Source organism: Microbispora sp. H10830 (assembly GCF_014161375.1).
Classification (GTDB): Bacteria; Actinomycetota; Actinomycetes; order Streptosporangiales; family Streptosporangiaceae; genus Microbispora; species Microbispora catharanthi.
The window spans coordinates 111544-168413 of record NZ_JABBWX010000014.1 but is presented as its reverse complement, the minus strand read 5'-3'; the positions used below and the strand labels follow the sequence as shown (position 1 = coordinate 168413).

The following is a 56870-nucleotide window of genomic DNA, read 5'->3' as shown; positions in this document are numbered from 1 at the left end:
ACCACCACCTGCCGCGGGGCAAGGAGGCGCTGATGGACGCCCTCGCCGAGCACGTGACGACCGTGGAGGTCGATCCGGCCGCCGCCACCACTTGGCAGGACAGGGCGCGCGCCTGGGCCCGCGCGAGCCGTGCCGCGCTGCTCGAGCACCCGGGCGTGCTGTCGCTGGCCCTGACCAAGCCGCCGAAGGGGTCGGCCCTCATCGCGATCACGGAGCAGACCGAGCAGTTGCGCGAGTCGGGGGCGGGCGACCCGGCCGGAGCGGTCCGCGCGCTGCGTGCCTACGTCTTCGGCAGCGTGGCGGTGGAGGTCCAGCAGTCGGGGTGGGCCGATCCGGACGCCGAGGTGCGCGACGCGCGCACCTCCGAGGGCGAGCGCGACTTCGAGCACGGCCTCGACGCGCTGATCGCGGGCCTCGGCGGCTAAGAGCCGGAGATTTCCGGGCCGGCCGCATCGGCCGTGTTCGGTGACCGGAATCTGTGATCTCTCGGTTACCCGGCCGTCGGCGTGTCGAGGCCGGACCGTTGCCTCCAATGGGGCATTCTTGTGTACTAGGTCACATCAGTGTGCGTGAGCCTGCTCGGGGTGCGGCCGGGTCCCCTGCCCGACCGGCGGAAATGCTCCGAACTGACTATGTCGTACGGATGCGGCCGAGCCGCAAACTGGTGTAGTCCAGTGTGGTGTGCGTCATACCCCACGGACACCAGGAAGACAAAAACGAGCGAACGATAAAGACACGGAGCCCCGGCGATGTGCCCTCATGAACCGGACTGTCCCAGCGCGGATGCAAAGGACCGAGAAGCCGCCCGCACGATAGCCTGTCACCCCGAGCAAGGCTGGAGCCTGCTCTGCAACGGCGTCGTGCTGTTCGAGGACACCGGCGAGCTGCTGCCCGACGGCGGCGTCATCGCCCCGCACCGCCCCACCGACATGGCCATCAGCGCGGCCTAGGCGAAAGCAGCCACCGCGCCACCACCTCGCCCACCCGGGCGGGGTCCTTCTTGAACTCGTGCCCCTCCCCCGGGAGGACCACGAGACGTGCGGCGTCCTTCTCGTCCGGCACGCCGAACGGATCCCGATCCCCGTTGACCACGAGCACGGGGGTCCCGGCCTGCCGCAGCTCTTCCGCCCGCGACCGTTCCGGCTTGCCCGGCGGATGAAGCGGGAACGCGAGCGCCACCACCGCCTCGGCCCCGGCGGCGCTCGCGGTGCGGCAGGCGACCCGCGCGCCGTTGCTCCGCCCGCCCTGTACGAGCGGCAGGCCCGGGTGGCGCTCGCGGAGCTCGGCGACGATCGACAGCCACGCCTCGTCCTGCTTGACCGCCGACCCCGGCGCCCGCGCGCCGCGCAGCCGGAAGGGCTGGGTCACCCGCGCGACGGTCCCCCCGATCGCCAGCACCGCGTCCCGCACGGCGAGCAGGTCGGGGGCGTCCACTCCTCCCCCGGACCCGTGGGTCAGGACCAGCAGCAGCCGGGGATCGGCCGCCTCGTCCACCTCGGCCAGGGCGCGGCCGTGCGGAGTCTCGATCTCCATGCGGCGACGGTAGCGGGTCCGACCGGAGCAGGAGCAGGCGACCCTCCGATCGGAGGATGGCAGCCCTCCGCGAAAGGGGCCAGAATGTCATGGTGACGGACATCGCATCGCAGCAGCCGCCGCCCGCGACCGGGCGCCCCGTCCCTCCGCCGCCGGCGGCCGCCTCGACCCGCGAGGACCTGCGCGCCGTCATGGCGGCCCGCCGCGACCTCGGCCCTGAGTACGAGGACGCACTGGTCGACTCGTTCCTCGACAAGCTCGACGTCGAGATCGCCGCGCGGATACGCAACGAGGTGGCGGGCCAGCTACGTCACCAGCCGCCCGGACCGCTGGTCAAGCAGAAGGACAGTGCCGTGGGCGTGGCCATGGGGTCGCTGGCCCTGGGCATCCCGCTGACCGGGATCGCGGTGGGGAACGCGGGCCCCGCGGGCCTGCTCCTCGCCTGGGGCGGGATCATCGCGGTCAACTTCGCCTACGCCGTCAGCCGACGCTCCCAGCGCTGACACCCGGCTGAGCGCCCTCAGCCGGCCGCGCCGGCCTCCATCGGGGGGCGGACGTCCCGGCCCAGGCGCAGCAGCACCTGCTCGGCGAGCGCGGGGTCGGGATGGTCGAGGCCGTAGCGCCACACGGTCTCCGCGTCGGCGTCGCGGCCCCGCAGCGGCAGCGTGCGGGCCAGCAGTTCGATCGCGAGCGCGCCGGTGCCCGCGTCGGCCCCCTCCTCGCGGCTGTCCTCCACCGCCCCGGCGAACTGCGCACACGCCATCTCCAGGTGCGCCATGCCGAGCAGCACCCGCAGGCGCGCCGGGTCGGCCACCGCGCTGACCGACAGCGCCTCAAGCAGGACGTCGGCGGCCCGCTCGGGTTCGCCGTCCTCCAGCAGCCGCTCGGCCATCCGCTCGACCACGACGGACAGGCCCTCGCCGGCCTCGCCCCGGTCCGGCGCGTCCTCGTCCGCGGCGAGTTCCGCGAAGATCGCGGCCGCGCCGTCGAGGTCGCCGCTTTCGGCGAGCCGGCGCGCGTGGTCGAGCCGGTCGGACCGCCGCCCGGAATCGATGGCCGTCATACAGGGGGCCTCGCATGGTCGCAGGTGATGAGGAACGATCACCGCGATCTTAACGAGACCGGCCGCCGGGCGGGGCCGACATACCCAACTGATCAGTCCTCGTACGCCTCCAGGGGCGGGCAGGAGCAGACGAGGTTGCGGTCGCCGTACGCCTGGTCGATGCGGCGCACCGGCGACCAGTACTTGTCGTCCCGCAGGCCGGGCACCGGGTAGGCGGCCACCGCCCGCGAGTACGGGTGGGTCCACTCGTCGGCGGTGAGGCACTCGGCCGTGTGCGGGGCGTTGCGGAGCGGGTTGTCGGTCTTGTCGTACTCTCCCGACGCCACCTTGGCGATCTCGTCCCGGACGGCGATCATCGCGTCGACGAAGCGGTCGAGTTCGGCCAGGTCCTCGCTCTCCGTCGGCTCGATCATGAGCGTCCCGGCGACGGGGAACGACATCGTGGGCGCGTGGAAGCCGTAGTCGATCAGCCGCTTGGCCACGTCGTCCACCGTGACGCCGGTCTCCTTGGTGATCTGGCGCAGGTCGACGATGCACTCGTGGGCGACCAGGCCGTCCCTGCCGGTGTACAGCACCGGATAGTGCGGCGCCAGCCGCCGGGCCAGGTAGTTGGCCGACAGGATCGCCTGCTCGGTGGCCTGTCGCAGCCCGTCGGCGCCCATCATCCTGACGTACGCCCAGGAGATCGGCAGGATGCCCGCCGAGCCGTACGGCGCGGCGGACACGTGCGCCGGCAGGTGCTCGGCGAGGTGCGCCTTGACCGCCACCGGGCCGACGCCGGGACCACCGCCGCCGTGCGGGATGCAGAAGGTCTTGTGCAGGTTCAGGTGGGAGACGTCCGCGCCGAACTCGCCCAGCTTCGCCAGGCCCACCAGCGCGTTGAGGTTGGCCCCGTCCACGTAGACCTGCCCGCCGGCCTCGTGTACCCGCTCGCAGATCTCGACGATCGTCTCCTCGTACACCCCGTGGGTGGACGGGTAGGTCACCATGATCGCGGCGAGCGCGTCGCGGTGCTTGTCGATCTTGGCGGCGAGGTCGGCGACGTCGACGTTGCCGTTCTCGTCGCAGGCCACCACGACCACCCGCATGCCCGCCATGACGGCGCTGGCGGCGTTGGTGCCGTGCGCGGAGGACGGGATGAGGCACACGTCGCGGCCGTCCTCGCCCCTGGAGCGGTGGTAGGACCTGATCGCCAGCAGTCCGGCGAACTCGCCCTGGGAGCCCGCGTTCGGCTGGATCGACACCCGGTCGTAGCCGGTGACCTCGGCCAGCCAGCCCTCCAGCGTCGCGATCAGCTCGGCGTATCCCTCGGCCTGCTCCGCCGGGGCGAACGGGTGGATCGAGGCGAACTCCGGCCAGGTGACCGGCTCCATCTCTGTGGTCGCGTTGAGCTTCATCGTGCAGGAGCCCAGCGGGATCATCGAGCGGTCGAGCGCGATGTCCTTGTCCTGCAGCCGCCGCAGGTAGCGCAGCATCGCCGTCTCGGACCGGTGGGAGTGGAACACCGGGTGGGTGAGGAAGTCCGAGGTCCGCTGCAGGTCGGCCGGGAGCGCGTCGGAGGTCACCCGATCGAGGTCCTCGACCACGAGTTCGGGCGCGCCGAACGCCGCCCAGACCGCCCGCAGGTGGTCCGTGGTGGTCTTCTCGTCGCAGGCGACCCCGACGTGGTCGTCGTCGGCCAGGCGCAGGTTCACGCCCCGCTCCGCGGCGGCGGCCACGACCTGAGCGGCCCGCCCGGGCACCCGGGCGAGCACGGTGTCGAAGAACTCGTCGTGGACGACCTCCACGCCGCCCTCGCGCAGCCCCGCGGCCAGGACGGCCGCGTGGCGGTGCACCCGCTGGGCGATCCTCCTGAGGCCCTCCGGGCCGTGGTAAACGGCGTACATCGACGCCATGACGGCGAGCAGCACCTGCGCGGTGCAGATGTTGCTGGTGGCCTTCTCCCGCCGGATGTGCTGCTCGCGGGTCTGCAGGGCCAGCCGGTAGGCCGTGCGGCCGTCGGCGTCCACCGAGACGCCGACCAGGCGGCCCGGCATCTGCCGCTGCAGGCCCTCGCGGACGGCCATGTACGCGGCGTGGGGGCCGCCGTAGCCCAGCGGGACACCGAAGCGCTGGGAGGAGCCGACGGCGATGTCGGCGCCCTGCTCGCCCGGAGTCTCCAGCAGGGTCAGCGCCAGCAGGTCGGCCGCGGCCACCAGCAGCGCCCCCTGGGCGTGCGCCCGCTCGGCGACCGCGCGGAAGGATGCCACCCGGCCGCTCGCGCCCGGATACTGGACGAGGACTCCGAAGCACTCGGGCAGCTCGCCGGCGAGGTCGGACTCCACCAGCGTGATGCCGAGCGGCTCGGCGCGGGTCGCCAGCACGGCCTTGGTCTGCGGCAGCGCGTCGGCGTCCACCACGAACACGTCGGTCTTCACCTTGCTCGCCCGCCGGGCCAGCGTCATCGCCTCGGCCGCGGCCGTCGCCTCGTCGAGCAGGGACGCGCCGGCGACGTCGAGGCCGGTGAGGTCCGACACGACCGTCTGGAAGTTCAGCAGCGCCTCCAGCCGGCCCTGCGAGATCTCCGGCTGGTAGGGCGTGTACGCGGTGTACCAGCCGGGGTTCTCCATCACGTTGCGGAGAACGACACCCGGGGTGATCGTGTCGTGGTACCCGAGGCCGATCATCGGGGTCAGCACCCGGTTGCGGCCGGCGAGGGCGCGCAGCTCGGCCAGAGCCTCGGCCTCCCCCACCGCCTCGGGCAGGTTCAGCGGGCCGCGCGTGCGGATGGCCTCGGGCACGGCCACCGCGAGCAGGTCGGCCACCGACTCGTAGCCGACGGCCTCCAGCATCCGGGCGCGGCCGGCCTCGGAGGGGCCGATATGACGGGTGGCGAAGGGCGGAGCGGAAAGATCGCGAAGCGTGGACCGATCGGTCATGACAGGGGCCTCCTGGGCGGGTCGAGACCTGCGGCGACCGTCCGGCGCCCTGCGTGGCGCGGCCGGTCGTGAAGCGGTCTCCCCCTCTGTCATCGGACCTGAGAGCTTCACCGGGCCGTCGAGCCCGGCTTTCCCCTTCGGTGAGGCGCCGCCTGGCCGGCGGGCCTGCTTTTCAGAGTCGCCTCGTCCGTGCGGTACGGATGCCTGAGAGATTCCGGGGAGGTTTGCTCCTTCGGCGCCCCTGAAGGCCAGGGGTCTCTCCCGCACGAGGTCGTCGGCCGTGTCCCACTCTACCGGCTACCCGATATCAGGCATCACTCCCACCCCTGCGGAATGATCTCAGCCGGTCCTGCGGGCCTTTCTCCGGCGGGCCAGCTCGTCCGAGGGATGGTCCCCCTCCGCATCCGGAGCGGCCTCCGCGCGCTCGCCCGGAAGCTCGGCCAGCGATCCCTCGACCTCCCGCCACACCCGCCCGAGCGCGATGCCGAACACGCCCTGGCCACCCTGCAGCAGGTCGATCACCTCGTCGGCGCTCGTGCACTCGTAGACGCTCACGCCGTCGCTCATCAAAGTGATCTGGGCCAGGTCGTTGACGCCCCGGTCGCGCAAATGCCGTACGGCGGTGCGTATCTGCTGGAGGGAGACCCCCGTGTCCAGAAGACGTTTGACGACCTTCAGGACGAGGATGTCGCGGAAGCTGTACAGTCGCTGGGACCCGGATCCCTGGGCGGCCCTTATCGTCGGGAGCACCAGTTCGGTCCGGGCCCAGTAGTCGAGTTGCCGGTAGGTGATCCCGGCCGCCGCGCACGCCGTGGGCCCGCGGTATCCGATGCCCTGAGGCAGCGCCGTCGGCTGCTCGTCGAACAGCAGACCCTGTTCGCCGGCGCGCTCACGCGCCGCCTGCCGAACCGGGTCGTGCTGGCCGGCCGACTTACCCTCGCCGCTGCTGACCGCCACTGCGGACCTCCGGCTTTCTCTCATCCCACGGTCTGATCTGGGGGTTCGTGAATTACAACCGTGGTTTCCCTTGCACCGTAGGACCGGGGCCATCGTCAGTCAACGACCCCGTCCGGCGCGTCGTGAAGCGTAATCTCCCGAAATCGTCCGGCACGTCAGCCCGCCCGGCCGAAGTCTTCCGGTGTGATTTTGTCCAGGAACTCGCGGAACTTTTCCACTTCGTCTTCCTGGTCGTCGGGCATGCTCACGCCCGCCTCCTGGATCACGTCCTCACTCGCGTAGATCGTCGCGCCCGTACGCAACGCCAGCGCGATCGAGTCCGAAGGACGGGCGCTGACCTCCACGCCGTTGGAGAAGACCAGATCGGCGAAGAAGATTCCATCGCGGAGCGCGACGATGTTGACGGTGCGCAACCGCACCCCCAAGGCCTCAAGAACGTCACGGAACAAGTCGTGGGTCAGCGGCCGGGGCGGCGGCTCCTCCGCCTGCGCCAACGCGATAGCGGTCGCCTCGGTCATGCCTATCCAGATCGGCAGGTACCGATCACCGCTCGTCTCCTTCAGGAGAACGATCGGCTGGTTGGTGGGCATCTCAACGCGAACCCCCACGACCTCCATCTGCAACACGGGCGGCTCCGTCTCAAGCGTCGCGGCATATCACCAGGCATTCAACGTAACACCCACGGAGGTGCGGATGTGCCGGTCACCGCCCCAGAACGCCGCGAACACTCCCACGCAGTAACGCATTGTGAAGTTCCTGGAGAAGTCCGGAGATCTCCCGGGCGGTCTCGTCCGCCTCCGCGATCGCCCCCGGCGCCTTGCGCCGCAGCAGCGGGGCCACCGCCTGCTCGATGAGACCGGCCTCCCGCTCCACCGCGGCGCGGATCGCCCTCAGGTGCCGCGCCTGCAGGCCGAACCGCGCCAGCGCCCCCACGCTGCGCGCGACCTCCAGCGCCTCGCCGTCGTAGCGGCGCGCCACGGGGGCGACCAGGCCGAAGCTCTCCATCTCGGCCAGGGTCTCCTCGTCGATGCCTGCGGCCTCGATGAGCTCCTCCCGGCTGAGACGCACGGGCGGGGCGCCGTCGGACACGGCGTGCGGACGGGCCGCCTGCTCGTCCAGCTGATCCTTGATCACGCGGAGCGGCAGGTACTGGTCACGCTGCGCACGCAGGATGTACCGCAGGCGCTCGACGTCGTTGAAGGTGAACTTGCGGTACCCCGACGGGCTCCGCTGGGGCTCGATCAGCCCCTCACCCTCCAGAAACCGGATCTTGGAGACGGTCACGTCCGGGAACTCGCCCTGCAGCAGGGCGAGCACCTCCCCGATGCTCATGAACGCCCGTACGGCCTGCGCGCTCATGACTCCTCCTCCTCACCGATCACAGCCCTCCGGGACCACGCGTGAGGAACACCAGCCGGAACTTGCCGATCTGCACCTCGTCGCCGCCCTGCAACGGGGACTCCTCGATGCGCTCCCGGTTGACGTAGGTGCCGTTGAGGCTGCCCACATCACGCACGGTGAACTGGCCGCCGCGCCGGTAGAACTCCACGTGCCTCCTGGACACCGTCACATCGTCCAGGAAAATGTCGCTTTCCGGGTGGCGACCCGCCGTAGTGAGGTCGCTGTCGAGCAGAAAACGACTCCCCGCGTTCGGGCCCCGCATGACCACCAGCAGAGCCGTGCCGGGCGGCAACTGCTCGACCGCGGCCCTGTCCGGCAGCAGCGTCTGGCCCGTCTCCGCCTCAAGCGCCTCAAGTGAGATCGTCGAGGTCGTGTCGGCTGCGACGGGCGCCGGAGCGCTCAGCGGCGAACCGCATCGTGAACAGAAACGGGCATCCTCGGGGTTGGCATGACCGCACTGCGTGCAGTAGACGCTGGGCATCGAACGGCTCGGCCTCTCTCACGACTTGCTCTAGGACTGGCTCAAACTGCGAATGCCGCAACTTACGCTGATCAGGCACAAAGGTCAAGACCGCGGCTGGGCGTGGACTGACCAACGCTACAGCCAGCGGAGGTTCAAGGTCCATCCCGCCACACGTGTTGTATTGCCGCGCCTCCGGCGCGGCGGCTCGGGGCGCCTTCAGGCCGCGTCGTCGTGCCGGAGGCGCGCCATGAGCACAGCCCTCGTCGCGTCCTCGCTCGTTCCTCGCTCCGGGCGCTCCTCAGTCCAGTCGCGGCCGCGCCCCTCGCGGGACAGTTGCGCGCCGCACCTTACTTGAGGGGGTCAGTGAGCGCCGGCGGCTTGTTCGACGACGTGGGCCCAGTGCTCCAGAAGGGCCTGGGCGGTGTCCATGTCGTGACCCTCCGCCCACAGGTGGGTGACGGCCTCGGCGGGGTCGGGCAGGACGAGGGCCCAGCTTCCGTCGTCCTCCACGACGCGGACGCCGTCGGTGGTGTCCAGGCGGTGACCCTCGGCCGCCTCGACGACCGAGCGCATCACGGCCCCCTTGTGCGCCCAGGGCGTGGGAACGGTCCGCTTGAGCAGCTTGGCCTCCGGGATGCGGGCGTCGATCTGGCTGAGCGACAGCCGGGTGCGCGCGACCAGGCCGAGCAGGCGCAGGAACACCGCCAGGCCGTCCACGGTGGGCGCGAACTCCGGGACGATGAAGCCGCCCTTCCCGTCGCCGGCGAAGATCGTGTCGGGGTGCCGGGCCGCCCGCGTCAGCGTGTCGAGGCTCGTGGCCGTCCAGTCCACCTGCACGCCGTGGAAGCGGCACACCATCTCCGCCACCCGGGTCGTGGTGACCGGCAGGGCCACCCGGCCGCCCCGGCGCTCGGCCGCCACCAGGTCGAGCACGACGAGCAGCGCCCGCTCCTCGCTGATCAGCTGGCCCATCTCGTCCACCAGGGAGACCCGCTCCGCCACCGGGTCGAACCGTACGCCGAAGGCGGCCCGTGCCGAGGCCACCAGCTCCGCCAGGCGCTGCAGATCGCGGCGGCGCTCGGCGAGCGTCTCGGTCGGCGAGGCGTCGTCGAGGCGGTTGTTCACGGTGAGCACGTCGACCCCGGCCCGGCCCAGCAGGCTCGGCAGCACGAGCGAGGAGGTGCCGCCCGCGCAGTCGACCACGACCTTCATCTCGGTGTCCTTCACCCCGGACATGTCGATGCAGGCCAGCAGCTCCCGCGCGTACGTGTCGACGGCGCGGGCGGGGAAGGTCAGCTCGGCGATCTCGCCGGGGAAGGCGCGCCGGTACTCCTGCCGGGAGAAGACCCGCTCCAGCTTGCGCTGGGCCGCCTGGGACAGGTCGGCCCCCGTCTCGTCCATGAACACGATGTCGACGCTCTGGGGGTCGCCCGCCGTGGTGCGCAGGGCGATGCCGCCCCGGACGTTCTCCCGCGAGGTGTTGAACCTGGCGACCGGCAGGGCGGCGGCCTCCAGGTCGACCACGTTGATCGCGCTGGAGTTCAGCGCGCTGATCACCGCCCGCTTGAGCGCCCGTGCCGCGCGCGAGGCGTCGCGGGAGGTGACGACCGTGTCGCCCTTGCGCAGCGTCGTGGCGTACGCGCTGGCCAGCCGTACGCACAGCTCGGGGGTGATCTCGACGTTGACCAGCCCGGAGACCCCGCGGGGGCCGAACAGGCTGCGCTGGCCGCGCGACTCCCAGATGACGCTGGTGTTGACGACCGTGCCCGCCTCGATCGTCTTGAACGGGTAGATCTTCACGCCGGAGGAGACGTACGCCTCGGCCTCGATGACGCACTCGTCGCCGACGACGGCGTTCTCCTCGATCCTGGCGCCGGTCATCACGTCGGTGTTCTTGCCGATCACGCAGCCGCGCAGGTGGGCGGCCGGGCCGACGTACACGTTGTCGCTGACCACCGCGCGGTGGAGGAAGGCGCCCTCCTTGACGACGGCGTTGCTGCCGAGCACGGTGTACTCCCGCAGTTCGGCGCCGGCCTCGACCTTGGCGTAGTCGCCGATGTAGAGGGGGCCCTTGAGCACGGCCTCGGGGTCCACCGAGGCGCCCTCGGCGGCCCACACGCCCGGGGCCAGCTCGAACGCGTCGAAGTCGACCTTGACCTTGCCCTCCAGCACGTCGGCCTGGGCCTTGAGGTAGCTCTCGTGCGTGCCGACGTCCTCCCAGTAGCCCTCGGCCACGTAGCCGAACAGCCGGCAGCCCCGTTCGAGCATGTCGGGGAAGATGTCGGACGACCAGTCGACCGACTGGCCGGGGGCGATCTCGTCGAGGACCGACGGCTCCATGATGTAGATGCCGGTGTTGACCGTGTCGGAGAACACCTGGCCCCAGGTGGGCTTCTCCAGGAAGCGCTGGATGCGGCCGCTGTCGTCCACGATGATGATCCCGAACTCCAGCGGGTTGGGCACGCGCTTGAGCCCGATGGTGACCAGCGCCCGGTTCTCGCGGTGGAAGCGGAGCATGTCGGTCAGGTCGATGTCGGTGAGCGCGTCGCCGGAGATGACCAGGAAGCGGTCGTCGCGGAGCTTGTCGGCGGCGTTCTTCACGCTGCCGGCCGTCCCGAGGGGGACCTCCTCGGTGGCGTAGTGGAGGGTCATGCCAAGCTCGTCGCCGTCGCCGAAGTAGTTGCGGATCAGCGCGGCCAGGAACTGCACGGTAACCACGGTCTCGGTGAACCCGTGCCGCTTGAGCAGCCGGAGCACGTGTTCCATGATCGGCCGGTTGATGATGGGGAGCAGGGGCTTGGGCTGGTTCGCGGTCATCGGCCGCAGCCGTGTCCCCTCCCCGCCCGCCATGACGACGGCCTTCACGGGTCACCCCTTCGTTAGCTGGCGCACCTGTACGACATACAACACCCCCGCCCACCAATACAGACCAGTTCCCCAGATGGCGAAGGCCCATCCGAAGATCGCGGCAATCTCGGCATACCATCCCTCGTGGGAGGCGAGGAACAGCAGCGGGAACGCGTACATCAGGGCGGCGGTGCCGGCCTTGCCGAGGAAGTGGACGGGCAGCGCCGGGCCGTACCCGTGCCGCCGCAGCACGGGCGGCATCCACAGCAGCAGCACGTCGCGCAGCGGCACCGCGAGCGCCAGCCACCAGGGGACGGCGCCCCGCAGCACCAGACCGACCAGGGTGGCGAGGATGTAGAGCCGGTCGGCGAGCGGGTCGATGAGCCGGCCCAGCCTGCTGATCTGGTTCCAGGCGCGGGCGAGCTTGCCGTCGAGCCAGTCGCTGAAGCCGGCGAGCGCCAGCAGCGCGATGGCCCACCCGTCGGCGTGGGGACCCAGCACGAGCCAGAGGAAGACGGGGACGCCGAGCAGCCGCAGGGCGCTCAGCAGGTTGGGCACCGTCCAGATCCGGTCCTCGGCAGCGTTCACGCCCCAGACCCTACATGCCGCTCTCCCTGTCGATCCGGGCAGGAGCCACGGGGGTTCGCCCACGGGTGCCGGCCTGGGTGGAGGCCGTTTGCGCGGCGACGAGCCGGGTGTAGCGCCCGCCCAGGGCCAGCAGCTCCTCGTGGGTGCCCCGCTCCACCACCATGCCCCGCTCGACGACAAGGATCAGGTCGGCGTCCCGCACCGTGCTCAGCCGGTGCGCGATCACGATGCGGGTCTGCGTCAGGCGGGACAGCCGCGCCTCGATGTCGGCCTCGGTCGCACTGTCCAGGTTGCTGGTCGCCTCGTCGAGCAGCAGCACCTTGGGGCGGGGCAGCAGCGCGCGGGCCAGGGCGAGGCGCTGGCGCTGTCCACCCGACAGGCCGCCGCCCTCGACCAGGATCGTCTCGTAGCCCATGGGCATCGCCATGATCTCGTCGTGCAGGGCGGCGAGCCGGGCCGCCTCGGCGATCCGGTCCATGCCGGCCTCGGGGAAGTTGAGCGCGATGTTCTCCCGGATCGTCCCGGTGAACAGCGACGGCTCCTGGGTGACCACGCCGAACTGGCGGCGCAGCGATCGCGGGTTGAGCTCGGCCGCGGGAACGCCGTCGTATCGGATCTCCCCGGCCGTCGGCTGGTACAGGGCGAGCAGGAGGCGGGCGAGCGTGCTCTTGCCCGACCCCGAGGGACCGACCAGCGCGACCTTCTGCCCCGGCCGTACGACCAGTGAGACGTCGCGCAACGTCCACGAGCCGCGCGGGTCGTGGCGGAAGCCGACCCCGCGCAGCTCGATGCCGCCGCGCAGCCGCAGCACCTCGATCCCCGTGGACGGCTCGGGCTCGGAGGCGAGGATGTCCGACAGCCGGTCGAAGTGCGCCCCGGCCTGCTGAAGGCTGCGCAGGCTGGTCATCAGCGAGCCGATCGGGGTGAGCGCGGCGGTGGCCAGGGCGTTCAGCGCGAGCAGCGTCCCGAGGCTCAGCGACCCGTCGAGCACCCGCCACGCGCCGACCCACAGCAGCCCCAGCGGCGCGAGATAGCGCACCGCCCCGAGCACCGACTCGATGAGCCCCCGGACGAGCCCTCCCCGCACGTCGGCGTCGAGTTGCTGGGCGAACAGGTCCGACCAGCGCTGCATCGCCCGCGGCTCGGCCCCGGACGCCTTGAGCGTCTCGATGCCGCCGACGGCCTCCATCAGCCGGCCCTGCGTGACGGCGAGAGCGGCCAGCTCGCGCCTGGTCAGGTCGCCCACCCGGCGGGCGGTGCCGAGCAGGAGGGCGGCCTGCCCCGCGGCGAGCAGCGCGAGGAAGCCGCCGAAGACCGGGTCCCGGGCGAAGACGAGCAGCAGGTAGACCAGGGCGAGCGGCCCGTCGAGCAACGACGAGAGAATCTGCCCGGTCAGCGTCTCGCGCAGGGCGATGACGCTGTTCGATCGGTTCACCAGGTCTCCCTTGCCGCGCACCGCGAAGTACCGGTACGGCAGCGCGACAAGGTGCGACACCAGGTTCCGCGTCACCTCGCCGTCGGTGCGCGAGCGGAGCGCGACGAGCAGCACCGAACGCAGGTAGCTCACCGCGAACTGGGTGACCACGGCGACCAGCACGGCCACGCCGAGGAGCGAGAGAAGCCCGGAGTCCCCGCGCGGGAGGATCCGGTCGACGACGATCTGGAACGCCGTCGCGAGCCCCAGGCCGAGCACCTGGAGCAGCACCGAGGCCGCGACCACCTGGGCGAGCAGGCCCTTCCTGCGGAACACCAGGGCGCGCAGGAAGTCGCGCCGCCACGCCCGCGCGGCGCTGGACCGAACGCGGCGGAACCCCGGCTCCGGCTCGAACGCCAGCAGCACGCCGGTGAAGCCGGCGTCGAACTCGGCGGGCGTGAGCCGCCTGCGTCCCTGGCCGGGGTCCACGATGTCCACGTGATCGGGCGTCCACCGCTCCACCACCACGAAGTGCTGGAACTCCCAGTGGACGATCGCGGGCATGGGCACCCGCCCGAGGTCGGCCGGCTCCAGCGAGAACGCCTTGGCGTTCAGGCCGAACTCCCGCGCGGCGCGGACGATGGCCAGCGCGCTCAGGCCGTCCCTGCCCACTTGGAGGTGGTCGGTGACCTCCTGCACGGTGGTGCGGTGGCCGTGGAAGGACAGGATCACGGCCAGGCAGGCCGCGCCGCACTCGGTCGCCGAGTTCTGCAGAAAGACCGGGACCCGTCTCACCCGCCACCCCTCAGGACCAGAGCGGCGAGAACGGCCAGCCCCGAGGTGAGCACCGCGACCGCGCACCAGAGCAGGACGAGGCTGCGATTGCCGACCTCCTTGACAGCGGCCGGGGCAGACGGCGGGGCGGCATGGCGGCGCAGTGCCTCGGCGCGGAAGATCTGCCTGTTCACAGCGTGCCGGTCCGCGCCGTGGTTCCCCAGAACCATTCGATCTTCGCGGCCCGGCGGCGTTCATCGATCCACAGGTCGAAGACCCGCCGTTCGACGCGGCGGCGCGTGTCCGCGTCGAGCTCGGCGCCGGCGACGGAGATCACCTTGAGCAGGACGTCCGGGGCGGGCGAGACGACGTCGCCGGGCCGGGCGGTGCCCGTCTCGGCCGCGGGCACGTCCTCGACGACCAGCCGGGCGCCGCGCGTCCGCTCCGCCAGCGCGAAGAAGCCGGCTCCGGCGTCGATCTCCGCCGCCGCCCGCCGGGCCGCCTCGGAGCCGGGGAAGGTGAGGCGGGCGACCCGGGCCGTGCCGAACTCCTCCCGGTGCTCCTCGAAGTACGGCTCGACCCGTCCGGCCGTCACCCGCTCCCGGACGCGGGCAGCGGCCACCTCCCCCGCGACCAGCTCCTGGAGGTCTGCCACGGTGAGGGAGCGGCGGTCCATCCACTCGCGCGTCCGTTCCGCGGTGAGCAGTCCCCGGGCGCGCCGGAACGCGTCCACCGCCTCCTGGATCTCGTGGTCGGAGAGCTCGACCGGCGCTTCCTCCATCTCGCCCTGGACGAGGGCGGCGGCGATGATCCGGTCCACCAGCCGGGCCTCGTCCCACAGGAAGTCGAGCCAGGCGACCGCGTCGACCACCTTGACCCCGACTCCGTCGATCCGCAGCAGCAGCATCTCGCCGGCCCGCTGCACACCTCGCAGGGGCCAGGGCAGGGCGCGGTCGGGGCACCAGGACAGCGACACCGTCCCCTCCCCCGGCCGTTTGATCAGGAGGTCGTAGTGGAGCGAGTCGTCGTAGTCCTCCCGCTGCCATAGCAGCCGGAAGCGCACGCCGGGATGGCGCTCCCGCAACTCCCGCAGGCGCTCCTGGGCCTCGGACGGGTCAACGCCGTCCAGGCCGCGGAGGGTTTCAAGGGCGTCCGGCAACATGCGCGGTCTCCTCTCCGACCGTGCCGTACATCAACAGATCACACAGGGCCGCGCCGATCGGCAGGCCCGTGGCCTTCTCGATCCAGAGCCACTGGCCGCTGGGGTTGACTTCGAGGAAGACGTAACGCCCGTCGGGGGTCAGGATGAGATCGATCGCTCCGTAGCGCAGGCCGAGCCGCCGCACGATCCGCACGCAGCGCTCGGCCACCTCCGGCGGCAGCTCGTGCACCTCATGGCGGGTGCTGCCCGGGTCGTAGCGGCGCCAGTCGAGCCTCGTGTGATTGCTCTCCTGCGAGTGGATCTCCGCCGCGAAGACGGCCCGCCCCACGACGGTCACCCGCAGTTCGACCCGCTTGGGCACGTACTCCTGGATGACGACCGGGCCGAACCTGATCGCGTCCGCGTACGCCACATCCCGGGTGGACACCGGTTCCGACATCCGGGCCACGCCCTCCCCGTCGGCGCGGGGTCCCGCCGGAGCGCCCAGGGGCTTGGTGATGATGCGGCCCTGGTGCCGGCTGTAGAAGTCCAGGAACTCGTCGGGGTCGTTGGTGATCAGCGTGTCCGGCAGCTCGAATCCGAGACGACCGGCCAGGACCAGCTGTGACGACTTGCGCTGGGCCAGTCTCACCCGTTCCCTGGGCGCGGGGACCATGCGGCAGTCGAGCTGCTCCCACAGGTCCCCGGCGAACATCGCGCACTCCTGCTCGATGTGGGCACGTGCGGCCGGGTCGGCGATCTCGGGATGCGCGACGGGAGCCCGGGGACGGCGGAACCACACCGCCGTCAGACGGTCGAGATCGACGTCCGCCGTCTCCGTGCGCAGCCGCCGCCGCACCCGCCCGTCACGGTGGTAAACCGCGTCGAGCACCGCGCGGACCGGATAGTCGGCCGGGTCGAAGACGACCGCTTTCGCCTCCCGCGCGGCCAGCAGACGGGCCACGTGCTCCGCATGGAGGTCTCCGTCGATCGTGAGGATGAGTATCTCGCCGGACATCTCTCGTTCTTCCTGGTCTGGCTTCCTGGTCGGGCGCGGGGCGCCGGAAGGGCGCCCCGCGCGGTCACTCAGAAGCGGTCGCTCAGAAGTCGAGGTCCTTGGCGTCGACGCTGCCGTCCGGGGTGATGACGTGGCTCGACCACTCGAACTTCCGGCCGCCGTTGACGAGACGGAGGTCTCCCTCGTCGAGCTCCGGCCCGGCCGCCGCGATGTCGTCGATTCTGATCTTGGGCATTGTGATCCCTCCAGCCGTCCGGGGACGGCGCGGTTCCTGATGTGAGGGCACCCGGTCGGGCGCCTGACACAGACGCTAGGAGGGCCTTCTTGGCGTCCACTTTGGACGATCTAGGCATCGGCTGAACGGCCGCTTATGGTCGGGGTGGCCAGGCCGCACCGACGAGGGCATTCGGCGGAAGCGCCGCCGGGCGAGCAGGTGCCACAGCCCGAACCCGGCGAGCACCGCCCCCGGTCGATCCCGTGGCAGGCGCCGGCGGGCGGCGTCGGGCGGCGTCACGGTCAGGAGCCGGAGACGCCGCTCTCCCGGTCGTTCCCGGCGGGAGCCACGGGGGTGAACCCGGTGTCGACCAAGCCGAACCGGTGCGCCATCACCGCCGCCTGGGTGCGGTTGCGCAGCCCCAGCTTGTCGATGAGCGCGGCGACATGGCTCTTGACCGTCGTGACCCCCACGTGCAGCCGGTCGGCGATCTCGGCGTTGGACAGGCCGACCCCGACCAGGGTGAGCACCTGCGCCTCGCGCCCGGTGAGGCCCGGCGGAAGCGGCACCGCCTGCCGCTCGGCCGCCAGGGCCCGTTCGACGACGCGCCGCAGCACCGACGGCGCGAGCGGAGGCTCCCCCGTCGCGGCCCGCCGGACCGACTCGACCATCCGGGCCGGCGGGTCGTCCTTGACCAGGAACCCGAGCGCGCCCGCCCCCAGCGCGGCGTAGAGGTTCTCGTCCTCGGAGAACGTGGTGAGCACGACGATCCGGGCGGACGGCTGGGCGGCGAGGATCCTGCGGGTGGCCTCCAGTCCGTCGACGCGCGGCATCCGCAGGTCCATGAGCACCACGTCGGGACGGTGCCGCTCGGCCAGCCGTACGGCCTCGGCCCCGTCGGCGGCCTCCCCGCACACCTCCATGTCGCCGGCCGCCTCCAGCATCATCCGGACGCCCGCCCGCACCAGGGCCTGGTCGTCGGCGACCACGACGCGGATCACGCGAACCTCCCCGCCATGCGGCAGTCCAGCCGGTCCTCACGCGGCACCGGCAGCGAGGCGGCCAGCCGCCAGCCGCCGCCCTCGGCCGGGCCCGCGGTGACGTGCCCGCCGAAGGCGCGGGCCCGCTCCCGCATGCCCGCGATGCCCTGGCCGTGGGACGGCAGCACGTCCGGGGGACGGGACGTGCCGGGGCCGTTGCGCACCTCGACCGTGAGCGCGTCCGGGCGCATCGCCACATCGACCTCCGCCCGGGCCCCCGGCCCGGCGTGCTTGAGCACGTTCGTCAGCCCCTCCTGGACGATCCTCGCCGCCGACGCCCGCACCACCAGCGGGGCCCGTTCCACTTCGGGCGCGAGACGCAGGTCCACGCGCAGGCCGGCCGCCGACATCCGGGACACGGCGTCGCGCAGCACGTCGCCGGGGTCGGCCAGCATGTTCGCGAGCATGAGGTCGGAGCCCAGTGCCTCGTCCGGGTCGCGCAGCACGGCCAGCAGGCCGCGCAGGTCCTCCAGGACGCGGTGGCCGGTGTCCCTGATGTCGGCCAGCGCCTCGGCGGCCGGGCCGCCGGCTCCCGCGTACTGCGCCGCGCTCGCCCGCAGCACCATCGCCCCCACGTGGTGGGCCACGATGTCGTGGACCTCGCGGGCGATCCGCTCCCGCTCGGCGAGCCGGCCGGCCCTGTCCCGCTCGACGGCCAGTTCGGCGGCGTGCCTGGCCTGGGCCTGCCGCACGCCGACGTACCGGCCGATCGCCACGGGCGCGGTCACCATCGTCATCAGCGCCACCACCCGGAACGGGGTGATGTCTGCGGGGTCGTCCACGACCACGATCGCGGCGACCGAGCAGGTCAGGGCGTACGCCGCGGCGACCCAGGACCAGGCGGCGCGGGTCGCGAACACGCCGAGGGCCACCAGGGCGAGCAGTTGCAGGCTGCTGCCGGCTCTCGGGACGTACTGGTCGGCCACGACCAGCGCGAGGCTCTCCAGCAACAACACCGCGCCGGGCAGGTGCCGCACGACGCCCAGCGCGAGCCCCGCGAGCATCACCCCGAGCGCGACCGCCCAAACGGGTGGCTCGCCGCCGTGCCAGTACGGCCAGGTTGTCAGCACCGACAGCGCCACCCCGCCGCCGGCGAGCAGCAGGTCGAGCAGCGGCGCGGGATCCTCCTTGCGGCGCCCCTCCTGACCGCGCAGGTAGCGGCCGATCAGCACCGGGGCCGCGATCAGCCCGACGGAGTAGAACCAGGTGTTGCTCGTGAGGGCGATGCCGGGGTCGGCGAGGTTCACGGCGGTCGCGGCGGAGGCGAGCACGGCGGCCGGCGCCGTCCAGCCCCAGCCGCGCGACCTGGCCAGCACGCCCACCGAGATCGGCAGCAGGACCTGCAGGGTGTTGACGGTGAACGCGCCGAGCTGGTCGCACACCACCAGCAGCACGGACAGGTAGACGGCCACAGGGCCGGGCCGTCGGCGCAGCAGGCCCATCGGGAGCCCGGCCAGCAGAGCGAAGCCCATCCCCACCCACACCGGGGCCGGGCCGCTCCCGCCACTCCAGGAGCCGGCGCTGACGAGCGCGTCGAGCCCGGTCCCGCCCACCGCCAGGCCGATGTCGAGTGCCGTGCCGCGCGAGAGCGCGAAGGGCCTGCCGCTGAGGGGACGCTGCGGGACGAGCCGGCGCGTCGAGGGCCACCGCATGAGGGAACGCTACCGCCCGCCCGCACGGAGGCCGGTCCTCCGTTGGGAGGACGCTTCTCCTCCTTCTGGCCGCCTCCGTCCGCCAAGAGGCCGCACGCGGTGATCCACCTGGCCACCAGGTCGGCCCGGACGGCGGGCGACCCGGGCGGTCGCGCGGCCCTAGCGTCGCCGCATGGCGAACGAAACAGCGGTCTTCTTCGGGCAGTTCCTGCGCTCCCCCGCCGTGACCGGGGCGGTCGCGCCCAGCTCACGGCGGCTGTCGGAGGCGGTGTGCGTGCCGGTGCCGGAGCGCGGCGACCCCGTCGTGGTCGAGCTGGGGCCGGGCATCGGCCCCTTCACCGCCGAGATCCAGCGCCGCATCGGCGGGCGGGGGCGGCACCTGGCGGTCGAGATCAATGCGCGGCTGGCCGGCCACCTCGGCGCCCGCTACCCGGGGGTGGAGCTCGTGGTCGACAACGCCGCGCGGCTGCCCGAGCTCCTCGCCGGCCGGGGCGTGGCCGCCGCCGACGTGATCGTGAGCGGGCTGCCCTGGGCGGCGTTTCCCCCCGCCCACCAGGCGGACCTGCTGCGGGCCGTGGTCGCCTCGCTCGCGCCGGGAGGCGCGTTCACGACGTTCTCCTACGTCCACGCCCGCGCCCTGCCCGCGGCCCTGCGCTTCCGCCGCAGGCTGGGCGAGGCGTTCGAGGAGGTGGTGGCCGGGCGCACGGTCTGGCGGAACCTGCCGCCCGCCTTCGTCTACCACGCGCGCCGGCCCCGCCGATGATCTCGCAGCCCGCCGAATGGCGTTCTAGAGTGGCGGGCATGGACTTCACGCTGCCGGAGAGCGCGCAGGCGGTGCGTCGGGGCATCGCGGACATCTGCTCGCGGTACGACATGGACTACTGGCAGCGCTGCGAATCGGACAAGCGCTGGCCCGAGGAGGTGTGGGCCGAGCTCGCCAAGGGCGGCTGGCTCGGCCTGGCCGTGCCCGAGGAGTACGGCGGAGCCGGACAGGGCCTGCTGGAGCTGGCCGTGGCCACCGAGACCCTGTCGGCCTCCGGTTCCGCGGGCGGTTCGGCCTTCATGTACGTGCTGACGCCGGGGTTCGGGGCGCTCACGCTGGCCAGGCACGGCTCGGCCGAGCAGAAGGCCGCGCTGCTGCCGAAGCTGGCCACCGGACAGATCGAGACCTGCTTCGCGCTGACCGAGCCCGACGCCGGGTCCAACTCCCTGGCGATCTCGACCTTCGCCCGCAGGGACGGCGACGACTTCGTCGTCAACGGCCAGAAGATCTGGATCACCGGGGTCCAGCGGGCCGCCTGGATGCTGCTCGTCACCCGGACGATCCCGGCGGCGCAGGCCAGGCCGCGCAGCGACGGGCTGACGGTGTTCCTGGTGAACGTGCCGGAGGCCGTGGCGTCGGGGCGGCTGTCCTACCGGCCGATCCCCAAGATGGGCGCGAACACCACGCCGTCCAACATGGTCTTCATCGACGACCTGCGGCTGCCCGCCTCCAGCGTGCTCGGCGAGGTGGACCGGGGGGCGGCCGTGCTGTGGGACGTGCTGAACCCCGAGCGGATCCTGCTGGCGGCCAGTGCCCTCGGCGGAGCCGAGGTGGCGCTGCGGGTGGGCGTGGACTACGCGAAGCAGCGAGAGGTCTTCGGCCGGCCCATCGGGGCGAACCAGGCCATCGCGTTCCCGCTGGCGCAGGTCAAGGCCAAGATCGAGCTGGCCAGGCTGATGCTGCACAAGGCGGCCTGGTCGTTCGACAACCGCCTGCCCTGCGGCACGGAGGCCAACATCGCCAAGCTGACGGCCTCGCAGGCCGCGTGGGAGGCCGCCGACGCCGCGTTCCAGACCCACGGGGGCATGGCGTACTCGCTGGAGTACCCCGTCGCACGACTGCTGGCCGACGCCAGGATCGGCCGGATCGCGCCGGTGACCGAGGAACTGCTGCTCAACTACCTGGCCACCCAGGTGCTCGGCCTGCCCAGGAGCTTCTGACCGCTCCGATCACTTCCGGCCGCTTGCGCGCCGCCCCTGCGGGGCACCTACTTGAGGCAGCGGAAGGAGTCACACATGCGCGGTCCGTACGCCAGCACGGTGATCAGCGCGGACGCCGGGGACGTCTGGGCATATCTGCGCGAGTTCGGCAATCTCCACGAGTGGCTGCCTGGCGTGTCCACCTGTGAGATCGAGGACGGCGAACCGCTCGCCCCGGGGGTCGTGCGGCGGGTCGAGGGGGCGGGCGGGGTGTTCCGCGAGCAACTGCTGACCCTCGAGGACGAGGAGCGCACGCTGACGTACGCCACCCTCGAGTCCCCGCTGCCGATGCGCGACTACCGCGCGACGTGCCGGGTCGCCCCGGTGACCGACTCCGGGCAGGCGTTCGTGGAGTGGTACGCGAGCTACGAGGCCGACGACCCGGAGAAGATCGCCAAGATCCTCACCCGGGGCGTCTTCGTCCCCGGCCTGGACTCGCTACGCAAGCGCTTCAGCTGAGTCGTGTCCGCCACTCCTCGCGCCTCTCCTCACGACTCCGGCCGAAAGCGGGGCGGGCGCTTCTCCCGCAGGGCCAGCACGCCCTCGGCGGCGTCGGGGCCGGTGAAGCCGAGGAACTCCATGGCCAGCGAGGCGTCGAACGACGGCCCGGCCATGCGCAGCCAGTTGTTCAGCGCGTACTTGGTCAGCCGGATCGCCTCGGCCGACCCGGCCGCCAGCCGCGTCGCGATGTCCAGCGCCCTGTCGTGGACCTGGTCGTCGTCGACGCAGAGGCTCACCAGCCCCATCGCCTCGGCCTGCTCGCCGGTGACCGGCTCGCACAGCAGCAGGTGATACTTGGCCTTGGCCATCCCGCACAGCAGCGGCCAGACGATCGCCGCGTGGTCGCCCGCCGCGACGCCCAGCCGGGTGTGGCCGTCGATGATGCGGGCCGTCCGCCCGGCCACCGAGATGTCGGCCAGCAGCGCGACGGCCAGCCCCGCCCCCACCGCCGGGCCCTGGATCGCCGAGACGACAGGCTTCGAGCAGTTGAGCACGTTGTAGACGATGTCGCGGGCCTCGGCGAAGACCTCCAGGCGCGTGGCGTGGTCGCGGATCATCTCCTCGATCATCGACAGGTCGCCGCCCGCCGAGAACGCCTCGCCCTCCCCGCGCACGATCACCGCCCTGACGTCGTCGTCGCGGTCCACGTCGCGCCAGATCTCGGCCAGCTCGCGGTGACCGGTGCGGTCCACGGCGTTGCGCCGCGACGGCTCGCTGATCACGACGCGCAGGACGCCGTCGGCCGCCCAGCCGACCTTCAGCTTCTCGTACTCCCTCATGACGCCGCTCCCAGGGCTTCCCTGATCCTGGCGGCGAGGAAGTCGCGGCCCTCCAGCGCCTGGTCGAAGAACCCGGGCAGGCCGAGGAAGCCGTGCAGCGCGCCCTCGAAGCAGCGGTGCTCCACGGGGACGCCCGCCTCGGCGAGCGCCCGCGCGTAGGCCGCGCCCTCGTCGCACAGCGGGTCGCACTCCGCCGTGATCACCGTCGCGGGCGCCAGGCCCGACTTGTCCGGCAGGTGGATCGGCGCGAGCCGGGGGTCGCGGGGGTCGGCGCCGCCGGCGTACTGCTCGATGAACCACCTCATCTCCGCCGCGTCGAGCCCGAACCCCTTCCCGTACGCCCGGTAGCTGGGCGTGTCGGCGGCGACGTCGATGACCGGGCAGATCAGCGCCTGGTGGGCGAGGCGGAGCCCGGCGTCCCTGGCCAGCCAGGCCGCCACCGCCGCGAGGTTGCCCCCGGCGCTGTCGCCGACGACCGCCACCCTGAGCGCGTCCGCGCCGTAGAACGCCGGGCGGGCGTGCACGTCGCGGACCACGCGGAAGGCGTCCTCGGCGGCCGCGGGGAACGGGTGCTCGGGCGCGAGGCGGTAGTCCACCGAGACGACGACCGCTCCGGTCCTGTGGGCGAAGTCGCGGCCGAGGGCGTCGTTGCGCTCGACGCTCCCGAAGACCCAGCCGCCGCCGTGGAAGTAGACGAGCACCGGCAGCGGATGCTCGCCCGGCTCCGGGCGGTAGATCCGGACCGGCACCCCGGCCGCCGTCTCGTCCCTGACCGCAGGCAGGTCGATCCTCGGCCCGCGCTGCTCCACCATCCCGTCCAGGGACCGCAGCTGGGCGATCTGCTCACGGGTGAGGGAGGCGAGGTCCACACCGAGGTCCGAGGGGAACAGCTTGAGATAGGACTCCGCCTGGGGATGCAACGCCATGTCCCGCACAGTAACAGCGCCCGCCGACACATCCGCCGAAGCGGCCGCGGCGCGCTCTCCCGGCCGACCGGCGCCCGCGCCGCCTCCGGGACACGGTCCGTACGGGTCAGGGGCGGGCCGCGTCCACCAGGGCCTCCACCAGGCGGTTGTCCGCGCCGCGCTCGGGATGCCACTGGACGCCGACCGCGAACCGGTGCCCCTGGAGTTCGACGGCCTCGACGATCTGGTCGTCCGCCCAGGCCACCGCGATCAGGCCGGTGCCGAGCCGCCGGACGGCCCGGTGGTGCGCGCCGGTCACCTCCGCGCGGTCGCCCACGGCCTTGCCGACCTTGCTCGACACGCTGATGGTGACCACGTGCGCGGCCGTCTCGTGACGGTCGTGGCCGACGGCCTCCCGCAAAGATGTGATCAGCGTGCCGCCCTGGGCGACGTTGAGCACGTGCATGCCGCGCGAGATCGCCAGCAGCGGCACCTCCGCCTCCACCGCCGCCTGGGCCAGCGCGGTCTCGAACCGGTCGCGCTGGGGCTGCGGCCCGCCGAGCCCGTCGTCGTCCGGCTCCCCCGCCGGGACCTCGCCGTACAGCGCAGGGTCGACCTCCACGCCCCCGGCGAGGATGACCGCGTCCAGGCGTCGCACATAGTCGCCGGCGGACACGGGGCTCAGCGGCGGCAGCAGGACGGGCGCGCCGCCCGCCTTCTCCACCGCCCGCGCGTACGCCTGGGGTGAGACCGCCGCCTCACGGACCCACGTGCCCCAGCGCGCGGCCTCGAGATAGGTGGTGATGCCGACGATGGGACGCGCCATGGCCATCTCCTGGGGGTGTGCGAGCAGGCAGGCCCATCATGGCGCAGATCGTTTTCCTTTTTGTCAGTTTTCACATCAGTCACACGAGTCACAGTGGGGGGCGTCACGATAAATAACGAAGTGTTCACAGTCGGTTGCCTTGCGGGGAATCGGTTGTGACGCCCGAGAGCGAGTGGAACACTCCCCGTTGAGCGATCGGTCGAGCCGGGGCCGCCGGCGCTCGTCACCCGGAGCCGTCAGGGAGGTGGATCGACAGACCGGAGCACGCTTCCGGTCCCTAGGGTGGGACACAACTGATGCCTCTGAATCCACGCCTCGTCAAGGAGAGCTTCTCGGTCGTCGAGCCCGTCGCCGGGAAGGCCGCGGGGTACTTCTACGGACGACTGTTCACGCAGTGCCCGCACATGCGGGGCATGTTCCCGCCGGGCATGGAGGTGCAGCGCGACCGGTTGTTCAACGCGCTCACAAGGGTCGTCTGGATGCTCGACAGCCCCGAGGGGCTGGCGTCCTATCTCGCCCAGCTCGGGCGGGACCATCGCAAGTACGGCGTGTCCCCCGAGCACTACAGAGCCGTGGGAAGCGCACTTCTCGCAACGATCAGGCATTTCGCCGCCGAGATCTGGACCGACGAGATCGAGGCCGCCTGGACCGAGGCGTACGCCATGGCGGCGAAGATCATGATCGACGCTGCGACCGCGGAGACCACGCCCGCCTGGTGGCTGGCGGAGGTGATCGACCACGAGCCGCGCACCCGGGACATCGCGGTGCTCACGCTGCGGCCCTCGCAGCGCATGGACTTCGTCCCCGGGCAGTACGTCACGGTCCAGACGGCGAGGTGGCCGCGGGTGTGGCGGCGGTTCTCCATCGCCAACGCGCCCCGCGCGGACGGCACGCTCCGCCTGCACGTGCGCGCCGTGCCGGGCGGCTGGGTGAGCACGGCACTGGTCCGCCACACCCGCATCGGCGACCAGCTCCTGCTCGGCCCGCCGGTGGGCACGATGACGCCGCCCGAGTCCGACCGCGACCTCCTCTGCGTCGCCGGCGGCACCGGCCTCGCGCCGCTCAAGGCCGTCATCGAGCACGTCATCGCCTCAGGCGACCGCCCGAACATCCACCTGCTGTTCGGCGTCCGGCGCGCGTGCGATCTGTACGACATGCCGGACCTGGCCAGGATGGAGGCCAGCTTCCCCTGGCTGCGGGTCGTGCCGGCGGTCTCCGACGACCCGGCCTACGACGGCATGCGCGGCCGGCTCCCCGACGTGGTCGAGAGGTTCCACTCCTGGGCCGACCACGAGGCGTACGTCTGCGGGCCGACCGCGATGGTCAACGAGACCGTACGGCGCCTGCAGATCTCGGGGATGCCGCTCGCGCGGATCCACCGCGACCCGATACAGAGCGACACGCTGCGGAGCAGCACGGCGCAGAAGGGCACGGTGGAGAGCAGCACAGCGCAGATCCGAACAGCGCAGAGCGAGGCTTGACCGGAACGGCGGGCGACGCGGACGCTTTCCTGGCAGGATTCGAATCGAAAACATAATCGAAATCGACACAGGGAGGACATATGACCGCACTGCTCGCGATCGGTACTCGCAAGGGATTGTTCCTCGCGCGCTCCTCGGACGGCGGCTCCTTCGAGGTCGAGCCCGTGCGGTTCTCCACGATCGCGATCCACTCGGTCGCGATCGACACCCGCGGGAGCGCGCCCCGCCTCCTCGCCGGTATCGAGTACGGCCACTTCGGCCCGTCGGTGATGTGGTCCGACGACCTCGGCGAGACCTGGGAGGAGGCGACGACCCCGCCGGTCGCCTTCCCCGAGCGCACCGGGGCCGCACTGGCCCGGGTCTGGCAGCTACAGCCGTCGCCGTCCGAGCCGGACGTGGTCTGGGCGGGCGCCGAGCCCGCCGCGCTGTTCCGGTCGGAGGACCGCGGGGCCACCTACACCATGGTCGACGGCCTGTGGGACCACCCCACCCGGCCCCAGTGGCAGCCCGGTGGTGGCGGCCTGTGCCTCCACACCGTGATCCCCCACCCCTCCGACCCGCGGCGCATCGGGGTCGCCGCCTCCGCCGTGGGGTTCTTCCGCAGCGACGACGCGGGGGCCACCTGGCGGCCGTCCAACAAGAACATCCGCGCGCCCTTCCTTCCCGAGGGCGCGCAGTATCCCGAGTTCGGCCAGTGCGTGCACAAGGTGACGCAGCATCCCGCGGCGCCCGAGCGGCTCTACCTGCAGCACCACTTCGGGGTCTACCGGTCCGACGACTTCGGCGACTCCTGGACCGAGATCGGGTCCGGCCTGCCCTCCGACTTCGGGTTCCCGATCGCGGTCGATCCGGACGACCCGGACAGGCTGTACGTCTTCCCGCTGCACGGTGACGTCGACCGGACGCCGCTCGGCCACCGATACCAGGTGTTCCGCAGCGACGACGCCGGGGCCACCTGGCACGGACACTCCGCCGGTCTGCCCGAGGGCCCGGTGCACGCCTCGGTGCTCAGAGACGCGATGTCCGCCGGGCCCGCCGGGGTGTTCTTCGGCACCCGGGACGGCGAGGTGTACGGCTCGGCCGACGCGGGCGAGACCTGGTCGCTGATCGCCCGTCACCTGCCCGACGTGCTGTGCGTGCGGGCCGCCGTCCTCTGACCCGCCGCCACCGACCCCGCGGCGCCCTTCCGGGCGACCGCGGGGCGGCGGTTCACGACCTCCCCGGATCAGACCTCAATGGCCCTTCGGGGCCCGACCTTCGACGAGGCACGCCTCGGCGGCTCAGACCTTTCGGTAGCCGGGAACCCAGGCGCCGTCCTCGACGACGTAGTCGCCGAACAGAGCCGGGGCCTCCTCCCGCATGATCTCCCCGATGCGGTTGAAGACGAGGCGGATCTCCTCCTCGGCTCCCGCGGCCGTACGGGCCTCGATCGTGTGCCGCAGGGTGCGCACGTTGGCCGTCCAGACCAGGCCGGTCCCGACGCCCTCGGGCGCGAAGCGGCGCATGAACGAGGTGCGGTGCTTCTTCTCCGCGAACGGCACACCGTCCTCGTCCAGCCCGAAGTGGGCCGCCATCCAGTTCTGGAACTCCTCCATCCGGTCGAGCATCTCGGTCGCCCGCTTCATCAGCTCGGCGTCCTCGCGCGCCCACTCGGGGAACCAGAACGGGATGTCGCTCAGCCGGACGAACCGCAGCGACTCCTGCGAGATCGCGACCCCGGGCCGGTGCCGTACCAGCTCGTGGGTGAGCACCCGCGAGACGTTGTGCAGCACGAAGCTGAAGCTGAGGTGCTCCAGGACGCTGCCGTGCGCGCTGGCCAGGATGTTGCGCAGGTACGCCTCCTGGTCGGTGCGCACTCTCGTGACGTTCGGGTTCAGGCCCGGCTCGAACGACCGGTAGCACAGCCGTCCGGCGAACTCGGCGAGGTTCTGGGCGTCGAACTCGCCCCTCTCCAGCCGCTCAAGCCAGCTCTCCCCGCCGATCTCGTGGAGGTAGCGGGCCAGTTCGTCGTACTCGACGGACGGTTTGGCGACGAGGAAGACCTCGGGCTCGACGCTGCGCATTCACATTCCCCGTGAAGTGGTGCCGATGGGTGACCGTCCAAGCAAACCAGCTCAGGCTCACGATCGCGACCCGGCCCCCGCCCGCCTCAGCGCGCGGCGGCCCGGCGGCGGTGCGCCTTCTGACGGCATGCGACTCCGCAGAACCGGGCCGGCCGCCCCGTGCGGGAGAGCCGGAGGGGCCGACCACACTCCCGGCAGCGCGGTCCATCCTCCTCTCCGGATCCGTCCGCACCGTCCGTTCCGTTACCGCCACCCGCACCCGCCACCGAGTTACGTGACAGATCGGGAGGAAGTTTCGTTACGTCGGGGAGCGGAGGACGCCCGCCTGCCGAGGAGGGACGCAGCCCGTCGAGGACGATCGCCGTCGCCCGTCCAGGGACGCCGCCCGTCCTGCCCTCCATCGCCAGGCACCCGGCGAGCAGCGCCTGCACGTCGGCCGCGTCGACGTCGGCCCGCACGGCGCCGGCCCGCTGGGCCCGGTCGAGCAGCACGTGGAGGGCAGCCGCATACTCCTCCCGGGCCGGCACGGCGAGGCGCAGGTCCACTCCGGCGGACAGGGCGTCGCACAGCGCCTTGTTCAGCGCCGCCCGTTCGACCGTGAGGCGGACGGCGTCGAAGAACGCCTCGGCGGGACGAGGCGAGGCGGCCAGGGCGCGGACCTCCTCGGCGAGCCGTTTCAGGCGCTCCAGCACCACCGCCTCGAACAGTGCTTCCTTGCTCGGAAAATGCCGGTAAACCGTGCCGGCTCCCACTCCCGCGCGCCGCGCGATCTCGTCGAGCGGCACCGCCAGGCCGATCTCCGCGAAGGCACGCTGCGCCTCCTCCAGCACACGCGCCCGGTTGCGCCGCGCATCCGCCCGCGCGGGCGCGGGGCAGGCGCGGCCGTCGTCGTCGGACATGTGCTCCTCCTTGGCCCGCGTTGACAACCGGGGCGTGCGTTCCGTAACGTCCAAACCGGGTCGACCGTTCCGATTCTATCCGCGGCCGCCGCGCGGCCGGGCTTCCCCTGAAGGAGTTCCATGAGCACGCCCTCTCCCCGCGAGATCGCCGATCGCTTCCTACGCGCCTCGGTCGCCAACGCCTGGGACGATCTCGCCGACCTTTACGCCTCGGACGCGGTGATCGAGATCCCCTTCGCGCCCGAGGGCGTCCCCACCCGATCACAGGGGCGGGAGTTGTTCCGCGCCCGGTTCAAGGCGGCCGCGCCGCTGCGGCGGTTCGAGAAGGCCGGTCCCGTCGTCATCCACGAGACCCGCGACCCGGAAGTCGTCATCGTGGAGTACGACCTCCACGGGTCCATGACGAGGTCCGGCAGGCCCTTCGTCTTCTCCTACGTCATGGTGATGCGCATCAGGGACGGCCTGATCGTGCACTCGCGCGACTACGCCAACCCCCTGGCCGGAGCCGAGTTCCGCGACGAGCTGGCCGAAGCGATCAGTCAGTGAGCCGGCTCGACGATCACAGCCGGTAGACGCGGCGGGCGTTGCCCGAGCCGATCATGTGAGCGATCCGGGCGGCGTCGGCAGGGCTCCACTCGCCTTCGGCGATCCGGTCGGCGAGCACGCGGGCCAGGCCGCGGCGATGGCAGAGCGCGGCAAGGAAACACAGCTCGGCGGCGCCATGGCAGCCGGAGCCGTACATCTGTTTGTGGAACGGGACGAGTTCGAGCAGCTCGCGCAGGACGTGGGCGGAGCCGGCGGCGGTGTGGGCGACGGCGGGCCCGGCGTCCACGTACACATGCGGGAAGACGCCCGCGAGGTGCGCCGCCTGGCGGTGGTAGGGGTAGCAGTGCAGCAGGACGACCGGCACCCCGAGAGGGGCGAGGGCGCGGACGAACCCGGTCAGCAGCGCGGGATCGGTCAGGTGGCCGGCCCCGATGCCGGGCAGACCGCCACCGGACAGGCCCCAGCCGGACGGACCACCGCCGGATAGACCGCAGTGGAACTGCAGCGGCAGGCCCCGCTCTCTGGCGACGTCGACCGCCGCCCAGAGCAGGTGCCGTACGAGGACCGGGTCGTCCAGGCGCGACTTGGGGTCGGCGAGCCTGCGGCCGGCCGCCGCGATCACGCTGCCGCGCGAGGGCCGGGAGGGGTCGAAGCCGAGGCCGCAGTGGTGCGCCGCGACCGACTTGAGCGCGGCGGCGCGGGCCGCGCGGTCCGCGAGCTCGTCGCGCAGCATCCCGGCGTAGTCGGCGGCGGGCAGCCCGGCCTCGGCGACGTCCTGCTCGGCCTGCTCCAGCCGGACGATCTCGTCGGCGGCGGCCGAGCCGAGACGCCCCATCTCGGCGGGCGAAAGCAGCGCGGGGACGTCGGGCCCGGTGTCGACGAGGAAGGCCGACACTCCGGCACCGCGCAGCAGCCGCCGGTTGACCTCGGCCGCGCCGAGCTCGGCGCGGCGCGACAGGTAGACGGTGGGCGAGGCGTGTGGCTCCAGGCCGAGGACCGGCGCGCACCAACGGCGGATGGCGGCGCCGGCCGGGGTGTCGAAGTGCGTGGTGCCGGGCGGCGCGGGCGTGCCGCCCTCGCCGATGAGCTGCTCGAATCCCGACCTGGTGGTGTCGTCTCTGCGCACGCCGCAGCAGTGCTGGTCGACCATGGGCGCGAGCAGGGCGGCCCGCACCGCGTCGGGAAGGGGTACGGGCAGCATGTCGTGGGATCTCGGCTCCGGCACGGCAGTGGACTCTACGGCTCCCCCGCCGCGCCGGCACCGCCCTAAACGGCCCCTTTACTCAGCCATGGCGTGCGCAAAGCCGCAGGACGTTGGCGATGATCCGCGCTCCGGCCCCGCCCTGCGTGGTCAGGATCGACTCGGGGTGGAACTGCACGCCGAAGCGCAGGTTCTCGGCGTCCTCGATCGCCATGGCCGCGCCGTCCGGCGTGTACGCGGTGACCCGGAAGCCCCTGACTCCCGGCTCCTTGGCGTGCACAGAGTGGTAGCGGGCCGCGACGAACTCGCCGGGCAGACCGTCGAGCAGCGCGCTGTCTCCCTCGCGGCGGACCCGGCCGCGCTTGCCGTGCTCCGGGTAGCGCAGCAGTTCGAGCGTGCCACCCGCCTGCTCGACCATGGCCTGCAGGCCCAGGCACACCCCGAACACCGGGAGCCGCCGGGCGTACAGCGCCTCGATCAGCGCCGAGCAGCCGAAGTCGGACGGCCAGCCGGGCCCGGGCGACAGCACGACGAGCGTGGGCGCGATCTCGTCCAGCTTCTCCAGCGGGAACCCGTGCCGCAGCGTGACCACCGACGCACCCTGCTGGCGGAAGTAGTCGGCGAGCGTGTTGACGAAGGAGTCCTCGTGGTCCACGAGCAGCACGCGGTGGCCCTCGCCCGGCAGGTCGGCGCGGGGCTCCGTCCGCGCCTCCTCCCGGGGACGGGCGGACGCGGCGAGCGCGCCGAGGAGGGCGCTGGCCTTGAGCTCGGTCTCCCGCTCCTCGGCCTCGGGATCGGAGTCGTACAGCAGCGTGGCCCCGGCGCGCACAGTGGCGACGCCGTCGCGGATCTGCGCGGTGCGCAGGGTCAGGCCGGTGTTCATCGAGCCGTCGAAGCCGATGAAGCCGACCGCGCCGCCGTACCAGCGCCGGGTGGTCTCCTCGTGGTCCTCGATGAACTGCATGGCCCACGTCTTGGGGGCGCCGGTGACGGTGACGGCCCACATGTGGGTGAGGAACGCGTCGAGGGCGTCGAACTCGGGGCGCAGGCGGCCCTCGATGTGGTCGACGGTGTGGATGAGCCGGGAGTACATCTCGATCTGGCGGCGGCCGATCACCCGGACGCTGCCCGGCACGCAGATCCGCGACTTGTCGTTGCGGTCCACGTCCGTGCACATGGTCAGCTCCGACTCCTCCTTCACGCTGGACAGGAGCGTGCGGATCGCCTCGGCGTCCTCGACGGGGTTGGCCCCGCGGGCGATGGTGCCGGAGATCGGGCAGGTCTCGACCCGGTCGCCGGTCACCCGGACGTACATCTCCGGCGAGGCGCCGACCAGGTGCTCGCCGTCGCCGAGGCTGAGCAGGAATTCGTACGGCGCCGGGTTCTCGGTGCGCAGCGAACGGTAGAAGGCGGACGGGTCGGCGCAGGCGCCGTGGAAGACCTGGCCGGGGACGACCTCGAACAGGTCGCCGCGCTGGAACTTCTCCTTGGCCTTGGCGACGACCTCGGCGTAGGTCCCCCGCACCGGGTTCGGCGGGATCTCGCGGGGCGCGGCCAGGGGGATCGTCTCGCCGGTGCGCTCGAGGCCGCTGGTGGAGACGCCGTCCACGGTGAACTCGTAGCAGTGCTCGACGCTGGTCTCGCGGACCCGGTCGATCACGACGAGCCGGTCGGGCAGGTGCAGCACCAGGTCGCGCTGGTCGCCGGGGCGGGTCAGGCGGTAGCGGATCGGCTCGAACTGGAAGGCCAGGTCGTAGCCGAAGGCGCCGTACAGGCCGAGGTGCGGGTCGTCGGACCGGAAGGCCGCGATGATCTCGCGGATGGCGGTGAAGACGGTGGGCCTGCGGCTGCGCATCTCCTCGGGCAGCAGGTCCTCGGACTCGGGGACGTGCACCTCGACGTAGCCGTGGGCCGGCTCGGCGACCGGCTTGCCGGCCGCCAGCAGGCAGGAGGCGACAACGGGCAGCACGACCTGTCCGCGCTCGTTGAGCGCGCGGGCGGAGATGCGCCGCCCCCGCGCCACGATCTCAAGGCAGGGATCGACGTAGCCGAACGCCCACCTGCTGTACCGGCCCGGGTAGTCCATGCCGGACGAGAAGGCCCCGCCGCGCCGCTCCCCCAGCGACGTGACGATCCGCTCCAGCGCCTCCTCGGGCACCTCGCGCACCCGGCGCTCGACCGCGATGCCGCCGGCCGTGGTATATCCGCTGATCTCCACTGTCCACGCCCCTTTTTTCGTATGCCCCGGGGCGGACATACAGAAGGCCGCCACTCATGGGGCGGCCGGTCTATTCGACGCGAATGCGAAAACGCCGCCTGTCAGCGGCGCCACCACTGGGAGGGTGCATGAGTTCGCATGCGTCAAGGGTAGCGGCGGAAACCGCGATCATGCAACGCGGCATGACTGGAAGGGCGAACAGCGGATAGATATTCTGTTACTGGTCGGGAAACCTCACTCTCGGCGCGGGGCGACAGCCCGAGGCCGGGGAAGGAGGGGGCATGGTCCGCGTGCCGGCCCGCCTGCCTGTGCACCGCCACGGCCCTGGAGGGCTGGGCGGAGTGAGGGGTACGAGCGGGAGTACGAGTGGGAGTTCGAGCGGGCCGCAGGGCCGCCGGGTCCGGGTCCGCCGTGACATGCCCGTGCCGATGCCGGACGGCGTGACGCTCCTGGCCGATCACTACGCGCCCGTCGGCACCGACCGGCCCCCGACGATCCTGATCCGCACGCCCTACGGCAGGGGCGGAGTGGTCGGCTGGATGTACGGCTGGACCTTCGCCCGGCACGGGTTCCAGGTGCTGCTGCAGAGCTGCCGGGGCGGCTTCGGCTCCGGCGGGCGGCTCGATCCCCTGGTCCACGAGCAGGAGGACGGCCTGGCGACGGTCGAGTGGATGCGGGCGCAGTCGTGGTATGGCGGCAGCTTCGCCATGCACGGGCCCTCCTACCTCGGCTACACCCAGTGGGCGATCGCGGCGGAGACGCCCGACCTGCGGGCGATGGCCGTCCAGGTGACCGCCTCGTGCTTCCGGGACGCGGCGTACGTCGGAGGGTCGTTCGCGCTGGAGTCGACGCTGATCTGGACGACGCTCACCGCGCATCTGGAGGGCAGGCTGGGCGGCGTCGCCGCGTTCACCGCGCCCCGGCGCACGCGGCGGGCCGTGCTGTCGGGCCGCCCGCTGCCCGAGCTCGACCTGCTGTCGGCGGGCAGGCCGCTGCCGTTCTTCCGCGAGCTGCTGGCCCACCATGGCGAGACCCTCTGCTCGTACTGGGACAAGGCGGACTTCTCCGCGTCGGTGGGGCAGGTCGGCGCGGAGATCACGATGACCGGCGGCTGGTACGACGTGTTCCTGCCCTGGCAGCTCAAGGACTACGCGGCGCTGCGGGCGGCCGGGCGGCAGCCGCACCTGACCATCGGGCCGTGGTATCACGCCGACGTCCGCCATGGGCGGGCCGCCAACGCCGACGCCCTGGCCTGGTTCCGCGCCCACCTGCTCGGCGACCCGTCGGGGCTGCGCACCTCCCCCGTCCGGCTGTACGTCACCGGCGCGGGCGAGTGGCGGGACGAACCCGACTGGCCGCCGCCTCGCATGCGGCGCGAGCGCTGGCACCTGCAGCCGGGCTTCGCCCTGTCGCGGGACAACCCGGCGGGCGGCGAGCCGGACCGCTACCGCTACGACCCCGCGCACCCCACGCCCGTGATCGGCGGCCCGGTGCTGATCGGCAACTCCGAGCCGAGGGACAACCGCCGCCTGGAGGCCCGGCGTGACGTGCTCGTCTACACCTCGGACGTGCTCGGCCGGGACACCGACATGATCGGCCCGGTGAGCGCCGAGCTGTTCGTGCGCACCGGCAGGGAGCACACCGACCTCGTCGTACGGGTGTGCGACGTGCATCCCGACGGCACGTCGATGAACGTCTGCGAGGGCGTGCGCCGCCTGACCCCCGCGGACCGCGGCGACGAGGACGGCGTGCGCCGGGTGGAGATCGACCTGTGGCCGATGGGCCACAGGTTCCGCCGCGGGCACCGCATCCGGGTGCAGGTGGCGAGCGGTGCCTATCCGCGCATCGCGCGCAACCCGGGCACCGGCGCGCCGCTGACGGCGGGCACCCCGATGGTCGCCTCCGACCAGGAGATCCTGCACGACCCCCGCCATCCCTCGGCCGTGATCCTCCCCGCGCTGCCCTGAGCCGGCCCACGACCGTTCGGACGTTGCTACCCTCGCGATCGTGGCGATCAGGAACTCCCACTGCTCCTTCTGCGGAGCGGCCTACGCACCCGGCCTGTCCTGGCCGAGAACCTGCCAGACGTGCGGCGGCACCAGCTATCTCAACCCCCTGCCGGTCGCGGTCATGGTGCTTCCGGTGGACGACGGCCTTCTCGTGGTCCGCCGGGACGTCGAGCCGCACCGCGGCCTGCTCGCCCTCCCCGGCGGCTTCATCGACATCGGCGAGTCCTGGCAGCAGGCCGCCGTACGGGAGCTCCGCGAGGAGACGGGCGTCGTCGCCGACGCGGCCGGCGTGCGGCTGTACGACGCGGTCAGCGCGCCCGACGGCACCGTGCTGATCTTCGGCCTCGGGCCGCGGACGACCGCGGACGCCCTCCCGCCGGTCGCGCGCACCGCCGAGACCAGCGAGTGGCTGGTGATCGACGGCCCTCAGGAGCTGGCGTTCCCACTGCACACGCAGGTAGTGGCCCGCTACTTCGGCTCCGGCGGAACTTCTCGGGCATGATGGCGGGCGAGAGGGGCTCGTGGTCCGGCCCTCGGGGAGTGTCCGAAACGCAGATCAGCGACGCGAACCGCGACGCGGCCGCGAGCCCGGCAGCACATCACCGAGGTCGCTCCCGTCAGCCTGAGGTGGCGGAGGGCGGCTCCTTCATCCAGACCGGGATGTCCCGGCCGGTGACGACGCGGAACTCCTCGGCCACCGCGGCGGCGTCTCCCGCATAGGCGAGAAGCAGCAGGTCGGCGACCGAGCCGATGATGTCCTGGGCGATGTGCTCGGGCAGCTCCCGCGACGCCAGCAACGCCTCGATCAGCGGGGTGACTGCGGCACCGAAATGGGAGTCCTCGATCCTCACATACCCGCGGGCCGCAAGGCTTCTGACATAGCCGGGCAGGTAGGCGTCCCGGTCGAGCTCGGCCAACTCCCGGTGCAGGCGCACGGCCTCCTCGCTGACCGGAACCGCCTCGGCCCCCCGCCCGACACCCGCCAGCAAGGCAGCGTGGTTGTTCAACGACATCGCCAAGCCGGGTAGGTAGGCGTCCCGGTTGAGCTCGGCCAACTCCCGGTGCAGGCGGAGGGCCTCCTCGCTGAAGGGAACCGCCTCGGCCCGGCGCCGCATGCCCGCCAGGAAGGCGGCGTGATTGGTCAACGAGCGGGCCAGGTCGGGCAGGTGAGCGTCCCGGTTGAGCTCGACCAGCACCCGGTGCAGGCGGAGGGCCTCCTCACTGAAGGGAACCGCCTCGGCCCGCCGCCCGACCTCCGCCAGCAAGGCGGCGTGATTGTGCAACGACATCGCCACGTCGGGCAGGTGAGCGTCCCGGTCGAGCTCGACCAGCTCGCCGTAAAGACGGACGGCCTCCTCACTGAAGGGAACCGCCTCGGCCCGCCGCCCGACCTCCGACAGCCGCAGAGCGTGATTGGTCAACGAGCCGGCCAGGCCGGGCAGGTAGGCATCCCGGTTGAGCTCGGCCAACTCCCGGCGCAGACGCACGGCCTCCTCACTGAAGGGAACCGCCTCGGCCCGCCGCCCGACACCCGCCAGCTGGTTCGCGTAGTTGCCCAACGAGTCGGCCAGGCCGGGCAGGTAGGCGTCCCGGTCGAGCTCGACCAGCACCCGGCGCAGACGCACGGCCTCCTCACTGAAGGGAACCGCCTCGGCCCGCCGCCCGACACCCGCCAGCCGCAGAGCGTGGTTGTTCAACGAGGCGGCCAGGCCGGGCAGGTACGCATCCCGGTCGAGCTCGGCCAGCTCGCCGTGCAGGCGAACGGCCTCCTCGCTGACCGGCACCGCCTCGGCCCGCCGCCCGACCTCCGCCAGTAAGGCGGCGTGGTTGTGCAACGAGTCGGCCAGGCCGGGCAGGTGGGCGTCCCGGTCGAGCTCGGCCAGCTCGCCGTGCAGGCGAACGGCCTCTACGCTGACCGGCACCGCCTCGGCCCGCCGCCCGACCTCCGCCAGCCGGTTCGCGTGATTGTGCAACGACAACGCCAGGTCGGGCAGGTGAGCGTCCCGGTCCAGCGCGGCGAGCCGACGCCAGAGCCGGACGGCCTGGCGGCCTTCGGCCAGGGCGCGTGCGTGCAGCCCCGCGTAGGACAGGCGGACAGCCAAGGCGTCGTGGATGTGGGCACGGGTGGCCGGATCGGTGGCGGCGGCCAGCCGGTGCTCGGCCAGGCGGGAGGCTACCGCGGCGGCCCCGATATCGAGATCGATATGCCGATGATCGGGCAGCATCGCCTCGATGGCCGCCAGTAACCTCGCATCGACGTCGTCCAGGCCGGCCAGCCTGGCCAAAGCGGCGCCACCGGCGTGCACAGCCAGGTGCGGGGCATCGGCCAGCAGCGGATACAACTGCCGCCGCGTCAGATGGGGCCACCGGCACGCGGCCTCGATCAGCGTGGTCACCGCATGCTGTACCCATGCCGGTACGCCGCCGCCCTGGTCCGGTCCGTCACCGGCGCCGACGGGCGGGGCCAGCAGCCGGGCAGGCGCCGTCTGCGCCCACGGGTCGACGGGAAAATCGCAGGAATGGCCGGGGATGGACAAGGCGAGGAAGTCCTCGCCCAGCCGGTCGGGATACAACGGCTCCAGCACCGTGGCGCTCGCGTGAGCAGCCGATACCCCCTCCGGCGAGGCCGGCCCGGCGGGCGGGTAGCACACCGCGTGGTCCTTCAGAAGCTGCCCGATCGCCTGGGTCGACTCGACCTCGGCGCGTGCCAGGACGGCCTTGCCGTCGTCATAGCCGAGCCGTCCGGTCAGCGTCGCGGTGTAGACGATCTGGCCCATCGCCTCCGGCGAGGTCGTCAGCGGTTTCTCCCGGCGCGGGGACGCCATCGCCTCCCAATGATCTCGTTCACGCGCCAGCAGGAACTCCGACACCCGCACGGGATCGACGGGCGCCACCTGACCACGCTCGGCGGCCAGCACCGCGGCCAAAGCGGCCATGTGCACGGTCAGCACCAGCCGATAGGCCTCATGCCGCTCCAGCCCGGACGGCGCGGCCACCGAACCGGCCTCGGGCACCCGCAGCACTTCGGCGAACCGATCACGGGCCGCGGCGAACAGCCCCGCACGAGTGATCCCGCTCTCCCGCTCCAGCGGCTCCAGCTCCCGCCGGCTGGGCACCAGACCCAGGTCGCGCTGCATCCGCCCCTTCAGGCTGTCCCACCAGGTGCCGGCCGGGCGGGCCAGCAACAGCACCCGCACCGGCACCCGCCCGGACGCATGCGCATCACGCAGCAGGGTGAGCAGGTCGGCGGTGTCCCACCGTTCGGCATAGTCCACCAGCACCAGCACCCCGGCCGCCTCGTCGAAGGCGGGAACCTCGAAGTCCGCCGCGGTGGAGCGATCACGCCGGTGGTGGGCCGTCAGCACCACCCATCCCTGCTGCCCCCACAGGTGCGCCACCTGTCCGGCCAGCCGGGTCTTGCCCTGCCCGCCCGGCCCATGGATCAGACGCACCGCCACGTCCTGCCCGGTGCCGGCGTCCCGCCAGCTCGCCAGCTCCGCCAGCAGATCACGGCGGCCGGTGAAGGCGATCAGCGCGCGAGAGGCCCGCAACAGCTCACTCGGCTGCGCCCGCGCCTCGCCCGCCGTCGCAGGTGGCGCCGGTGCAGGCCACAGGGCCCACCGGTACGGCTCCTCGCCTCCATACACGATCAGGTCTCCGGCGGCCTGGTAGATCCGGGCCAGCCCCGCGCCTTCCGCATGCTGGATCACCTTGCGTGACCCGCGTGCCGGCTTCACCGCTTGTCGAGGTCGCGGCCGGCCTGATCCACCTGGCCGTCCTCGGTGGCCGTGGCCTGCTGCCACACCGGGTGCGCCGCACCGGCGGCGGTGCCCCCCACCGCGTCATCGTCGTCGCTTCCTCCGTGCCGCCGCGGCAGCCCGGCGTTGATGTCACGGCCGGCCTGAAAGACGCGGCCACGCCCGGTGGCCTCGGCCCGCTGCCGCACACCGCCACCACCGCTCTTCCGCTCAGCGACCAGCCCGTACACCGCCGTCCCCAGCCCGGCCAGGGCGACGAACAGCCCGATCACGCTGGCCAGCTTGTCCGCCTTATCCAGCCCCACCTGCGACAGGTAGACGCCCAGCGCCGCCAGGGCCGCCACCGCGACCCCGGCCCCACCCCAGACCGGTCCCCATCCGCGCATACCGGCATCATCAAGCACCCATCAGCATCACGCCATGTGATTGACCGACAAACGCGTCGAACCTCTCGCGCTTTCAGGCCTCGCGGACGCGGCCGGCCTCGACGACGATGCGGCGTGTCGTGTGGACGGCCTTCAGCATGCGCCGGTCGTGGGTGACGAGCAGCAGGGTCCCCGTGTACGAGGCGAGAGCGGACTCCAGCTGTTCGATCGCCGGAAGGTCGAGGTGGTTGGTGGGCTCGTCCAGGACGAGCAGGTTGACACCACGGGCCTGCAGCAGGGCGAGGGCCGCCCTCGTGCGCTCGCCCGGCGACAGCGTGGCCGCCGGGCGGAGCACGTGGTCGGCGCGCAGGCCGAACTTGGCCAGCAGCGTGCGGACGTCGGAGGGCGGCAGGTCGACGAGCGCGCCGAACGCGTCGAGCAGCGGCTCGTCGCCTTCGAAGAGGGCGCGGGCCTGGTCGACCTCGCCGACGACCACACTGGGGCCGAGCGCCGCCGTCCCCTCGTCGAGGGGCACCCGGCCGAGCAGCACGCCGAGCAGGGTGCTCTTGCCCGAGCCGTTCGCGCCGGTGATCGCGACCCGGTCCGCCCAGTCGATCTGCAGGTCGACGGGCCCGAGCGTGAAGGCGCCACGTCGGGCGACCGCGCCGCGCAGCGTCGCGACCACGGCCCCGGAGCGAGGCGCGGCGGCGATCTCCATCCGCAACTCCCACTCCTTACGCGGCTCCTCGACGACGTCCATCCGCTCGATCAGTCTCTCGGTCTGCCGGGCCTTGGCCGCCTGCTTCTCCGTCGCCTCGGTGCGGAACTTCCGCCCGATCTTGTCCCCGTCGGTGGCCTTGCGGCGCGCGTTCTTGACGCCCTTCTCCATCCAGGCGCGCTGGGCCCGGGCGCGGGCTTCCAGAGACGCCCTCGTCTCGGCGTAGTCCTCGTACTGCTCGCGTGCGTGCCTGCGGGCGATCTCGCGCTCCTCCAGGTAGGCGTCGTAACCGCCGCCGTACGCGCGGACCTGCTGCTGGGCCAGGTCGAGCTCGACCACCCTGTTCACCGTGCGGGCGAGGAACTCGCGGTCGTGACTGACGACCACGGTCCCGGCGCGCAGCCCCGTCACGAAGCGTTCGAGCCGGTCCAGACCGTCGAGGTCGAGGTCGTTGGTGGGCTCGTCGAGCAGGAACACGTCGTAACGGCTGAGCAGCAGCGAGGCCAGCCCCGCCCGGGCCGCCTGGCCGCCGGACAGGGACGTCATCTCCTGCTCCAGGCCGACCGTGAGCCCGAGGTCGGCGACCACCTCCTCGGCTCGCTCCTCCAGGTCGGCGCCGCCGAGGGCGAGCCAGCGATCGAGGGCCTCGGCGTACGCGTCGCCGGGATCGCCGCTCACGAGCGCCTCGGTGGCCGCGTCGAGGGCCCGCTGTGCGGAGGCGACCCCGGTCCGGCGGGCGAGGAAGGCGGCGACGGTCTCACCGGGCCGCCGTTCGGGCTCCTGCGGCAGATGGCCGATGTTGGCGGTGGGCGGGCTGAGCCGGACGCTGCCGTGCTCGGGGGCGTCGAGGCCGGCCAGCAGGCGCAGCAGCGTCGACTTGCCCGCGCCGTTCACGCCCACCAGCCCGACGACGTCCCCGGGCGCGACGACCAGATCGAGATCCGTGAACAGGACGCGGTCGCCGTGCCCGGCGGTGAGTTCCTTCGCGACAAGAGTGGCGCTCATCAGGACACAGACCCTACTGGGTCCCGAGCCGAGGAGTATTCCTAGAGGCCCTCGGCGAGCGAGAGCAGGCGGGTGACGGTGTTCCAGTTGCGCATGGTGGCCGGGCCGGTCGAATACTTCTCCATGAGCGGCGGCAGCTTGGGACGCCGCAGCCCGTCGGGGAAGTAGACGTAGAGCTCCCGCTCGCCTATCCGCATCTCCTCCGGGGCGTACGCCGCCGGATCGATGCTCGCCAGCCCCTCCCGGTCGGGCGGCCGGGCCAGGAAGACCACGGCGAACCGGGCGGGGTCCCGGACCTCCAGGGGGTTGTGCTCCACCACGCCGCGAAGCTGCTCAGCCGTACGGACGATCACCGCGACGGACAGGCCGAGCTCCTCCCGGATCCCGCGCTCGATCGCGGCGGCGATCGGCTCGGCGTCCCCGTCCGCGGTGAACAGGGCGTTCCCGCTGCGCAGGTGCGTGCGCACGTTTCCGTGTCCGAGCCGTTCCAGCAGTGCCCTGAGATCGGCCATCGCCACCGCGGTGGCGGGGTTGACGTTGATGCCGCGCAGCAGCGCCACGTATCGCATCGCATCGCCTCCTTCCGGCGGGAGGCTATCCCCCGTTCCTGTCAGACCGCGTCAGGTATCGGGCGGCCATCTGGTCGGCGGCCTCCCCCGCGATCGCCGCCGTGGGCGCCCTGGTCCGCGTCGTCGCCATGTCGACCGCCGATCACTCAGCGATCAGTCGCCGATCGTCGCTGGGCGCGCCAACACGACCGTTCGGCGATCGGTGATCTCCCTGTGACATGTGAGTCCTTACGCTGCCGCCGAGCAACCGTCCCGCTGGTCCGCGCGACGGCCCCGTCGCGCGGATCTGCCGGGCACGCCTGGTCCGTGTCCGATTGGAGAACGTGTGACGACCCCCCGCGCCGACCGCGGCCGAAACCCCGACCGAAGCCCGCTGAACTGGCTACTCCTGCTGCCGATCGTGATCCCGCTCATCCCGCCCCTGTTCAACGCCGACGAACCGCGGCTGTTCGGCATCCCGATGTTCTACTGGCTGCAACTCGCCTTCATCATCCTCGGCGTCACCTCCACCACCCTCGTCTACCGCGCGACGAGGAGGAGCCGGTGAAGACCACCGAGATCGTCATCTTCACGCTCCTGTTCCTGGTCGTCAGCGGCATGGGCTTCCTCGCCGCCCGCTGGCGCCGTCCCGGCGACCTCGCCACGCTGGACGAGTGGGGTCTCGGCGGGCGCAGCTTCGGCAGCTGGATCACCTGGTTCCTGATCGGCGGCGACCTCTACACGGCCTACACGTTCGTGGCCGTGCCCGCCCTGATCTTCGGCGCGGGCGCCATGGGCTTCTACGCCGTGCCGTACACGGTGGTCGTCTACCCGATGGTGATGCTCGTGCTGGTCCGGCTGTGGTCGGTCTCGCACGTGCACAACCTCGTCACGCCGGCCGACTTCGTCCGCGTGCGCTTCGGCTCCCCCACGCTGGCGCTGCTGGTGGCGATCACCGGCATCGTCGCGACCATGCCGTACATCGCGCTGCAGCTCATCGGCATCGAGGCGGTGCTGAAGACGATGGGGCTGACGGGCGACCTGCCGCTGATCATCGCGTTCGCGATCCTCGCGGCCTACACCTACCAGTCCGGGCTGCGCGCCCCCGCGCTGATCGCGTTCGTCAAGGACTCGCTGATCTACCTGGTGATCCTGGTCGCGATCATCTACATCCCGGCCAAGCTCGGCGGCTGGGGGTCGATCTTCGACGCCGCGAAGGCCAAGTTCGACGCGACCCCGAACCCCGGCGACGGCCCCCTGCTGAACGCCAACAACCAGCTCCAGTACGTCACGCTCGCGTTCGGCTCGGCGCTGGCGCTGTTCCTCTATCCGCACAGCGTCACCGGGATCCTCGCGTCGCGGAACCGGAACGTCATCAAGCGGAACATGTCGGCCCTGCCGGCCTACAGCCTGCTGCTCGGCCTGATCGCGCTGCTCGGCTACATGGCGATCGCGGCCGGGGTCAAGCCGATCGGCAAGGACAGCAACACGATCGTGCCGCAGCTGTTCGACAACGTGTTCCCCGACTGGTTCGCCGGAGTGGCCTTCGCCGCCGTCGGCATCGGCGCGCTCGTGCCGGCCGCGATCATGTCGATCGCCGCGGCCAACCTGTTCTCCCGCAACATCTACAAGGAGTACATCAAGCGGGACGCCACCGCCGCCCAGGAGGCCACGGTCAGCAAGATCGCGTCGCTGGTCGTGAAGATCGGCGCGGTGCTCTGCATCCTGCTCATCGAACCGCAGTTCTCGATCGACCTGCAGCTCATCGGCGGCGTGATCATCCTGCAGACGCTCCCGTCGGTGGGCCTCGGCCTCTACACCCGGTGGTTCCACCGGGGCGGCCTGATCGCGGGCTGGGCCGCCGGCATGGCGGCCGGGATGCTGCTGCTGTACAACATCGCCAACCCGGCCACCAACCACGCCCACTTCGGCGGCTCGGCCTTCCCGCTGTCGCAGCTCGGGTTCGACACCAAGATCACGGTGTACGCCGGGTTCCTCGCGCTGATCGTCAACCTGGTCGTCGCCGTGCTCGGGACCTTCGTGGCCCGTGCCCTCAAGAGCGCCGACGGCCCGGACGGCACTCAGCCTGAGGACTACTTCGCCGACCAGGGCGACTCGCGCGTCCACGAACTGGAAACCACGGCGCCCACCGCCTGATCGGGGTCCACACCGACTTGTGGCCGGCTTGACGCGGCGGCGCGCGCCGCGTGGAGCCGGCCGCAAGCATGCGGTGGGACAAAGAGGCATCACCTCGAACAACGAAGGAGCGAAGGATGCCTCTCAGCAACGATCTGATCGTCACCGGCGGCCACGTGATCGGCATGGACCCGGCGGTGCCGGACGGCCCCGCCGACGTCGTCGTCCGCGACGGCGTTATCGTGTCGGTCGGCCCCGCCGCCGGAGCGTCCCCGGAGGCGGAGGTCGTGGACGCCTCGGGCTGCGTGGTGATGCCGGGCCTGGTCGACACCCACCGTCACACCTGGCAGTCCGCGCTGCGTCACATCGGGCTGGACTGGAGCCTGATGGACTACCTCGGGGCCGCGTTCCTCCAGCTCGGGCCGAGCTTCCGGCCCGAGGACGTCTACGCCGGCACCCTGCTCGGCGCGCTCGGCGCGCTGGAGTCCGGGATCACCACACTCGTCGACTGGTCCCACATCCAGAACACCCCCGAGCACAGCGACGCCGCCGTGGCCGCGCTGCGCGACAGCGGGATCCGTGGGGTCTTCGCCTACGGCTGGCCCCAGGTCGACCCGCTCACCTGGGTGGGCGACCACAGCGACGCGGAGCTTCCCGCCGACGTCCGCCGGATCAGGGACGTGCTCCGCGACGACACCGCCCGCGTGACGATGGCCCTGGCGGCGCGCGGCCCCGAGATGTCCGCCCCCACCGCCGCCCGGCGCGACCTGCTGCTCGCGCGGGAGCTCGGCCTGCGGGCCACCATGCACGTCGGCTCAGCCGACAAGGCGGGCAGCGTCGGGTGGCTGCACGACGAAGGTCTGCTCGACGAGACGATCACGCTGGTGCACGCGAGCGCGACCGGCGACGACGAACTGAAGGCCGCCGCGGGCGCCGGCGCGACCGCGAGCGTGTCGCCGTTCATCGAGATGACCATGCCCGGGCTCGGCACGCCCGCGACCGGCCGTCTCCTGCGGGCGGGCCTCGTCACCGGCCTCAGCACCGACACCGAGGTCGCCACCTCGGGAGACATGTTCACGCAGATGCGCGCCGCGCTGGCGCACCACCGGTTCACGCAGGACCCGGCGCCGCTCACCGCCGACGGCCTGCTGCGGATGGTCACCGCCGACGGCGCCGCGGTGGCCGGGCTGTCCGCCGTCACCGGCAGCCTCACGCCCGGCAAGCGGGCCGACCTGATCGTGGTCGAGGCCGGCACCCCCTCCATGGCGCCGATGCTCGACCCGCGCGCCGCCGTCGTCCTCGCCGGCCACCCCGGGCTGGTCCGCACGGTCGTCTGCGACGGCGTGATCGTGAAGCGGGACGGCGCGCTCACCGGGCCGGTCGGGCGGGCCATGGACGCCGCGGCGGCGAGCCTCGCCCACCTCCGCGAAGCCGTGCCCGGGCTGCTCCGCGCATGAGAACAGGGTGCTCCGCGCCTGAAGCGCAGTGCTCTCCGCCTGAGGGCTCAGTCTCGGCCGATGATCGTGGCACAATCCCGGCATGGCGGTCATGTTCCGGGTGCTCGGCCCGGTCGAGGCGTACGTCGACGGCGTTCCCGTCGACCTCGGCGGGCCTCGGCCCCGGTTGCTGGTGGCCCGCCTGCTGATCGCCAGGGGCGCGACCGTGTCGGTGGACGCGATCCTCGACGACCTGTACGACGGCACGCCGCCGCCGCGCGCCCAGAGCACGCTGCACAGCTACATCTCCAACCTGCGCCGGGTGCTCGAACCCGGCCGTGCTCCGCGCACGCCCTCGTCCGTGCTCCTCAGCCGCCCTCCGGGATACGCGCTCGGGCCGCACGAGGTGGACGCCGACGAGTTCGTCCGCCTGGCCCAGGCGGGTGAGCCGGAACGCGCCCTGGCCCTGTGGCGCGGCATGCCGTACGAGGAGTTCGGCGACGTGCCCTGGCTCCGGCCGGAGATCGAGCGGCTCGCCGAGGCGCATCTGGTGACGCGAGAGCGGCTCCTGGCCGGGCGGGTGGGCGACCCGCACGTGGTGGGCGAGCTGGAGGCCCTGGTGGCCGCGCATCCCCTGCGCGAGGGGCTGTGGGAGCTGCTCGCCCGCACGCTCTACGCCCTGGGCCGGCAGGCGGACGCCCTGGAGGCGCTGCGCACGGCCCGGGTCCACCTGGCCGAGGAGCTCGGCCTCGACCCCGGCCCGGCGCTGCGGCGCCTGGAGGAGGCGATCCTCGCCCAGGACCCGGCCCTCGACGGCCCCGTCCCCGTACGGCAGGGCCTGGCGGCGCCAGTCCAAGCAGCACGCGCCGAAGCGGCACGGGCCGAGGCGGACCGGCCGGAGCGGCGCGCCGTCGGCCGGGGGACGCAGTTCGACCGGCTCGACGAGCTGGCGCGGGACGTCATCCAGGCGGCCCGGGGAGTGGCCCAGCGCGGGCCGGGGATCGCGGTGATCTCCGGTGAGCCGGGGATCGGCAAGACGTGGCTGGCGGAGGCGTTCGCGGCACGGCGGGCCGCCGAGGGCTGGCTGGTCGCCTGGGGCAGATGTCACGAGACCTCCGGCGTGCCCGCGCTGTGGCCGTGGCAGCAGATCGTCCGGGATCTCGCCGCCCGGGTCCCCCCTTCTCCCGCGCAGGCCGCCGCCCTGCGGGTGCTGCTCGGCGACGACGCCCCGGGAGACGACCCCGCCCCGGTGGCCGAACGGCCCGCCGAGGCGAGCGAGGCCCGGTTCCGGCTGCACCAGGCGACCGCGGCGTACCTGGGGACGGCCTCGGCCGACCGGCCGCTGCTCGTGGCGATCGACGATCTCCAGTGGGCCGACACGGCGTCGCTGGGCCTGCTGTCCGACCTCGCGTTGCTGCTGCGCGGCGCGGTCGCCATCGTGATCACCGTGCGGTCCGGCGAGGGCCCGGCCGCGGTGCACGACACGCTCGGCCTGCTCGGGCGGCACGACGCCCTCCGCCTGCCTCTGGCTGGGCTCGACCGCGCCGCGGTCGCCGAGCTGTCGGGGCTGCGCGACGCGGCGAGCGTGGCGGCGCTCGCCGAGCGCACCCGGGGCAATCCGCTGTTCATCCGCGAGACCCTCCGTCTGGCCGAGGACCGGGGCATCGAGAGGGCGCTCACCGGGGTGCCCGAGGGCCTGGCCGACGTCCTGCGCCGCCGCCTGCTCGACCTGCCCGCCCGGCACCGCCCCGCCATCGACGCGGCGGCCGTGCTCGGCACCGGCGCGGACCTGCGGCTGCTGGCCGAGGTCGTCGCGGACGCCTCAGGTGCGGACGTGGACGAGGCGCTCGACACCGCGACCGCCCTCCGCGTTCTGGACGAGGACCTGCGCTTCACCCACGATCTGGTCCGGGAGACGGTCTACGCCGACATCCCGCCGCGCCGCCGGGCCGGGCTGCATCTGGCCGCACTCCGGGCGCTCGAACTGCGGCCGGGGGCCGACCTCGCGGTCCTCGCCAGGCACGCGCTGGCCGCCGGGCCCGCCGCCGCGGCGGACGCGGTGCGCTGGGCGTCGGCCACGGCGGGGCAGGCGGCCGGACGGCACGCGTACGAGGACGCCGCGCAGTGGTGGCGCCGGGCGGTGGAGGCGCACGGGACGCTGCCCGGCGCGGACCCCCGCGAGCACGTCGAGCTCCTGCTCCAGCTGGTCCGCGCGCAGCTCGCCGCCGGTCACGGCTTCTCGGCACGGCAGACCCGGGCGGAGGCGGTGCTCGCGGCCGACAGGTCGGGCGACCCGCTGCTCGCCGCGCGGGCGCTGACCAGCCTGGACGCCCCGGGGTTGTGGAAGTTCTACACCTATGGCGACATCGAGCTGCACACCGTGCGGCGAATCGAGGACGCCCTCACCGCGCTGCCGGTGGGGGACTCCGAACTGCGCTGCAGGCTGCTCGGCTGCCTGGGGATGGAACGTTACGACGGCTCGGCCGACCCCCGCTGCGACACCGCCACGGCCGAGGCGCTGGCGATGGCCCGCCGTCTGGTGGCCTCCGGTGAGGCCGGCCGGGAACTGCTGGCGATCACCCTGAACGCCCGGTATCTGGGCGTGCAGCTGGCCGAGCACATGGCGGAGCTCGACGCGATCGGCGAGGAGCTCACCGGGCTCGGGCTGCCCGGGTTCGAGCTGCTCGGTCACATGATCAGAGAGCGGACCCGGATCGACCTGTTCGACGTGGCCGGCGCCGACCGGGCCGCCGAGCGGGCGGGGGTGCTGGTCGAGCGGCTCGACCTGCCCTGGCCCCGGTTCCAGCACCTGATCTGGACCGGGACCCGGCGCCTCCTCGACGGGGACTTCGAGGGCGCGGGCAACGCGTACGCCGCGGCGGCCGAGGCCGGTGAGCGGCTCAACCTGTGGCACACGAGCAGCACGCTCTCCTCCGCGCTGCTCACGCGCCACTTCGCGATGCGCGACTTCGAGGGCGCCGAGGAGCTGATGGCGCACTACTCCCCCTTCCCCGCCCACCGGCAGGTGATGGGCGTGCTCATCGCCGATTCGCGGGGCGACCGCACGGCGGCCGAGGCGGCGCGCGAGCAGGGCTGGCACCCGCTGCCGCGTGACTTCGGCGAGCTGCCCGGGCTGTGCCTGCTGGGCGAGGCCCAGATCGTCGCGGGCGACCACGAAGCGTGCGCCCTGACGTATCGCAGGCTCCTGCCGTACGAGGACAGGATCGCCTTCGGGGCGGGCACGTTCTGCGCCGGGCCGGTCGGCTACTACCTGGGGCGGATGGCCTACCTGAGCCGGGCGGCCGGGCCGGAGACGGCGCGGGCGCATCTGGACACGGCCGCCGAGCGCTGCGCGGCGGCCGGGCTGACCTGGTGGGCCGGACGGATCGCCCGCGAACGCGAGGCCGTACGCGGATGACAACCGGCCGGGAAGCGGGCCGCAAGTGGGCGTTGAGTGGCGGTGAAGGGGGCGGGCCCATCGTGAGGCCATGACAACACCGACGCAGACCCGGCGCCGGCCGGGCGACCCCGCTCCCGACCTCGTCACGTTCCTCGTCTTCCACACCGGCCTGCGGCGCGAGTTCGGCAGGCTGGCCGAGGTCCTCGACCGCTGCGACCCCCGCGACGAGCGGCGCCGCGCGGTCGTCGACGAGCACCTCGCGCTGCTGCTGCGCGCCCTGCACCACCACCACACCGAGGAGGACGAGGCGATCTGGCCGCTGCTGCGCGGTCTCGTCCCCGAGGCCCGGACGGTGCTGGACCGGCTGGAGGCCGACCACCAGGAGATGGACGCCGTCATCGGCAGGCTCTCCGGCGGCGGTGGGCCGGCCCGCGAGGTCGCGGCCGACCTGCGCACGCTCGACCGGCTGCTGAACACCCACCTCGACCTGGAGGAGTCCGAGGTCGTCCCGCTCATCAGAGAGCACGTCAGCGCGGCCTGGTGGGAGGAGTCGGGCAAGAAGGTCACCAAGACCCACGGCCGCGACCTGCCGATGCTCGCCGCCTGGCTGCTCGACGTGGCGACCCCCGCCGACCGCGATCACATCTTCGGCTCCGCTCCGGCCATCATGCGGGTCCTCTACCGGCTCTCCTGGCGCCGGGCCTACGAGCGCCGGGTGTCGCAGGTATACGGGTGACCCGGCGGGCGGCCTCCGCCACGACGGTGCGGAGGCCGCGCCCGGCAAGCCCGGGGAGCCCGGGAGCCCGGTCAGTCGCCGGGAAGGCAGACGGTGCCGGGCGGGGGCAACGTCAGGTCCGTGAGATACCGCGTGGCGTGCCCGATCGCGCACCGGTTGCCGGACAGATAGAGAACGTGGCCGGGTCCCTCGTACTGGATCGTGGCCGAGCCGGGGACCCGCCGGACCAGACTGTCGGTCCACGCGAAGTCGCCCCAGGTGCCCGCGCCGAGCAGCGGCGGCAGGCCGCGGACCGGGAGGGGGCGGGACGGGTTCGCGATCGGCAGCGGCCACCCGGCGCAGCCAAGCGCGTCGGGGTCCGCGCCGCCGAAGTTCGGCGAGATCCTCCGCGCCTCGCGGCGCACCCTGGCGTACTCCTCGTACCCGTGGTAGCCCCGGTCGTCGGCGCAGGTCATGCCGAGCATGAGGGGCATCGCCCAGACGCGGGCGTTGCCCAGGGCAGCGTCGGCGAAGCCCGAGCCGTCGCCGTGCCGGGCCTTGTCGACCGCCTCGGCGAAGGTCAGCCATCGGGAGTTTCCCGGCCCGGGGTCGGGGGCGAACCCGAACCAGCGCAGGGAGGAGCCGGTCAGCTCCCCCCGGCCGAACCGCTGGGAGGTGACCGGGATCGGCGACCTGTCGGCCCGCGCGGTGAGGTCGCGCCAGACCTTCCCGGCGTCCTCGCCGTGCAGGGCGCAGGCGGGCGTCGCCGCGCACCAGGTGGTGAAGCGCTGGAACTCGCGCTCCAGGCCCTGGTAGCCGAGCAGGCTCTGGTTCGCCCAGCCGGCGGTCTGGTTGATCACGCCGTCCAGGTACATGGCGCGGACGTGTTCCGGGAACAGCCGGAGGTAGGCCTCAGCCGGCACCCCTCCGGCTGAGTTGGCCATGAAACTGAGCCGCCGCTCGCTCAGAGCCGCGCGGAGCGCCTCCATGTCGCGCGCCACCGACAACGAGTCGAGCCTGCCGTACAGCCCGCTGCGGTCCTCGGCCCGGCATTCGCGGATGGCCGCGGCGATCGCCCCGGCCTGGGCGTCGTACTCGGCCCGGTCGCGGGGCTCGGTCAGGGCCGGTGCCGCCGGCTGCGCACAGGACCCGGGCAGTTTGGCGGCGAGCCCGGTGTTGCGCGGATCGTAGGCGATGAGGTCGAAGCGCTCCCGGATCCCGGCGAGGTCGCCCGCCGCCTGTTTGACGTCCTCGATCCCGCTGTTGCCGGGACCGCCGGGGATGTGCAGCACGCTGCCGATCCGGCGTGCGGGATCGGTGGCCGGCAGCCGCGCGAGACGCAGGGTCGTCGTCCTTCCCTCGGGGTGCGCCCAATCAAGCGGCACGTCGAGCGTGCCGCACCGCGTTCCCGCCGGGAACCCGTCCCCGGCGCAGGCCGTCCACTCGATCGCCGGCCGGTCCCCCGCGGCCCGTGCCTGCCCCGGGACGAGCCCGGCCGTCATCGCCGCCGTCGCGAGCCCGGCGGCCACGAGTCGTGTTCTGCCACGCATGCGTCACGTCCTCCTTCGCGTTGTGCCGCTTCTTCTCACGCTCGCCGAGACGCGTACGCGGGCGGAATCCGAAGGGCCCCCCGATCGGAGGTAGGGCTGTCCCCCCGACGGGAGGTGCCGGGCGGACGGGTATCCGCGTACGGCTACGGTCCGGCCGGCGACCGGAGGAAGCGAGTGACGGCGTCGTCGATGAGCGCCTCGCTCTGAGGCGTCGTGATCCGCCGAGACGTGACGAGCGCCGAGATGCCCTGAACGGTCGCGGCCAGCAGCAGCGTCAGCCGGCCGACCTCGCCCGCCTCATACGCGCCTGCCTGGACCCCGGCGCTCATGATGTCGGTCATGGTGTCGAACAGGCGCTGCGCGGCGTTTCGCACCGCCTCCGACGGGCCGTCCACCTTCGCCGCGAACATGAGATCGAGCAGTGCCGGCTCCCGCACGGCGAAGCTCACGTACGCCGAGGCCGCCGCGCGAATGACGTGTGCGAAGTCTCCGGGCACGCGCGAAACCGCCTCGCGCATCTCGTCGGCGAGCCGGATGAAGCCCCGTTCCGCCAGCGCGTCGAGGAGCGCGCCGCGGTCCACGAAATGACTCCGGGGGGCTCCATGACTGACGCCCGCCTCACGCGCCAGTTCCCGGAGGGACAGCGCGTCGATCCCCCGCTCGCGAAGCACCGTCTCCGCCTGGTCGAGCAGCACGGCACGGAGATTGCCATGGTGGAAAGGCCGATCGGACACCGCCCCACCCGCCGTCGTGGGCTCGGACGTCGCCGGCGAGGTCGTCGAGGCCGGCACGGGCGTCACGCGGCTGCGGCCGGGCGATCGCGTCCTCGGGCACGCGTTCGGCGTCGACAAGTCCCAGAACCGCGCGGCGGAGAGCGCCTTCCAGCACTACGTCGTGCTCATACAGCACATGGTCTCCCCCATCCCCGGCTCGCTGTCCTTCGAGCAGGCGGCCGTGCTGCCGCTGTCGCTCTCGACCGCGGCCACCGGCCTGTTCCAGCGGGACCATCTCGGCCTTGCGATGCCGACCGCCGACCCCGTCGAGCGGTCGGAGACGGTGCTGGTGTGGGGCGGTTCGACGAGCGTCGGGAGCAACGCGATCCAGCTCGCCCGCAACGCCGGTTACCGGGTCGTCGCGACCGCGTCACCGCACAACTTCGACTACCTCCGATCGCTGGGCGCGGCCGAGGTGGTCGACCGCCGCAGCCGCACCGCCGTCGGCGAGATCGTGGACCTGATCGGCGCCGGTCCGCTCGCCGGCACGCTCGCGATCGGATCCGGGTCACTCGTGCCGGCGGTCGCGATCGCGTCCCGGACCACGGGCGGCAAGCGGGTCGCGTCGGCGCAGCCCGGGTAGGTCACGCGCATCCGGGGCCCGAGAGCCCGCCGGCCGGGGGTGCGGGTGAGCGGGATCTGGGGCGGCACTCTGAAGGACAACGAGGTCGGGCCGGGAATCTACGTCGGCTTCCTCCCGGCCGCGCTCGCTACCGGCGCCTATCGGGCCGCGCCGGATGCGACCGTCGTGGGCCACGGACTCGCCCGCGTCCCCGACGCGCTGCGGCGGCTCCGCGGCGGCGTCTCCGCGAACAAGCTCGTCGTCACCGTCTGAATCCGCCGCGCCCGCTTCTCAGCCGGAGCGGCCGCCGGCGGCAGCCACCGCCGAATCGTGACTATGCCGGGACGTGGAACGATCCCTATGCTCTGCTGGAAATGGTGCGTTTGTGGGTTCTCGGTCAGTTCCGGGCCGAAGTGGGCGGGCGTCCGGCCGACCTGGGACCGCCGCTCCAGCGGGCGGTGCTGGCGCGGCTGGTCTGCGCCGGCGGCCATGTCGTCTCGACCGACCGGTTCATCGACGATCTGTGGCAGGGCCAGCCCCCGCCGAAGGCGCTGGGCGCGCTGCAGGTCTACGTCTCCAACCTGCGCCGCCTCCTCGAACCGGGCCGCGCGCCGCGCACCCCGGCGAAGGTCCTGGTGACCGCTCCACCCGGATACGTGCTGCACCTCGACGCCGACGCCGTCGACGCGTGGCGCTTCCCCACGCTCATGAGCACGGCGTCGGCCCTCCTCTCCGAGGGGGATCCGCCGGGGGCACTGCGCGTGGTCGACGAGGCCCTGTCGCTGTGGAGGGGGGCCGCCTTCGCCGAGTTCGGCGACGAGGACTGGGCGGTGCCGGAGGCGGCGCGGCTGGAGGCGCTGCGGGTCCTGGCCATCGAGTATCGCGCGGAGGCGAAGCTCGCGCTCGGCCGGCATGCCGAGGTCGTGCCGGAGCTGGAGCGGCACGTCGCCGGCCACCCGCTGCGCGAGGACGCCGTACGGCTGCTGTCCCTCGCCTACTACCGCTCGGGTCGGCAGGCCGACGCCCTCGCGGCGCTGCGCAGGACCAGGGCCAGGCTCGCCGAAGAGCTGGGCATGGACCCGGGCCCCGCCCTGCGGGCTCTCGAGGCCGGCGTCCTCGCGCACAGCGAGGCCCTCGACGCGCCGAAGGCCGTCACGACGCCCGCGCCTCCCGCCCCGTCACCGGCCGCCCCGTCACCGGGCGTGCCAGCGCCGGCCGCCCCGGCGTCGCCCGGGATGGTCGGCCGTACGGCGGAGCTCGCCCGCCTGGTCTCCGCCGCCGAGCAGGCGGGGCACGGTTTTCGCGTGGCCTGGGTCGGCGGGGACCCCGGCGCGGGCAAGAGCACGCTGGCCGACGCCCTGCTGCGGCGTCTCGGCGACGAGGGCTGGCGGGTCGCGGTCGGCCGGTGCCCGGAGACGCTCGGCGGGGTGCCTCCCGCGTGGGCGTGGAGCGAGGTCCTGCGGACCCTGTTCGCCGTTCACCCCCCGGACCCGGGTACGGAGGCGCGACTCGCGCCCCTGGTGCAGGAGGACTCTCCCGGCGCCGGGCAGTTCCGGCTGGCCCAGGCGGTGGGCGACTACCTGGAGAGCGTGCCGGGGCCCCGGCTGCTCGTGCTGGAGGACGTGCACCGCGCCGACGACGCGACTCTCGAGTTGCTGCGTCATCTGGCGGCCAGGCTGGCGGACACGCCGGTCCTGGTGGTCCTGACCCACCGGCCCTCGGAGGCGGGCGACGACCTGACGGCGGCCGGGGCCGCCCTGGCCGTGCAGACGGCCGAGAACGTGACGCTGCAGGGGCTCGGCGAGGACGACGTCCGGCGCCTGCTGGTGGAACGGTCCGGCATGGAGGTGGACGCCGGCACCGCTCGGACGGTCGCCGAGCGCACCGGAGGCAATCCGCTGTTCGTGGCCGAGACCGCCCGGCTGCTGGCGACCGAGGGAGCGGCGGCGGCGCACTCGCTGCCGCCCGGGGTCCGCGACCTCATCCGCCGGCGGATCGCCCGCCTGCCCGCGACGGCGCGGACGACCCTGCGCAACGCCGCCGTCATGGGCCGGGACGCCGACATCGATGTGCTGGTCGCCGTTCAGGACGCCGACGAGGAGACCGTCCTCGACGGGCTGGAGGCGGGAGTGCTCGCCGGGCTGCTCACTGAACCGGCCCCCGGCAGGGTCCGGTTCACGCACGTCCTGGTCCGCGAGACCCTCTACGAGGACATCCCCCGGCTGCGCCGTACGCGGCTGCACGCGAAGGTCCTCACCGCGCTGGAGCGGGTGCACCCGGGCGACGTCGGCGCGCTCGGCTACCACGCGCTGGCCGCCGCCACGCCGGCCACGGCGCGCGCGGCCGCGGAGTACGCGCGGAGGGCGGCCGAGCAGGCGTCCGGCGTGTACGCCCACAGGGAGGCGGCGACCCTGCTCGAGGGCGCGCTCGAGGCCCTGGATCTCGCGACCGAGCCCGCGGACGACCTCCGGCTGGACCTGCTGTGCCGCCTGGTCTCCGCGCAGGCGAGCGCCGGCGACGAGGGGCAGGCGATGGTCACGCGCAATCACGCCCTCGCGGTGGCCAGGCGGCTCGGCGATCCGCTCGCTATCGCCCGTGCCGCGGTCGCCAACGACGCGCCCATGGTCTGGCAGACCGAGCACGAGGCCGACGCCGACGTCGTGGAAGCCATCCGCGGCTGCCTGCCGGGCACGACCGGCGAGCCGCGCTGCCGGCTGCTCGCCGCCCTGGCGCACGAGATGGGCGGCCACGACGAAGAGCTCGTCGAGGCCGCGAGTGCCGAGGCCCTCGTGATCGCCCGCGACCTCGGCGACCCCCGCCTGCTGTGCCTGGCGCTCAACGCGCGCTACTGGGCGATGTTCGTGCCGGGCCGCGCCGGCGAACTGGAGGCGCTCGGGCACGAGCTGCTGGAGATCTCCGTCCGCGCCGGGCTGCTCGGCTACCAGACGCTCGGCCACCACGTGCTGGCGATGGTCGCGCTCGGGCGCAACGACTGGGCCACGGCCCAGGCGCACGCCGCGCGGGCGGTGGAATGCTCCACCAGCGGTCAGCTGGGCCTCGTCCTGGCCATCATCGCGTTCCTCGACGCCCTCGGGCTCCTGGTGAAGGGGGAGTTCGAGCAGGCCGAGGCGGCCTACACGGCCCTGGCCGACCGGCTGGAGGAGGCCGGAGGGTCCAACGCCGGCGTCTTCGGAAGCCTGGCCCGGTTCACCGTGCGCCTCGCGTGCGGCCGTGCGCACGAGTCGGTGGCAGAACTCGCCGCCGCCCGCGATCACATCGCGCACGAGATCGACGAGTTCTACGTCAGCGCGCTGGTCGCCGCGGGGCGTCTTGAGGAGGCCAGGTCCGCCTGGCCGGACCGCCGGCCGACCCGGTGGGTCTATCACACGATCAACGTGGCGCTCCGCGCCGGCACCGCGATGGCGCTCGGCGCCCGGGAGGTGGCCGAGGAGTGCTACCGGCTTCTCCTCCCGTTCCGGGGAGATATGGCCGGCCTGCACACGGGAGCGATCACGCTCGGCCCCACCGGCCTCGTGCTCGGGCGGCTGGCGGAGTTCCTGGACGATCCCGCCGCGGCTGCGGAGCACTACGCCACGGCCGCCGACGTCGCCGGGCAGCTCGATTCGCCGCACTGGCGTGGGGAGGCGCTGCGGGCGCTCGACACGCTGAAATCGTGAGGACAGCACCGCCAAGTGGTCGCCAAACAGGCGTTTAGCGGGTGGGGCCAGCGTGGTTTCCGAGACCAAACCGGACATCTTGGAGGCTCACGTTGGACACTCCCGATCTCACCGGGATCCGCATCATCCACCGCGCCATGCGCGGCGACCTGCACCGGCTCCGCGCGCTCGCCGAGGACCTCGAGGCGGGACGCGCGCGGGCGGACTCCGCCCGCGCCGCCGCCGTCGCCCGCTACGCGGAGGACGTCTGCGCGGCGATCCATCACCACCACACCAGGGAGGACGAGGTCGTCTGGCCGGTGATCGAGCGTTCGGCGGGCGCCGCCGTGGACCTCACCGATCTCTCCGACGACCATTCGGAGCTCGATCCCCTGCTCGACCGGGTCCGCGTGACGGCTCGGGCCTTCGCGGGCGGCCGGGGCGTCTGTGACCTGGCGGCCGCGCTGCGCACGCTCTCGGAGCTCATCGACGAGCACATCGAAGAGGAGGAGCGCAGGATCTTCCCGGTCATCGAGAAGTACGTCTCTGCGGCCGACTGGAAGGAGATGGAGAAAACGCTCAGAGGCGGCGACCCGCGTTTCGAGCTCGCCTGGGTCGACCGGTACGCGAGCCCGGACGAGATGGCCCACATCCGCAAGCTCGCGGGGCCGGTCCTCAGCCTGCTGCTGACACTGCTGCGCCCCGGCCACCGTCGCCGCCGGCGGATCGTCTTCGGGAGCTGAGCGGACATGGCACGACGCTCCCGCCTGTTCAACCTGGCGATCAAGTACATCTGCGACTGGCAGGTTCGCACCTACCGCAGGACCGGCGGGCGCAGGCCCGCCACCATGCGCGGCATCCCCGTCCTGCTCCTCACGACCCGGGGCCGCAGGACCGGCCTGCCCCGGACCCGGCCGGTCGGGTACGGCAGGGACGGCCGGCGCTTCGTCGTGATCGCCTCGAACGGCGGCGACGACACCACGCCCGCCTGGTGGCTCAACCTGCGGGACGACCCCGTCGCCGAGATCGAGGTGGGCGGCGCCGGCGGGCTCACCGTGCTCAAGGTGCGTGCCGCCGAGGCCACGGGCGAGGAGTACGAGCGCCTGTGGCGGACGATGAGCCGGCGGCACCCCGTCTACGAGGTCTACAAGGGCATGACGCCGCGCCGCATCCCGGTCGTGGTGCTCGATCCTCTCGACGCCCTTCCGGCGTGACCCCGACTATCGGTACGCCAGGGTGGCGGCCTGCTGAGGGCCGGCCCGACCCGCCGCGCCCCGGCGCCCTGAGGACGAGCAGGGGACGAGCCGGGGACTCAGTGGGGACACGGCGGAGACACGGCGGAGACACGGCGGAGCCGTCAGGGCTTCGTCGTGTCCGGTGCGGCCCGCTGGGCGTCGAACTCCTCGTCCGGGATGACCAGCTCGTTGCCGGCCAGGCCGGCCTCGCCGGAGACCGCGGCGAGCTCGGAGCCGAGCGACTCGTGGGCGGCGGCGCGGTGCCCGCGGCCGACGCGGTCGGTCAGCAGCGACGACAGGGCCGCCACCACGCACGCGGCCACGGCGAACCAGAAGGCGATGACCAGGCCCTGGTGGAAGGGGCCCGCGATGAGGTGCGGGAAGAACTCCTTGCTCGTCAGGTGGGCGCCGCCGTCGGGCAGCCGGTCCAGGACGCCGCCGAGGAGCTCCCGGAACGGGTTGTATCCGAGGAACGCCGCGAACAGCACGGCGATCGGCGGCAGCTGGGCGAGGCCCTCGGCCTGCGCGGCGGGCACGCCC

General features: G+C 72.7%; 51 protein-coding genes and 1 riboswitch (2 of these 52 only partly in view). Of the genes, 21 read left to right on the top strand and 30 right to left on the bottom strand.

Translation table 11 applies throughout. The annotated features are described in order from the left end of the window. Positions 1-425, top strand: the 3' portion of a protein-coding gene (locus tag HHX35_RS31505; RefSeq protein ID WP_220506111.1) for a TetR/AcrR family transcriptional regulator C-terminal domain-containing protein. 151 nt of this gene lie to the left of the window's left edge; 425 of the gene's 576 nt are visible here — the last part of the coding sequence; its start codon lies off the left edge, out of view; its stop codon occupies positions 423-425. Positions 426-749: 324 nt separating this feature from the next. Next, a complete protein-coding gene (locus HHX35_RS31500) occupies positions 750-950 on the top strand; it encodes a DUF5999 family protein (protein WP_182902294.1) in 201 nt (66 codons plus the stop codon). On the opposite strand, the gene HHX35_RS31495 is transcribed toward HHX35_RS31500, so the two are convergent. After that, positions 937-1533 carry an alpha/beta family hydrolase gene (locus tag HHX35_RS31495; protein WP_139577977.1) on the bottom strand — a complete coding sequence of 199 codons (597 nt, stop codon included), beginning with the start codon at positions 1531-1533 and terminating at the stop codon, positions 937-939. The two genes, HHX35_RS31500 and HHX35_RS31495, sit on opposite strands and share 14 nt — an antisense overlap. Positions 1534-1622: 89 nt before the next feature. Here HHX35_RS31495 and HHX35_RS31490 point away from each other — a divergent pair, with 89 nt between their 5' ends. Then, on the top strand, positions 1623-2036 hold the full coding sequence (locus HHX35_RS31490; RefSeq protein ID WP_182902293.1) for a hypothetical protein: 414 nt from the start codon (positions 1623-1625) through the stop codon (positions 2034-2036). Positions 2037-2053: 17 nt separating this feature from the next. On the opposite strand, the gene HHX35_RS31485 is transcribed toward HHX35_RS31490, so the two are convergent. The 15 genes from HHX35_RS31485 to HHX35_RS31420 all read right to left on the bottom strand — a co-directional run bounded on the left by HHX35_RS31485 (position 2054) and on the right by HHX35_RS31420 (position 19023). Next, complete coding sequence (locus HHX35_RS31485; RefSeq protein ID WP_182902292.1) at positions 2054-2596, bottom strand: hypothetical protein; 543 nt, start codon at positions 2594-2596, stop codon at positions 2054-2056. Positions 2597-2688: 92 nt separating this feature from the next. Then, on the bottom strand, positions 2689-5514 hold the full coding sequence (gene gcvP, locus HHX35_RS31480; RefSeq protein WP_182902291.1) for an aminomethyl-transferring glycine dehydrogenase: 2826 nt from the start codon (positions 5512-5514) through the stop codon (positions 2689-2691). A 182-nt stretch (positions 5515-5696) separates the two neighbouring features. Next, positions 5697-5788: riboswitch (glycine riboswitch) on the bottom strand. Positions 5789-5853: 65 nt separating this feature from the next. Continuing rightward, positions 5854-6471 carry a MerR family transcriptional regulator gene (locus HHX35_RS31475; protein ID WP_240809230.1) on the bottom strand — a complete coding sequence of 206 codons (618 nt, stop codon included), beginning with the start codon at positions 6469-6471 and terminating at the stop codon, positions 5854-5856. Between the two features lie 155 nt (positions 6472-6626). Then, on the bottom strand, positions 6627-7097 hold the full coding sequence (locus tag HHX35_RS31470; RefSeq protein WP_139577972.1) for a bifunctional nuclease family protein: 471 nt from the start codon (positions 7095-7097) through the stop codon (positions 6627-6629). 76 nt (positions 7098-7173) lie between these two features. Further along, positions 7174-7830 carry a MerR family transcriptional regulator gene (locus HHX35_RS31465; RefSeq protein ID WP_182902290.1) on the bottom strand — a complete coding sequence of 219 codons (657 nt, stop codon included), beginning with the start codon at positions 7828-7830 and terminating at the stop codon, positions 7174-7176. Between the two features lie 19 nt (positions 7831-7849). Next, the gene (locus HHX35_RS31460) at positions 7850-8353 is read right to left on the bottom strand and encodes an FHA domain-containing protein (RefSeq protein WP_079313913.1); all 504 of its coding nucleotides are present in this window, start codon (positions 8351-8353) and stop codon (positions 7850-7852) included. A 342-nt stretch (positions 8354-8695) separates the two neighbouring features. Further along, positions 8696-11200, bottom strand: coding sequence for a mannose-1-phosphate guanyltransferase (locus HHX35_RS31455; RefSeq protein ID WP_182902289.1), 2505 nt, complete (start codon positions 11198-11200; stop codon positions 8696-8698). 3 nt (positions 11201-11203) lie between these two features. Further along, positions 11204-11770, bottom strand: a complete 567-nt coding sequence (locus HHX35_RS31450) for a CDP-alcohol phosphatidyltransferase family protein (protein ID WP_182902288.1) — start codon at positions 11768-11770, stop codon at positions 11204-11206. A gap of 10 nt (positions 11771-11780) precedes the next feature. Then, on the bottom strand, positions 11781-13979 hold the full coding sequence (locus HHX35_RS31445) for a peptidase domain-containing ABC transporter (protein WP_310739422.1): 2199 nt from the start codon (positions 13977-13979) through the stop codon (positions 11781-11783). After that, positions 13976-14152, bottom strand: coding sequence for a hypothetical protein (locus tag HHX35_RS43925; RefSeq protein WP_259405569.1), 177 nt, complete (start codon positions 14150-14152; stop codon positions 13976-13978). The genes HHX35_RS31445 and HHX35_RS43925 overlap by 4 nt, the downstream gene beginning before the upstream one ends. After that, on the bottom strand, positions 14149-15120 hold the full coding sequence (locus tag HHX35_RS31440; protein ID WP_182902286.1) for a TIGR04500 family putative peptide maturation system protein: 972 nt from the start codon (positions 15118-15120) through the stop codon (positions 14149-14151). The genes HHX35_RS43925 and HHX35_RS31440 overlap by 4 nt, the downstream gene beginning before the upstream one ends. Beyond that, positions 15101-16117, bottom strand: coding sequence for an MvdC/MvdD family ATP grasp protein (locus tag HHX35_RS31435; protein ID WP_182902285.1), 1017 nt, complete (start codon positions 16115-16117; stop codon positions 15101-15103). Before HHX35_RS31435 ends, HHX35_RS31440 begins: the two co-directional genes overlap by 20 nt. Before the next feature lie 82 nt (positions 16118-16199). After that, positions 16200-16352: a putative ATP-grasp target RiPP gene (locus tag HHX35_RS31430; protein WP_182902284.1), complete on the bottom strand. Its 153-nt coding sequence runs from the start codon at positions 16350-16352 to the stop codon at positions 16200-16202. Between the two features lie 281 nt (positions 16353-16633). Then, on the bottom strand, positions 16634-17332 hold the full coding sequence (locus tag HHX35_RS31425; RefSeq protein WP_182902283.1) for a response regulator transcription factor: 699 nt from the start codon (positions 17330-17332) through the stop codon (positions 16634-16636). Beyond that, on the bottom strand, positions 17329-19023 hold the full coding sequence (locus HHX35_RS31420; RefSeq protein ID WP_182902282.1) for a histidine kinase: 1695 nt from the start codon (positions 19021-19023) through the stop codon (positions 17329-17331). Before HHX35_RS31420 ends, HHX35_RS31425 begins: the two co-directional genes overlap by 4 nt. 172 nt (positions 19024-19195) lie before the next feature. Here HHX35_RS31420 and HHX35_RS31415 point away from each other — a divergent pair, with 172 nt between their 5' ends. The 3 genes from HHX35_RS31415 (at position 19196) to HHX35_RS31405 (ending at position 21504) form a co-directional block, all read left to right on the top strand. Beyond that, a complete protein-coding gene (locus HHX35_RS31415; RefSeq protein WP_182902281.1) occupies positions 19196-19786 on the top strand; it encodes a class I SAM-dependent methyltransferase in 591 nt (196 codons plus the stop codon). 38 nt (positions 19787-19824) lie between these two features. Then, a complete protein-coding gene (locus HHX35_RS31410; protein ID WP_182902280.1) occupies positions 19825-21006 on the top strand; it encodes an acyl-CoA dehydrogenase family protein in 1182 nt (393 codons plus the stop codon). Between the two features lie 75 nt (positions 21007-21081). Further along, on the top strand, positions 21082-21504 hold the full coding sequence (locus HHX35_RS31405; protein WP_182902279.1) for an SRPBCC family protein: 423 nt from the start codon (positions 21082-21084) through the stop codon (positions 21502-21504). Positions 21505-21533: 29 nt separating this feature from the next. Here the strand turns inward: HHX35_RS31405 and HHX35_RS31400 are convergent, their stop codons facing one another. From HHX35_RS31400 to HHX35_RS31390, 3 genes are all read right to left on the bottom strand, one after another. Beyond that, complete coding sequence (locus HHX35_RS31400; RefSeq protein WP_182902278.1) at positions 21534-22325, bottom strand: enoyl-CoA hydratase/isomerase family protein; 792 nt, start codon at positions 22323-22325, stop codon at positions 21534-21536. Further along, positions 22322-23251, bottom strand: coding sequence for an alpha/beta hydrolase (locus tag HHX35_RS31395; RefSeq protein ID WP_182902277.1), 930 nt, complete (start codon positions 23249-23251; stop codon positions 22322-22324). Before HHX35_RS31395 ends, HHX35_RS31400 begins: the two co-directional genes overlap by 4 nt. A 106-nt stretch (positions 23252-23357) precedes the next feature. Beyond that, entirely contained in the window at positions 23358-24056 is a 699-nt protein-coding gene (locus tag HHX35_RS31390; protein ID WP_182902276.1) for a gamma-glutamyl-gamma-aminobutyrate hydrolase family protein, read from the bottom strand. Between the two features lie 296 nt (positions 24057-24352). On the opposite strand from HHX35_RS31390, the gene HHX35_RS31385 reads away from it, so the two are divergent. Further along, positions 24353-25537 (top strand): globin domain-containing protein, encoded by a 1185-nt coding sequence (locus HHX35_RS31385; RefSeq protein ID WP_182902275.1) that lies wholly within the window; start codon positions 24353-24355, stop codon positions 25535-25537. Positions 25538-25617: 80 nt separating this feature from the next. Continuing rightward, positions 25618-26694: an exo-alpha-sialidase gene (locus HHX35_RS31380; protein WP_182902274.1), complete on the top strand. Its 1077-nt coding sequence runs from the start codon at positions 25618-25620 to the stop codon at positions 26692-26694. Between the two features lie 123 nt (positions 26695-26817). Here HHX35_RS31380 and thyX read toward each other — a convergent pair whose 3' ends face one another. Then, on the bottom strand, positions 26818-27600 hold the full coding sequence (gene thyX, locus HHX35_RS31375) for an FAD-dependent thymidylate synthase (RefSeq protein WP_182902273.1): 783 nt from the start codon (positions 27598-27600) through the stop codon (positions 26818-26820). 86 nt (positions 27601-27686) lie between these two features. Further along, entirely contained in the window at positions 27687-28499 is an 813-nt protein-coding gene (locus HHX35_RS31370; protein WP_182902272.1) for a TetR/AcrR family transcriptional regulator, read from the bottom strand. A gap of 120 nt (positions 28500-28619) precedes the next feature. Between HHX35_RS31370 and HHX35_RS31365 the strand changes: the two genes are divergently transcribed. Further along, positions 28620-29045: a nuclear transport factor 2 family protein gene (locus HHX35_RS31365; protein ID WP_182902271.1), complete on the top strand. Its 426-nt coding sequence runs from the start codon at positions 28620-28622 to the stop codon at positions 29043-29045. 13 nt (positions 29046-29058) lie between these two features. Here the strand turns inward: HHX35_RS31365 and HHX35_RS31360 are convergent, their stop codons facing one another. Next, the gene (locus HHX35_RS31360; RefSeq protein ID WP_310739421.1) at positions 29059-30270 is read right to left on the bottom strand and encodes an amidohydrolase family protein; all 1212 of its coding nucleotides are present in this window, start codon (positions 30268-30270) and stop codon (positions 29059-29061) included. Between the two features lie 58 nt (positions 30271-30328). Next, positions 30329-32503 (bottom strand): anthranilate synthase component I, encoded by a 2175-nt coding sequence (locus tag HHX35_RS31355; RefSeq protein WP_182902270.1) that lies wholly within the window; start codon positions 32501-32503, stop codon positions 30329-30331. 377 nt (positions 32504-32880) lie between these two features. Between HHX35_RS31355 and HHX35_RS31350 the strand changes: the two genes are divergently transcribed. Beyond that, a complete protein-coding gene (locus HHX35_RS31350; protein WP_259405568.1) occupies positions 32881-34431 on the top strand; it encodes a CocE/NonD family hydrolase in 1551 nt (516 codons plus the stop codon). 40 nt (positions 34432-34471) lie between these two features. Then, positions 34472-34975, top strand: a complete 504-nt coding sequence (locus HHX35_RS31345; RefSeq protein ID WP_182902268.1) for an NUDIX domain-containing protein — start codon at positions 34472-34474, stop codon at positions 34973-34975. 115 nt (positions 34976-35090) lie between these two features. Here the strand turns inward: HHX35_RS31345 and HHX35_RS44825 are convergent, their stop codons facing one another. The 4 genes from HHX35_RS44825 to HHX35_RS31325 all read right to left on the bottom strand — a co-directional run bounded on the left by HHX35_RS44825 (position 35091) and on the right by HHX35_RS31325 (position 40888). After that, on the bottom strand, positions 35091-38183 hold the full coding sequence (locus tag HHX35_RS44825) for a tetratricopeptide repeat protein (RefSeq protein WP_182902267.1): 3093 nt from the start codon (positions 38181-38183) through the stop codon (positions 35091-35093). 23 nt (positions 38184-38206) lie between these two features. Next, a complete protein-coding gene (locus HHX35_RS31335; protein WP_182902266.1) occupies positions 38207-38617 on the bottom strand; it encodes a hypothetical protein in 411 nt (136 codons plus the stop codon). Between the two features lie 73 nt (positions 38618-38690). Beyond that, entirely contained in the window at positions 38691-40319 is a 1629-nt protein-coding gene (locus HHX35_RS31330; protein ID WP_182902265.1) for an ABC-F family ATP-binding cassette domain-containing protein, read from the bottom strand. Between the two features lie 41 nt (positions 40320-40360). Further along, on the bottom strand, positions 40361-40888 hold the full coding sequence (locus HHX35_RS31325) for a DUF1697 domain-containing protein (RefSeq protein WP_182902264.1): 528 nt from the start codon (positions 40886-40888) through the stop codon (positions 40361-40363). Between the two features lie 325 nt (positions 40889-41213). Between HHX35_RS31325 and HHX35_RS31320 the strand changes: the two genes are divergently transcribed. The 5 genes from HHX35_RS31320 to HHX35_RS31300 all read left to right on the top strand — a co-directional run bounded on the left by HHX35_RS31320 (position 41214) and on the right by HHX35_RS31300 (position 48575). Then, entirely contained in the window at positions 41214-41435 is a 222-nt protein-coding gene (locus tag HHX35_RS31320; protein WP_205826108.1) for a DUF3311 domain-containing protein, read from the top strand. Next, positions 41432-43024, top strand: a complete 1593-nt coding sequence (gene mctP, locus HHX35_RS31315) for a monocarboxylate uptake permease MctP (RefSeq protein WP_310739419.1) — start codon at positions 41432-41434, stop codon at positions 43022-43024. The genes HHX35_RS31320 and mctP overlap by 4 nt, the downstream gene beginning before the upstream one ends. A gap of 116 nt (positions 43025-43140) precedes the next feature. Continuing rightward, the gene (locus HHX35_RS31310; protein ID WP_182902263.1) at positions 43141-44460 is read left to right on the top strand and encodes an amidohydrolase family protein; all 1320 of its coding nucleotides are present in this window, start codon (positions 43141-43143) and stop codon (positions 44458-44460) included. Between the two features lie 82 nt (positions 44461-44542). Next, positions 44543-47857 (top strand): BTAD domain-containing putative transcriptional regulator, encoded by a 3315-nt coding sequence (locus HHX35_RS31305; protein ID WP_182902262.1) that lies wholly within the window; start codon positions 44543-44545, stop codon positions 47855-47857. Between the two features lie 70 nt (positions 47858-47927). After that, entirely contained in the window at positions 47928-48575 is a 648-nt protein-coding gene (locus HHX35_RS31300; RefSeq protein WP_182902261.1) for a hemerythrin domain-containing protein, read from the top strand. A 71-nt stretch (positions 48576-48646) separates the two neighbouring features. Here HHX35_RS31300 and HHX35_RS31295 read toward each other — a convergent pair whose 3' ends face one another. Both HHX35_RS31295 and HHX35_RS31290 read right to left on the bottom strand, forming a co-directional pair. Continuing rightward, positions 48647-50104, bottom strand: coding sequence for an alpha/beta fold hydrolase (locus HHX35_RS31295; protein WP_182902260.1), 1458 nt, complete (start codon positions 50102-50104; stop codon positions 48647-48649). A 143-nt stretch (positions 50105-50247) separates the two neighbouring features. Continuing rightward, positions 50248-50799 carry a TetR/AcrR family transcriptional regulator gene (locus tag HHX35_RS31290; RefSeq protein ID WP_220506110.1) on the bottom strand — a complete coding sequence of 184 codons (552 nt, stop codon included), beginning with the start codon at positions 50797-50799 and terminating at the stop codon, positions 50248-50250. Between the two features lie 10 nt (positions 50800-50809). On the opposite strand from HHX35_RS31290, the gene HHX35_RS31285 reads away from it, so the two are divergent. The 5 genes from HHX35_RS31285 to HHX35_RS31265 all read left to right on the top strand — a co-directional run bounded on the left by HHX35_RS31285 (position 50810) and on the right by HHX35_RS31265 (position 56309). Then, positions 50810-51460, top strand: a complete 651-nt coding sequence (locus tag HHX35_RS31285; RefSeq protein ID WP_259405567.1) for a zinc-binding alcohol dehydrogenase family protein — start codon at positions 50810-50812, stop codon at positions 51458-51460. A 45-nt stretch (positions 51461-51505) separates the two neighbouring features. Beyond that, a complete protein-coding gene (locus HHX35_RS31280; protein WP_182902257.1) occupies positions 51506-51712 on the top strand; it encodes a hypothetical protein in 207 nt (68 codons plus the stop codon). A 101-nt stretch (positions 51713-51813) separates the two neighbouring features. Further along, complete coding sequence (locus tag HHX35_RS31275) at positions 51814-55116, top strand: BTAD domain-containing putative transcriptional regulator (protein ID WP_182902256.1); 3303 nt, start codon at positions 51814-51816, stop codon at positions 55114-55116. 92 nt (positions 55117-55208) lie between these two features. Then, positions 55209-55838 (top strand): hemerythrin domain-containing protein, encoded by a 630-nt coding sequence (locus HHX35_RS31270; protein WP_259405566.1) that lies wholly within the window; start codon positions 55209-55211, stop codon positions 55836-55838. Positions 55839-55844: 6 nt separating this feature from the next. Further along, a complete protein-coding gene (locus HHX35_RS31265; RefSeq protein WP_139577940.1) occupies positions 55845-56309 on the top strand; it encodes a nitroreductase/quinone reductase family protein in 465 nt (154 codons plus the stop codon). 143 nt (positions 56310-56452) lie between these two features. On the opposite strand, the gene HHX35_RS31260 is transcribed toward HHX35_RS31265, so the two are convergent. Then, on the bottom strand, positions 56453-56870 hold the 3' end of the coding sequence (locus HHX35_RS31260; protein ID WP_285785049.1) for an MFS transporter. Its footprint extends 1412 nt past the window's final position; 418 of the gene's 1830 nt are visible here — the last part of the coding sequence; its start codon lies beyond the right edge, outside the window — the gene reads right to left on this strand; it ends in the stop codon at positions 56453-56455.

Bases quoted from the DNA above. Each gene is read 5' to 3' on its own strand.
- HHX35_RS31385 (WP_182902275.1), top strand. From the start codon at position 24,353: ATGCCTCTGAATCCACGCCTCGTCAAGGAGAGCTTCTCGGTCGTCGAG.
- HHX35_RS31495 (WP_139577977.1), bottom strand. From the start codon at position 1,533: ATGGAGATCGAGACTCCGCACGGCCGCGCCCTGGCCGAGGTGGACGAG.
- HHX35_RS31310 (WP_182902263.1), top strand. From the start codon at position 43,141: ATGCCTCTCAGCAACGATCTGATCGTCACCGGCGGCCACGTGATCGGC.
- thyX (WP_182902273.1), bottom strand. From the start codon at position 27,600: ATGCGCAGCGTCGAGCCCGAGGTCTTCCTCGTCGCCAAACCGTCCGTC.
- HHX35_RS31420 (WP_182902282.1), bottom strand. From the start codon at position 19,023: ATGCGGTGGCCCTCGACGCGCCGGCTCGTCCCGCAGCGTCCCCTCAGC.
- HHX35_RS31305 (WP_182902262.1), top strand. From the start codon at position 44,543: ATGGCGGTCATGTTCCGGGTGCTCGGCCCGGTCGAGGCGTACGTCGAC.
- HHX35_RS31370 (WP_182902272.1), bottom strand. From the start codon at position 28,499: ATGTCCGACGACGACGGCCGCGCCTGCCCCGCGCCCGCGCGGGCGGAT.
- HHX35_RS31490 (WP_182902293.1), top strand. From the start codon at position 1,623: ATGGTGACGGACATCGCATCGCAGCAGCCGCCGCCCGCGACCGGGCGC.
- HHX35_RS31355 (WP_182902270.1), bottom strand. From the start codon at position 32,503: ATGTCCGCCCCGGGGCATACGAAAAAAGGGGCGTGGACAGTGGAGATC.
- HHX35_RS31460 (WP_079313913.1), bottom strand. From the start codon at position 8,353: ATGCCCAGCGTCTACTGCACGCAGTGCGGTCATGCCAACCCCGAGGAT.
- HHX35_RS31275 (WP_182902256.1), top strand. From the start codon at position 51,814: ATGGTGCGTTTGTGGGTTCTCGGTCAGTTCCGGGCCGAAGTGGGCGGG.
- HHX35_RS31485 (WP_182902292.1), bottom strand. From the start codon at position 2,596: ATGACGGCCATCGATTCCGGGCGGCGGTCCGACCGGCTCGACCACGCG.
- HHX35_RS31435 (WP_182902285.1), bottom strand. From the start codon at position 16,117: ATGTCCGGCGAGATACTCATCCTCACGATCGACGGAGACCTCCATGCG.
- HHX35_RS31415 (WP_182902281.1), top strand. From the start codon at position 19,196: ATGGCGAACGAAACAGCGGTCTTCTTCGGGCAGTTCCTGCGCTCCCCC.
- HHX35_RS31300 (WP_182902261.1), top strand. From the start codon at position 47,928: ATGACAACACCGACGCAGACCCGGCGCCGGCCGGGCGACCCCGCTCCC.
- HHX35_RS31330 (WP_182902265.1), bottom strand. From the start codon at position 40,319: ATGAGCGCCACTCTTGTCGCGAAGGAACTCACCGCCGGGCACGGCGAC.
- HHX35_RS31325 (WP_182902264.1), bottom strand. From the start codon at position 40,888: ATGCGATACGTGGCGCTGCTGCGCGGCATCAACGTCAACCCCGCCACC.
- HHX35_RS31465 (WP_182902290.1), bottom strand. From the start codon at position 7,830: ATGAGCGCGCAGGCCGTACGGGCGTTCATGAGCATCGGGGAGGTGCTC.
- HHX35_RS31440 (WP_182902286.1), bottom strand. From the start codon at position 15,120: ATGTTGCCGGACGCCCTTGAAACCCTCCGCGGCCTGGACGGCGTTGAC.
- HHX35_RS31395 (WP_182902277.1), bottom strand. From the start codon at position 23,251: ATGGCGTTGCATCCCCAGGCGGAGTCCTATCTCAAGCTGTTCCCCTCG.
- HHX35_RS31430 (WP_182902284.1), bottom strand. From the start codon at position 16,352: ATGCCCAAGATCAGAATCGACGACATCGCGGCGGCCGGGCCGGAGCTC.
- HHX35_RS31295 (WP_182902260.1), bottom strand. From the start codon at position 50,104: ATGCGTGGCAGAACACGACTCGTGGCCGCCGGGCTCGCGACGGCGGCG.
- HHX35_RS31265 (WP_139577940.1), top strand. From the start codon at position 55,845: ATGGCACGACGCTCCCGCCTGTTCAACCTGGCGATCAAGTACATCTGC.
- HHX35_RS31380 (WP_182902274.1), top strand. From the start codon at position 25,618: ATGACCGCACTGCTCGCGATCGGTACTCGCAAGGGATTGTTCCTCGCG.
- HHX35_RS31335 (WP_182902266.1), bottom strand. From the start codon at position 38,617: ATGCGCGGATGGGGACCGGTCTGGGGTGGGGCCGGGGTCGCGGTGGCG.
- HHX35_RS31405 (WP_182902279.1), top strand. From the start codon at position 21,082: ATGCGCGGTCCGTACGCCAGCACGGTGATCAGCGCGGACGCCGGGGAC.
- HHX35_RS31410 (WP_182902280.1), top strand. From the start codon at position 19,825: ATGGACTTCACGCTGCCGGAGAGCGCGCAGGCGGTGCGTCGGGGCATC.
- gcvP (WP_182902291.1), bottom strand. From the start codon at position 5,514: ATGACCGATCGGTCCACGCTTCGCGATCTTTCCGCTCCGCCCTTCGCC.
- HHX35_RS31500 (WP_182902294.1), top strand. From the start codon at position 750: ATGTGCCCTCATGAACCGGACTGTCCCAGCGCGGATGCAAAGGACCGA.
- HHX35_RS31350 (WP_259405568.1), top strand. From the start codon at position 32,881: ATGCCCGTGCCGATGCCGGACGGCGTGACGCTCCTGGCCGATCACTAC.
- HHX35_RS31365 (WP_182902271.1), top strand. From the start codon at position 28,620: ATGAGCACGCCCTCTCCCCGCGAGATCGCCGATCGCTTCCTACGCGCC.
- HHX35_RS31390 (WP_182902276.1), bottom strand. From the start codon at position 24,056: ATGGCGCGTCCCATCGTCGGCATCACCACCTATCTCGAGGCCGCGCGC.
- HHX35_RS31400 (WP_182902278.1), bottom strand. From the start codon at position 22,325: ATGAGGGAGTACGAGAAGCTGAAGGTCGGCTGGGCGGCCGACGGCGTC.